The sequence below is a fragment of the Acidaminococcus sp. genome (assembly GCF_057597765.1).
Window position 1 is genome coordinate 1 of record NZ_DBMBXK010000008.1, and the last position, 57,281, is coordinate 57,281.

Below are 57,281 nucleotides of genomic sequence, written 5' to 3' on the forward strand. Positions count from 1 at the left end.
AAAAAGTAACGAAATCGGATAAAGATGCTTTTCAAGGAATATATGGCGTAATGCTTGCTATTCTCAGTTTTCTGGATAATGCTTATTTGCGTTCTCTATTTATTCAAGAATTTCTGGTGATCATTTCATCAGATCGTAATGAAGAAATGTTTAGTGGATATGCGCAAATTACTAAAATGCCGACTGATATAAAATCTCGGTTTTCAAAATATTACCAGCACCTGCAAAAAGGAGCTCCATTATGAATCTTTTTCAACTCAAACATTAAATAAAAATCCCCGCCGGTACTGCGAATACCGACGGGGAAAGAGTAACCACCCTACCAAAGGGGCTTACTGTATCATTTTACCACAGGAGCCCCTACCCTAGCTACATAAGGAGGCATTTTTATGTGGATCGAACAACGAAAAGATGGGAAATACGTCTATCGTGAAAAGTACCTGGCGCCCAGCGGCCGATGGAAGACGGTTTCCGTGACTTACACCAATCGCACCAGGGCCACCGTCAAGCGTGCTTCTGACCACCTGGAAGAAGTGATCCGGCAGAAGTCTGCTCCCCCGGCTCAGACGGTCACCATCCAGCAGATGGTAGATGACTATATCAAGGCCCGGAAGCCGGAAGTGAAGCCCATCACCTTCACCGTCTACGAACGGGCCAGGAAACGGCTGTTGGGTTATTTTGAGCCGGAGCGATTGGTGGCCACCATCATCGCCAGGGAATGGCAGACCTATTTCGACGGCATAGGCCGGGATCATACGCCGGGCGTGGCCAAAACCTTATATCAGTTCGTGAAGGCTGCCATGGAGCAGGCTGAGCGGCTGGACGGTCTCAGTGCCGTACCCATCCACCGGGTCCGGGTGCAGATGCCTTACAAGACCGTGGCCACAGTAAAGGCTGCGGCTGAGAAATTTTTGACCAGGGACGAGCTCCAGGAAGTCCTGGGACTGATCCGGGACCAGTACCCCTACATTGCAGAAATCTGTGAATTCCAGGCTCTGACAGGACTCCGCTATGGGGAACTGGCAGCCCTGCGGGACGTAGACTATGATCCGGTGAATCACATCATCGATGTGAACGCCACCCTGAATTTTAATCTCAAGGGGAACCGGACATTCCGGGGATCTCCGAAGAACATTTACTCCATCCGGAAGGTGGCCCTCAGTGACCGGGCGGTGGAGATCATTGAACAGTTCATCCGGGCCAATGATGCCGCCAGACCCCTTTCCCCCTTCCCAGGTTACAAGCTGCCGGACCACTTTATCTTCGTTTCCCGCCGGGACGGGTATCCCCTGGACATTTCCTATGTGAACCACATCCTGCGCCGGATCCAGTACAAGAAGAAGCTGACCACCCACATCTTCCGACACACCCACATATCTATCCTGGCCGAACAGGGCGTGCCTCTGAAGGCCATCATGCAGCGTGTGGGCCACAATGAACCCAGGACCACTATGGCTGTATATACCCACGTGACGGACCAGATGGAAAAAGAGACCGTAGACAAGCTCAATGCCCTGGATATCTAAGGAAAAAGCTATGCCCACTTTCTGCCCACTTTTCTGTCATCGAAAGGCAACTATGCTGTATTTATGCAATATCCAACGATTTTTCCCCTCATCTCCACCAATGCTTATTACGGGAACGGGTTAGCGTCACATACTGTTAAAAACCTTGTAAACATGCGGGTTTTGGGGTTTTTAAACCAGTTTGGACGTTTCACACCGTTCCTTTTTTCATGCCTGTTTTGCCAACTTTTTGCCAACTTTTCAAAAATCAGCAGAGCAAAATTTGCGCACTTTTTCAAAGTCTGGAAAGCCGCGTTCCACACCGGCTGCCAGAGCCAGGGCCATAGTTTTCACATTCTTCATCTTGCATCTCTCCTTTTTGTGCATAAAAATAGGGCAGCCGGTTTCCCGGTGCCCTTGTATAACACTATGAAATTCAGGCAGAAGAAAAGCCCGCTGCCGGAGCAGGGGGATTTTCTTCGATAAAAATCAGTTTGGATTTGCCCATTTTTTTGCTTCGTCAAAAGCTTTTTTTAACGTACCATTTTCATCATCTTCAACAATTTCAAACTTACCAGATACCTCACTATCCAGCAAACGAGGTTCGTTAATCAAATAAACATAGTCTTCTCCCGAATCATCTATGATTTTTATCCAAGGAACCTTGACCCCAACAACTGCATAAATTTTATTACTTGTAAACGCATCTACCCCTTGATTGGGGCCAATATACCTAACTTTCATCTTATTTTCTCCTCTCAACAGGCCATCCTTTTACTTTAAAGTCAATACTTTTTATCGTTTTTACATTAGCCAGGCATTGCCGTTTTTCTCAACCTGGCATGATGCGTTTGGCCACATACCGGCTTTTCTCCTGTATGGCGTTCTGGAGGGCTCTCTGGGCGGTTTTTTCTCTGCCGCCGCTCCATCATTCGTCCGTGCATACGGGATGACCGGGCGGGATTGCTTCGCAGCCCTTGGTCATCCCCCTACGGATTTCTACCGGCCAATCGGTTAGGCTCCGCAGGGCCGGTCGCAGCGGTTCGGTCTCGAGTCTCGAGACAAAAAAGGGATGTTGCCCGTGCAACATCCCTTTTTCTTTTACATCCCCTGCTTCTTGATGAAGGCCCGGATGGGTCCGAACCCTTCGATTTTGTTCAGGGTGTCTCCCTGGGTTACCAGCAGGGTGGGTGCGCTCTGCACCTGGTATTTTTCCGCCAGTTCCGGATGTTCTTCGGCGAAGATCTCTGTAAAGGCGGCTCCGTGTTTTTCCAGTTCTTTCACAGCCATTTTGCAGTTGGGGCAGGTGTGGGTCCCGAACAGGATCCAGCCTTTGTCCCTGCCGGCGCTGACCACCTGTTTGGCTTCAGTGGGAGCCGGTTTCACCGCCGGTTTGCGGAACTGGGGCCGCTGGCCTTTGGCTTCTTCTTTGTTCAGATGGGATTGGCCCAGGTCATAGACTTTCCGGTCCTTGAATTCCTGGATCTTCCCGTCGTTCCAGTTCTGCACCGGCCGGTAGTACCCGGTGATCCGGCTGTAGACTTCAGTCTTCTTGCCGCAGTAGGGGCAGGTGTACTGTTCCCCATTCAGGTACCCGTGTTCCCGGCAGATGCTGTAGGTGGGAGACAAGGTAAAATAGGGCAGCTTGTAGTTGTTGGCAATCTTCCGCACCAGACCGGCAGCAGAGTTCCAATCCGGCAGTTTTTCGCCCAGGAAGGCATGGAACACGGTGCCGGAGGTGTACAGGGTCTGGAGGTCATCTTCCATATCCAAAGCCGTGAACAGATCTTCCGTATACCCCACCGGCAGATGGGAGGAGTTGGTGTAATACGGAGTGCCGTGTTCGTTGGCGGTGATGATGTCCGGATACTGTTCCTTGTCGTGTTTGGCCAGCCGGTAGGTGGTGGATTCCGCCGGAGTGGCTTCCAGGTTGTACAGGTCTCCGTACTGTTCCTGGTAGTCCTTCAACCGTTCCCGCATATGGGTCAGCACTTCCTTGGTGAATTCCAGGGTTTCCGGATGGGTCAGGTCCTTCCGGAGCCAGTTGGCGTTGAGCCCCACTTCGTTCATGCCGATGAGCCCGATGGTACTGAAGTGGTTCTTGAAGGTGCCCAGGTACCGTTTGGTGTAGGGATAGAGCCCGGCATCCAGCAGCTTGGTGATTACGGTCCGTTTGGTCTTCAGGCTCCGGGCGGCAATGTCCATCATATGGTCCAGCCGGTCATAGAAGTCCTGTTTGTCTTTGGCCAGGTAAGCAATCCGGGGCATGTTGATGGTGACCACCCCTACGGACCCGGTGGATTCCCCGGACCCGAAGAAGCCCCCGGATTTCTTCCGCAGCTCCCGGAGATCCAGCCGCAGCCGGCAGCACATGCTCCGGACATCGCTGGGTTTCATGTCGGAATTGATGTAGTTGGAGAAGTAGGGAGTGCCATATTTGGCGGTCATTTCAAAGAGCAGCCGGTTGTTTTCCGTATCGCTCCAGTCGAAATCCTTGGTAATGGAATAGGTGGGAATGGGATACTGGAAGCCTCTCCCGTTGGCGTCCCCTTCGATCATGTTTTCGATGAAGGCCTTGTTCACCATATCCATTTCCTTCTTGCAGTCCCCATAGGTGAAGTCCTGTTCCTTACCCCCCACAATGGCAGGCACGTCTTTCAGGTCGTCGGGGACGGTCCAGTCCAGGGTGATGTTGGAAAACGGTGCCTGGGTACCCCACCGGCTGGGAGTGTTCACCCCGTAGATGAAGGACTGGACGCACTGCTTCACTTCCTTGTAGCTCAGGTTGTCCTTTTTCACAAAAGGCGCCAGATAGGTATCAAAAGAAGAGAAAGCCTGGGCTCCGGCCCATTCGTTCTGCATGATGCCCAGGAAGTTCACCATCTGGTTGCACAAGGTGGACAGGTGGCTGGCGGGAGAAGAGGTGATCTTCCCGGAAATGCCCCCCAGTCCTTCCTGGATCAGCTGTTTCAGGCTCCAGCCGGCGCAGTAGCCGGTGAGCATGCTCAGATCGTGGATATGCATGGCGGCGCTTTTGTGGGCGTCGGCCACTTCCTTGTCATAAATTTCATTCAGCCAGTAGTTGGCGGTAATGGCTCCGCTGTTGGACAGGATCAGGCCCCCTACGGAATAGGTGACCGTGGAATTTTCCTTTACCCGCCAGTCATTCACATGGAGGTAGTTGTCCACCAGATCCTTGTAGTTCAGCAGGGAGGAATTCACGTTCCGGATCTGCTCCCGCTGTTTCCGGTACAGGATATAGGCCTTTGCCACATCGGCATAGCCGGAATCGGACAGTACCTTTTCCACACTGTCCTGGATGCTTTCCACGCTGATCAGATTGTCTTTGATCTTGGGATCGAAGTCGGCAGTGACCTGCAGAGCCAGCATATTGATGATGCTGGGATGGTAGTTTTTATGAAGTGCTTCGAATGCTTTGGTAATGGCGCTGCTGATCTTGGTCACGTCAAAATCAACGATCTGGCCATCGCGTTTTACCACTGAATACATGGCTCCATTCCCTCTTTCTCTTGATTGCTCTTCCAAAATGCTCTTTCATTGTAGCCCGTATTGGAACGCTTGTCAATATATGGTAGTGAGATACAACGTTGTATACTAGATGTTGTGTTAAATACCCCTCAGGCCTACTTTGTCCGCCAGAGGCTCCAACAAGGCTGCATACCGTTCCAGGGATTTTTTATCCGGAGCAGTGAAGCCGGCAAAGGGGACGGTGTCCCGGTCCTTGAAAGCCTGGAGATAAAAAGCCGGGATCTTTTTCCCTTTTTTGGCAAGGAGCGGCTCCAGGTAATCCCGGATTTTTTCAAACGAACGTTCGGTGTGGAGTTGTTCCACAACGGTTGTACGAAGCTCGAAGGGGACGGATCCGGAAAGGAGCTTATCCAGGCTCCCGGTTACCTGTTCCAGAGGGGATGCCTCCCGGCCCACAGTAAGGGCGTAGTCTTCCGGGGCGTTTTTCCAGTCCATGGCCACGTAATCCACCAGGTGCCGGTTCAGGATCTCTCCCAGAAGGTCCGGATAACACCCGTTGGTATCCAGCTTCACCAAAAGATCTTTTTCCTTCAGCCGTGCCAGGAAGGCTGCCAGATCAGGCTGGAGACAGGGCTCTCCTCCGCTGACCACCACACCGTCCAGGATGCCTTTCCGGGCGTCCAGATAAGCCAGGACTTCCTGGATATCCTGGGCAGGCAGCGGGCCTTCCAGAAGCTCGCTGTTGTGGCAGTAGGGGCACCGGAGATTGCATCCCCCGGTAAACAACGTGCAGGCCACTTTCCCCGGATAATCCACCAGAGAAACTTTCTGCCAGCCGGCAATGTGCATGGTTCTCCCTCCCCTCTTTGGCAAATCGGTATCATTATATCACGGAAGAAAAAATAATAAAGACTTGACAAAAACGTGTGTTCATGGGAAGCAAGGCAGGATGCGGCTGGGGAAATTTTCTCAAATACGGGAAAAGAGGACCCCTGGAGCAGGATCCTCTTTTGGATGGAATGGATATTCTGTTGCCAATCTTTTGCTTACAGCCCCATGGCCATCTGCATGGTATGTGCAATGTCCAGGAACTTACTGATGATAATGGCGTTGGTGATGTTGCTCAGGAACCCGCCGATCACCGGTACCACGAAGAAGGCCAGTTTGGAGTACCGATACTTCTTGCAGACGGCGGTCATGGTCACCATGGAAACGGGCACAGCCCCCAGGCCGAACCCGGTGTGGCCAACGGCAATCACTGCGGCGTCGTAGTTCTTGCCCATTCCAAAGAAGTCCACGAAGTAAGCATAGAAGATGATGAACACAGCCTGTACCATGCACAGGATGAACAGCTGGAGCCCCATGCCGGCCAGGGTCCACAGTTTCATGGAAATGATGGACATAGATACGAACAGCCCCAGGGAGAAATCCCCAACAGTGTCGATGCCTTCATACAGGGCGGTATGATCTTCCCCTTTCTTGGCGTCAAAGAACAGACGGATCAGGATGCCGGCAAACATGCAGCATACGTGGATGGGGACAGGGCGGTATGATCTTCCCCTTTCTTGGCGTCAAAGAACAGACGGATCAGGATGCCGGCAAACATGCAGCATACGTGGATGGGGAAGGAAATGTGCAGGGCTTTCAGTACGGTGAAGAACGCACCGCCGACCCCCAGCGCGAAGCACATCAGGTACATGGCCTGGACAATATCCCCTTTGTGCATCAGATTGCCCATGGTGGATTTTCCGGATTCTTCTTCCATTTCACCTTTTCCATCCAGGGCAGGATCTTCCAGGTGATGTCTCCGGACAATGAACCGGCCAAAAGGCCCGCCGATGATGGCCCCGGAAATCAGACCAAAGGTAGCAGCTGCAATGGCCGCTTCCAGAGCATTGCTCTGACCGAACTGTACGGCAATGGGTGCAAAGGCGGCAGCGTTGCCGTGGCCCCCGGTCATGGGAATGGAACCGGTCATCATGGACAGCAGAGGCGGAACCTTCAGCACCGTGCCCAGGCCCAGAGCGATGGCATTCTGGATGGCTGCCAGGACGGCAGCGGAAATGCAGAACAGCACCACATATTTGCCCCCGGTCTTCAGCAGGCTCAGGCTGGCGGCAGCACCGCTGGCAGCAAAGAAGATGCAGTAGAACAGGCTGTTGGCCACTTTGTAATCAAACTGCAGCTCGCAGATCCCGGCGTTGTAAAGGCACAAACTGATAATGGCAAAAATCGTACCGCCGACAACTGCACCAGGCAGACAGTACTTTTTCAGGAACGGGAATTTGGCTCTCAGCCAGTCGCCGAACCAGATAGAAAGTACTCCCAATGCCAGTGTGTGGAACATGGATAATTTGATAATCATCCTCTCCATAATGAACCCCCCTTAAAGATATAAAGTATGATTCCAGATTGGCTGTCCCGCTCCAGAAGGGACAGCCGGTTTACATGTTCAATTTTAGCAAAGAAACTGTGAAATCTCAAGGATATTTTCCGAATATTGTTAACTGTAACTGTATTTTTATTATTTCCAATAGTCGTTTGTGTGTATTCTGTATACATATAAAAAAGGGGTGTTGCACCTTCCGTGCAGCATCCCCTTTTCTGTCAGCGGTCTTTTCATATACAAAAAAGCGGTCCCCTGGAGTGGGACCACTTTTTGTTTCGCTGGATTTCCTGCTTCGATCAGAGAACGAAGTTGGAGAAAATGGACAGGAAAATCGGGTTGTAGATATCGTCGCAGATAACGGACCAGGACGGATACAGAACCCAGGCAACGGTGTGCCAGCCGTATTCTTCCATAACGGCTTTTTCGTTGGCCACAGCGTTGGGGCCGGAGCCGCAGCCCCAGCCGCAGTTCCCTGCGGTCATAACAGCAGCACCGTAATCCCGGCCGAACACGTTGTAGGAAACCAGGATGCCGAACAGAGCCATAAAGATGGCCTGTGCCAGGAGAACCACACCCATCTGGCCGGCTACAGGAGCCAGGGCGGTGATGTCGATGGTCATCAGCACCAGAGCCAGGTACAGTTCCAGAAACATATCCTGGATGGCGTTGAATTCAGGCACATAGGTGTCTTTGCCCATGGATTCCAGCAGGTTCCGGCAGATGGCGCCGGCGAACAGGCACCCAATGAATTTCGGCATGGAAATCATGGGGATGTTGTCCAGCAGGCAGTAGATGGGCATACCGATGGCAGCGAACAGCAGGGAGTAAGCAAAAGCAACTACCATTCTCTGGTTGTCCAGTTTGTTGATGGTTTCCTTGGTTTCCTTCTGAGGCTGATCGTTGGGGTCAGCTTTCAGGTGATGCCGGTGGATCAGGAAGGCAGCTACAGGGCCGCCGATCAGGGAGCCCATGATGTTGCCCATGGTGCCGGCTGCCACCCCTACGGTCGTGGCATCTGCCGCGCCTCTGGCTTCAAAGATCGGCCCGAAAGCGGAAGCGGTACCAACACCGCCGGACATGGAAGCGGAAGAGCACTGGAGAGCCAGCAGCGGATGCAGGCCAACCAGATTGCCCACCACAACCCCAAGGATATCCTGGAGCGTGATCAGCAGGCAGGCAGCCACAGCAATGGCGACCACCAGCTTGCCGCCGGCTTTCTTGATCAGCTGAGTGCTGAACCCGTAGCCCACGCACAGGAAGAACAGGTTCTGGCACAGGTCTTTCATGATTTTGGTATCAAATTTAAAAGCAATGATACCGGATCCTTTGATGATGGCAATAATAATGGAAATGATAATACCGGAAACAACAGGTGCCGGGATGGCATATTTTCTCAGTACCTTGCTGTGGGCCACCAGGAACCGGCCCAGGAAAATCACGATGGCCGCAATGCCCAAGGTAGTCAGATACTCGAACTTGAACGTTGCGACGCTCCCTGCTTTGGCTGTCAAAGTACCGAAGTACTTCATAATTGCAGGCGACATACAAAAGACCCCCTCTGAAATAATAAAAGATTATGAAACCTTGCGCAACAGCACTGTCCCCTCCAGAAGGACAGTCCCTCGTTACGGCTATCATTGTAGCATACTTCCGATTAAATAACAAGAGAATAATCAGAATATTACCAACTATAATTTTGACCTTATTCGTCTTTTAACGAAATCGTGTGTACACTGAATATACAGTATACAGTATTTTCCTATAAATAAAAGTGATTGGCCTGCAAGTATGATGACAAAAAAATTGGGGCTGCTGCCGAAGCAGCAACCCCAATTTTAGACTACCGGATCGATCAATCCCCGGTTCCTCATTTCATTGGCTTCTTCCCGCAGCCGCTCAATCCGCTTTTCCGTAGGCGGATGGGTGCTGAAAATGGCCTGGGCATCTTTGGCGGAAAACGGGGAAATGATGAACATGTGGGCAGTGGCTTCGGTGGCCCTGGGCATGGTCCGGGTACGGGCGTACCCTTCGATCTTTTCCAGAGCGTCCGCCAGGGCATCCGGGTCCCCGCTGAGCTGTCCCCCGGTAAAGTCAGCCATGTATTCCCGGGTACGGGAAATGGCCAGCTGTATAATGGCCGCCGCCAGAGGGGTCAGCACCAGCATCAGCACCCCGGCCATGGGGTTGTTCCGCCGGTCATCCCGGTCTCCCCCGAACCAGAAGGCAAACCGGGCCATGACGGAAATGATCCCGGCCATGCCGGCGGCAATGGTGCTGATCAAAATATCATTGTGCTTCACATGGCTCATTTCGTGTCCCAGGACCCCGGCCACTTCCCGGGGGGTAAGCATTTCCATGAGCCCTGTAGTAACGCACACCGCCGCATGTTCCGGATTCCGTCCGGTAGCAAAGGCATTGGGCAGCATGGTATCCACCACATACACCCGGGGCATGGGCAGCTGGGCCCGGCGGGCCAGGCTTTCCACAATGCCGTACAGCTGGGGAGCGCTCTGAGCGTCCACCGGCTGGGCCCCGTACTGGGCAATGACCAGTTTGTCACTGTACCAGTACAGCAGCACATTGGAAATCAAAGAAAAGGCCAGCATCACGGTCATGCCGCTGCTGCCGCCGATATAGTCGCCGATCAGCAGCAGGAGACCGGTCATCAGGCCCATTAAGAGTGTGGTTTTCATCATGTTTTTTCACCTCGTTACGCTCTGGGATGGGTTTTGTCGAAGACTTTTTTCAGCCGGTTGTTGGTAAGATGGGTATAGATCTGGGTGGTGGAAATGTCCGCATGGCCCAGAAGCTCCTGGACCGTCCGGAGGTCCGCCCCGTTGTCCAGCATGTGGGTGGCGAAAGAATGCCGGAGGATGTGGGGTGTAAGAGGCTTCTGGATCCCCGCCTTCACTCCGTAGGCCCGGATGATCTGCCAGAACCGCTGACGGGTAATGCCGGTGCCCCGGATGGTCAGGAACAGGCTGTCATCGTCCTTCCCGTTCTTCACAAAAAGAGGCCGCACTTCCGCCAGGTACTTTTTCAGGAACTGGATGGCGTACTGTCCCAGAGGGATCAGCCGCTCCTTGGATCCTTTCCCGTAGGCGATCACATACCGGGTCTCCAGGTTCACACTGGCCCGTTTCAGGTTCAGCAGTTCGGAAACCCGCATGCCCGTAGCGTACATCACTTCCAGCATGGTCCGGTCCCGGAAACCTTCCGGCTGGGTCAGGTCGGGAGCGGAAAACAGCTGCTTCACTTCCTCCAGGCTCATGACCTTGGGAAGCACCACTCCCCGGCTCCCTGCTTCCACCACTTCCGAAGGATCCTCTTCCAGGAACCCTTCGGCGGTCATAAAGCGGAAAAAGGCCTTGAGGGCCGCCAGTTTCCGGGAAGCAGAGGTGGGGGCGTACTGGTGCTGCTTCAGCATCCGCATGTACCCCAGGATATCTTCCCGCTGGACTTCTTCCAGGGGCTTTTTGATCCAGCCTGCAAACAGACGGAGATCCCGGCCATAGGATTCCCGGGTGTTGTAGGCCAGCCCCAGTTCCACTGTCAGATATTCCAAAAACAGATTGATTTCTTTTTCCAGTTTATTCCTTAGTGACACCCTGATCATTCCCTTTTTTCAGCACTAGAATTGCCTCGTTTTCCAAGGGAGCGATGGTGGAGATGGCATGTTTGTAGATCAGCTGCTGCTTCCCTTCACTTTCCATGATGACAGTGAAGTTGTCGAAGCCCCAGACCCGTCCCCGGACCTGGAAGCCGTTGAGGAGATACACCACAATGGTCTTTTTTTCGCTGCGTACTCTGTTCAGGAAACTGTCCTGCAAATTCAGAGGTTTGTTGGTTCCTGTTGTCATCGTATTTCCTTCTCTCTGTTGGGATTTTGGTACGGAGTCTGCCTGGGCAGTATCCGCCTTGAGCTTCAGTGGCCGAAGGGCCGCTTAACGCCTCAGGGTTCCTGTTGCGGAATAAACTTCTGTTCTGCCAGGGCTGCCAGCATGGCTGCGACACATTTCCCGTAATCGGGAGGATCGTCCAGCTGGAACCACTGGATGTAGGGCATTTTCTTGTACCAGGTGATCTGGCGCTTGGCAAAGTTCCGGGTGGCCTGTTTCAGTTTGGCGATGGCTTCTTCTTTTGTCCATTCACCATGGAAATACTGAAGCACCTGCCGGTACCCGATGCTCTTCATGGACTGGGCCGTTTCCGGCACCCCCATGGCCACCAGCTTCCTGGTTTCTTCAAAAAGGCCCTGTTCCACCATAAGATCAACCCGCCGGTTGATCCGCTCATACAAAGAATCGCGAGGCATTGTCAACCCGAATACGACCGCCTGGTAGGGACTTTCAGTGGCCTTGGCCGTGGACACCCGGTCCCCGCCCCGGATCGTTTCGATTGCCCTTATTATACGCCTTCTGTCGTTAATCTTCAATTCATTGGCCTTTACCGGGTCTAATACTTTCAGCTTGTCATGAAGGGCCTCATTCCCTTCCCGGTCGGCGAATTCCTCCAGCTGCCGGCGCAGGGCAGAAGATTCGTCCACCCGGGAAAAATCGTAGGCTTCCAGCAGGGCCTTAATGTACAGGCCGGTGCCTCCCACCAGGATGGGCACTTTCCCTCGGGCATTGCAGTCCCGGATCAGCCGGTCCGCCTGCTGCTGGAAATCCACCACGGAAAATTTGCCGTCCGGCTCCAGGATGTCCACCAGATGATGGGGTACCAGAGCCAGTTCTTCCGCCGTGGGTTTGGCGGTGGCAATGTCCATGTGTTTGAACACCAGCATGGAATCTCCGGAAATGATCTCTCCCCCCAGTTTTTGGGCCAGGGCGATGCCGCAGTGGCTTTTGCCGGTGGCAGTGGGGCCGATGATGGCAATGACTCTGGGTTTATTTTCCATCCTGGTCCCCTTCCTCCCGGAGGATGATCCCGTACCGGAGCTTGCTGTATTTGCCTCCCTGGATTTCCCGGGCTCCCAGGCTCCGGAGCAGGTCTTCATCCCGCTCCTTCACCACCACCCGGGGGGCCAGCCGCAGGGCGTCCCGGATCATCCCGGCATCCAGGGGCTTGTGGTAGGAGGCGGGCCGGAGCGGCTGCATGCTGGCAGAATTCCCCACCGGTTTCCGGAACATGGGGTCGAAATAGACCACATCGAAGGAATCGGCAGGAAAAGCGGGCATAAGGTCCTCCGCCTTCCCCAGCCGGGGTTCAATCCGCCGGAGGCTGGCGGTAATGTCCGGATCGTCGATGGCATACGTTTTGAGCCCCTGGGATACGGCCCAGTACAGCACCGGCGACGCTTCCAGCCCCACCACTTTCCCGGCAGGGCCCACCAGGAAGGAGGCCACCACCGCATCTGCCGCCAGGCCCAGGGTGCAGTCCAGTACCCGCATGCCGGGCCGGAAGCCGCAGGCCTGGGCCAGATGGTCCGACCCGCCCCGCTTCAGGTTCCGGATCCGGGGCACCCCCATGGAGGGATGGTATTTCAGGATCCCTTCTTCCGTATACACCTGGGGTCCCTGATGGGTGGCCACCAGCACCGCCTTCAGCCCCCTGTCCCGAAGCAGCTGGTCCAGGGTACCGTGGATGGGCCGGGGAATATAGGGCAGATCCAGGGTGCGGGCCCAGCTTTGGGCTTCGTTGTACAGTTCGGTGCCGCATTTCCGGATGGCCGTCACCGCATAGATGGACATGAATGGATCGCTCCTTCCTCAGGTTCGTTTGAACATATGGTACAGTTCGTCGCTGGTCAGCTGGATCATGCAGGGCCGGCCATGGGGACAGGTAAAGGGATGCTCCGTGTTGAGAAGCTCCAGGATCAGCTGACGCATCTGCCGGATGTTCAGCACTTCCCCGGCCCGGATGGCGCTGTGGCAGGCGGCGTAATGGAGCACGCTTTCCCGCAGGTCGCTGGCCTTGATTTTTTTGTTTTCCGACAGCAGCTTCAGGATGTCTTCAATGAACCCTTCCGCCTGGCTGCTTTCCACATCCGCCGGCAGGGCGGACACCCGGAGGGAGGTTTCTCCCGCCGGTTCCACATCCACCCCCAGCTTCAAAAATTCATCCCGATATTCCTCGATCAGGTCCACATCGGGCCGGGTCACATTGAGGAAGAGAGGGAGCAGCAGCTGCTGGGAGGGGATTTCCTGCTGCTGGCGGATGAATTTGTCGTACATGATCCGCTCGTGGGCGGCATGCTGGTCGATAAGATACAGGGCAGTTTCCGACTGGGCGATGATGAACACCCGGTCCACCTGGCCCAGAGGCCAGATCAGGTCCACACCGCTGGCCAAAGCGCCGTCCCGGGCTTCTTCCGTAAGGGTCTCATCGCTGAGAGAAGCCTCTTCTCCCGGTCGGGATGCCGGCAGAGCCTCCCCTTCAGGAGCCGGATTCCCGGCACCGGCCGTTTCCCCGGAGGCTCCCAGGTCGTCCCGGCGCTGGGCTGCAAAGAATTTCGCTGTGGTGTCTTCGGAAATGGCATCTGGGACCTTCCACACCGGCTGCCCGTAGCTGCCGGAAGGACTGGAGGCATAGCTCCGTCCGAAGGCGCTGGTCCGGGGCTGGTACCCTTTGTCGCCCCCCTGGAACAGGGGCTTCTGTTCCGGTTCAGGGGCTCTCCCGGCCGGAACTCCCGCCAATGGCGGTTCCATTTTCCGGAATCCGGGCTGGGCCAGGGCCACGGACCCGTCCCCTTCCCTCTTCCCGGCCATGGGCTGGGTAAGAGCCTGACACAGACCATGGTACACCGCCCGGTACACGGCACTTTCATCCCCGAATTTGATCTCGCTTTTCTGGGGATGGACGTTGATGTCGATGAGGTGGGTATCGATGCCGATGTTCAGCACCGCAAAGGGGAACCCGGCCTTGGGGATCTGGGACTGGTAGGCATGGTCGATGGCCTTGCTCACCATACGGTTGTTGATGCACCGGCCGTTCACGAACAGGGTCTGCCACTGGCGGGTGCCCTTCAGCAGAGTGGGACGGCTGATGAACCCTTTCAGGGTGATCCCGTCCTGGGCATAATCCACCGTCAAGAGTTCCTTGGTCACTTCTTTCCCGTACAGGGATTCAATGGTATCCACCAGGTCCCCGCTGCCCGGCGTGTTGATGACTTCCTTGTCGTCCCGGGTAAGGACCAGGTGCACATCGGGCCGGGACAGGGCGATTTTGGAGAGGATGTCGCTGATGTAACGGCCTTCGGTATTCACCGTCCGGAGAAACTTCCGCCGGGCAGGCACATTGTAGAACAGGTCCTTTACCGTAATGGTGGTGCCCACGTCGCCCCCCATGGTTTCCACGTCCAGGTCCTCTCCTCCGTCAAGGGTGATCCGGGTGGCGAATTCCGCCCCGGTCTCCCGGGTGAGCAGGGTGAAGTGGGATACAGAGGCGATGCTGGGCAGGGCCTCTCCCCGGAATCCCAGGGTATGGAGGGTCAGCAGGTCGTCCGCTTTCACGATCTTGCTGGTGGCATGGCGCAGGATGGCCATCCGGGCGTTGGCTTCGTCCATGCCGGACCCGTTGTCCCGGACCCGGATGAATTCCGTCCCCCCGGCGAAAATGCTCACTTCTATGGTATCGGCGCCGGCATCCAGAGAATTCTCCACCAGTTCCTTCACCACGGAAGCGGGTTTTTCCACCACTTCCCCGGCTGCGATCTGGTTGGAGGTGTTCTGGTCCAGCAGCTGCACTTTGACACTCATCAGCTGCGGCCTCCTTCCCGTTTGGCTTCTTCCTGGAGCTTGTACAGGGTGTTCAGGGCTTCCAGGGGCGTCATGGTCATCACATCCAAGTTCCGGAGGGTGTCTCCGATCACGTCTCCGAAGAGACTGGGCTGGAGATTCTCTTCTTTGGGTGCAGGGGTTTTGGCCGGAGCCGGTGCCGCCGGTTTCACGGCCGTTCCCTGGGCGGTGTATTCTTCCAGCAGTTCATCCGCCCGTTTCACCACTTTTTCCGGCAGCCCTGCCAGCCGGGCCACATGGATCCCGTAACTTTTATCGGTGCCCCCGGGGACGATCCGCCGGAGGAACACCACTTCCTTCCCTTTTTCCTTTACGGCCACGGAATAGTTTTTGATCCCCGGATCCAGCTGTTCCAGTTCGATCAGTTCGTGATAATGGGTGGCAAAAAGGGTCTTGGCCTTGATTCTGTCGTTGATGTACTCCACCACCGCCCGGGCAATGCTCATGCCGTCGTAGGTGCTGGTGCCCCGGCCCACTTCATCCAGGATGATCAGGCTGCGGCTGGTGGCGTATTTCAGGATGTTGGCCACTTCGTTCATTTCCACCATGAATGTGCTCTGGCCGGTGGCCAGGTCGTCGCTGGCCCCCACCCGGGTAAAGATCCGGTCCACCGGGCACACGTCCGCTTCCCGGGCCGGGATGAAGCTGCCCATCTGAGTCATGAGGGTCAAAAGGGCCACCTGGCGCATGTAGGTGGATTTCCCGGCCATGTTGGGGCCGGTAAGGATGATCAGCCGTTCATCGGTGTTGTTCAGATGCACATCGTTGGGCACGAACAGTTCCCGTTCCAGGAGCTTTTCCACCACCGGGTGCCGGCCGTCTTTGATGGTGATTTCCTGCCGGTCATTGAGCCGGGGGCACACATAGTTCCCCTTGAAGGCAGCCATGGCAAGGGAATAGAGCACATCCAGCACCCCCAGGGCCCGGGCGGTTTCCTGGACTTCCACCAGATGGCCCCGGATATCCTGGCGGATCTCGTTGAACAGGTAGTATTCCAGCTGCTGGATCTTTTCCTTGGCGCTGAGGATTTTGTTTTCGAATTCCTTCAGTTCCGGCACAATGTACCGTTCCCCGTTCACCAGGGTCTGCTTCCGGATAAAGGTATCCGGCACCTGGGACACCTGGCCTTTGGACACTTCGATGTAGTAGCCGAAGACCTTGTTGTACCCCACCTTCAGATTCTTGATGCCGGTCTGATCCTTGATTTTCTGTTCGAAGTTCAGCATCCACTGGTTGTTGTTTTCCGCAATATCATGGACTTCGTCCAGTTCGGCGTTGAAGCCTTTCCGGATCATGCCCCCTTCCCGGACGGTAAAGGGCGGGTCGTCCACAATGCCCCGTTCCAGTTCATCCAGCAGGTCCTCATGGAGGCTGATCCGGCTGTCCAGGGTATGGAGCAGACCCTGGGGCACCTGGTCCAGCAGATTTTTCACCTGGGGCAGGGCCCGGAGAGCGGTCCGCAGGGAAGCCAGGTCACGGGCGTTGGCGGAACCTACTTCGATCCGGGACAGGATCCGTTCCAGGTCGGTGATTTCCCCCAGGGCATCCCCCAGGTCCGTCCGGAGCCGGGCATTGTCCACCAGGGTACCGATGGCCTGCTGCCGGAGCCGGATCCGGGCGGTGTCCAGAAGGGGTGCTTCCACCCACTGGCGGAGCTGCCGGGCCCCCATGGCGGTGCGGGTGTAGTCCAGTACATCCAGCAGGGTGCCGTGGCGGGTGCCGTCCTTCATGTTCTTCACCAGTTCCAGGTTCCGGATGGCGGTGGCGTCCAGGTTCATCACCGCATCGGTGGTGATTTCCCGGAGCCGGTTGATCTGGGCCAGGTCACTTTTCACATTTTCGTGGATGTACTGGAGCATGTGCTCCACAGTGCCCCGGACCAGAGGGATTTTTGCCCCCGGGCTGTCACTGCCGAAATGGCGGGTGAAGTAATCCAGTTCCGGGATGGGGTCCCAGTGGTTGATCATGCAGTCCGGCAGCTTCTGGACCATTTTGTCCAGGAGGGTACCGAAAGCTTCGTTGGGTTCGGTAAGCACCAGTTCCGCCGGCTGGATCCGGTACAGCTGGTCCAGCACTGCTTCTTCCCGGTCTTTGCCCCGGGCGGTGTACCAGGCACATTCCCCGGTGGATACGTCGGCGTAGGAAAGGCACAGGGTGTCCTGATTCTGTTCCAGGCAGGCCAGGTACTGGTTGTGGTTCTCTTCCAGCACCGCGTCGCTGAGCACCGTGCCCGGGGTCAGGATCTTGGTCACCTGGCGCTTCACGATGCCCACGGCTTTTTTCGGATCTTCCATCTGGTCGCAGATGGCGATTTTGTACCCTTTCCGGATCAGCTTGGCCAGGTACCCGTCCACCGAATGGAAGGGCACCCCGCACATGGGCATGGAACTGGAAGCACCGGCCTTTCCTCCGGCCCGTTTGGTCAGGGTCAGGTTCAGTTCCCGGGAAGCGGTAAGGGCGTCTTCATTGAACAGTTCGTAGAAATCCCCCAGTCGGAAGAACAGCAGCTCGTCCTTGTGCTGTTCCTTGATTTCCAGATACTGCTGGAGCATGGGTGTAAGGGCGGTCATAAGGCAGCACGACCTTTAAGGAGCCAGGTCTGGGCGGTTTCGATGGTCACCGGGACCACATCTCCCGGGTTGAAGAACCGCTCTCCCACCGGCCACAGCACCAGTTTGTTCCCATCGGTGCGGCCGCTCCACATTTTGCTGTTGTTGTGGCTGAGCCCTTCCACCATCACAGGCAGGGTGCGTCCCACCAGTTTCTGATTGTGTTTCAGGCTGTGCCGGTTCTGAAGTTCCATAAGCCGGTTCAGCCGTTCCTTCTTCACCTTGTCCGGCACCTGATCTGCCATGGTGGCAGCCGGGGTCCCGGACCGTCTGGAATAGATGAAGGTATAGGCGGCGTCGTAGCTGACGGTATCGAACAGGCTCAGGGTCTCTGCAAAATCTTCTTCCGTTTCCCCGGGGAAGCCTACGATGATGTCAGTGGTAAGCACTGCCTCCGGCACATATTTCCGGATGGTGTCCACCAGTTGCAGGTAGGATTCCCGGGTGTAGCCCCGGTTCATGGCCTGCATGATCCGGGTGCTGCCGCTTTGGACAGGGATGTGGAAATGCTTGCACACATGTTTGCTTTCCGCCACAGTGCGGATCAGTTCCTCGCTCATGTCACGGGGATGGCTGGTCATGTACCGAACCCGTTCCACCCCGGGGATGGCGTCCACCTGGCGGAGGAGAGCGGCAAAGGCATCCTTTTCTCCCCGGTCCTTGCCGTAGGAGTTCACGTTCTGGCCCAGAAGGGTGAATTCCCGGTAGCCCTGGTCCACGGCATGCTTGATTTCTTCACAGATGGCATCGGCGCTCCGGCTCCGTTCCCGACCCCGGACATAGGGGACGATGCAGTAGGTGCAGAAATTGTTGCAGCCGTACATGATGGGTACCCAGGCGGCATAGCTGCTTTTCCGGACGAAATGCCCCTCGAATTCCCTGGGCATTACCGTCAGATCGTTGTACATCCCCGCCTTCCGGTCGTTCTGCTGGAGATAATCCTGCAAAATGGCGCTGAAGTTGTTTACATGGGCAGTGCCGATAAGCAGGTCCACCTGGGGATACTTTTTCAAAAAGTCCTCCCCGTCTTTTTGGGCCATGCAGCCGGTAACGCACAGGACCTTGGAAGGATCTTCCCGTTTGATCTGCTTCATCTCCCCGATTTTTCCCAGGATCTTCTTTTCCGCGCTTTCCCGGACGCAGCAGGTGTTGATGAGGATCACATCCGCATCGTGATAGTCTTCCGTATAATGGTACCCCAGGTCGGACAGCTGCCCGGCATAATGTTCCGAATCACTCTCGTTCATCTGACAGCCGTAATTCAGAATGGTGTAACTTTTGGTCATTGGTTTTCTGTTTCCCTTCTATATAGAGTAACTAATCGGTAGTAAAAAGTCTCAATAGTTTATTATATGATGAAATGAAAAAAAAAGGAAGGGGTGGTTCCCCTTCCCTCTGCACTCTTCACTCTCCACTCACATCAAGGCATCCCCGGGAAACTGGTCACGTACTTGATCCGGATGTCCGGAAAACTGGTGACGAACTGGATGGTAAAGTCTTCGCCGTATTCCACGAACTGCCATTCCCCGATGGCGGACGGAAAATGATCCACCACTTTCACCTTCAGATCCGGAAAACTGGTGACCACTTGGACTTTGATGTCCGGATTGTATTCCACCACCCGTACTTTGCCGGCCATGCGGATACCGTTAAAGGTTCCGTCAGCACTGATGGGAGAAGAAGCCAGGGCTGCAGAAGCCCACAGCAGGCTCAGGAGCACCGTCAGGAGACCCACCAGGTTCCGTGTCATTTTTTTCATCCCAATCCCTCCTCTGGCTGAATATTCTGTATCCATTATACCATAAGAAGGGGCTGTTGCCCATGCAACAGCCCCTTTGTCAACGGTCAGCTTTGCTGCCCCCTACTTCTCCGGCCCTGCCTCGTGGACATGGGCGATGGGGATCCATTTCTTCTGGGGAAAGAATACGGAGCAGACGGCCACCAGGGACAGGAAAATGCAGAAGAACCCTCCTGTAAGGATCCCGGGAAGCATTTTCTTCACCGGCAGATCTCCGGCTTTGATGGCGCAGGTGCCCATAACAAGGCTCAGCACATAGAGCATGGTCCACCAAAGGATGTCCTTGCCGGCCAGAGGTGGAAGTCCATTCAAGGCCCGGTTTCCCACCCACAGTACATTGGTGAGGAAATAGAACCCGAACACCACGCACATAAGCATGGGGACGAAATTATCGATGAGCCGGGCGTCCGGCCGGGCCCGGAAATGGGCCAGCCATTCCTTCCGGTACAGCCGGGCAATCTGGTAGTTCCCGGTCATCCACCGGCGGAGCTGGCTCACCATGCCCCGGAGGGTCACCGGCTGTTCGTCATAGAACCGGGCTTTGTCCTGGTATTCAGAGAAGACACCCTTAAAATTCTGCTGCATGGAAAATTCCATGTCTTCCACAATAGTCCGGGTATGCCAGCCGTCCGGTTCCAGCAAAGAAGCATCGAACCCGAACCCGGTGCCGGAGATGATCCCGGGCAGATCCACATTGTACCGGGGTTTGCTGAACAGATCCACACTGAGCCAGTACATGCTGTACCACTGGGAGATCAGATTGTCAAAGGGGTTGAGAGGCAGCCGGTTCCCCATCACCAGCCGGGCGCCCCGGCGGAAACTCCAATCCAGGGCGGACAAAAATCCCCGGTCTGCCATATTGTCCGCATCAAAAATCACAATATGGCTGAATTCCCGTCCGTACTGTTTCCGGATCCGGGGGATGCCCCAGCTGAGCACCGCCCCTTTCCCGGTCCGGGGTCCTTCCTGCCTTTCCAGCACGGTTACATGAGGGTACCGGCGTCCTACCTCCGCCGTGGCATCGTCACAGTGATCCGCCAGCAGGAACACCCGGTACAGCTCACCAGGGTAGTCCTGATCTTCCAGGCTCTGGAACAGTTTGCCCACCACATTGGCCTCGTTATGGGCACACACCAGCACGGCGAACCGGCTGGGTCCCGCCACCACCGGCCGTTTTTTCCGCCGGGTCACAAGGCCCAGGAACACGGTGCTGCAGGTCCAGAGAAAGGTCAGCACCAGCAGCAGCTGGACAATGAAGGTCAGTACATACATCATGGAAAGTTCCTCACACAGCCGTCAGGATGAACAGGAGCGCCGCAAAGATCCCCATTACATATTCCACAATGATCAGTTCAAATTCATTGGGGAAGATAAAGGCCAGCCCCAGCCCCAGAAAGCCTCCGGTAAGGGTGATCCGGAGCATGGCCACCGCCATGCTCCGGGTGGTGCCTTTGCTGTCCCGGATCCGGTTCCACAGGGCTTCTCCCGCCCCCCGGAACATCCGGGGTGCCGCCTGGCTGTACACCAGAAAGCCCCCCACCACCGTAAACACCAGGGAAGCCAGGAAGATCCGGGGATAGGATGCCGGGAAGGGCACCACCTGGTACAGGTCCCCGCCCACCGCAGGGAACACTGCCATGGGTACGGCTCCGATCAGGCTCAGGATAAAGAACATGGTAGCCGTCCGCTGGTCTTCCACACACAGGTAGGGTTCCTGGGGAGACCGCATCCCCTGCCACACCCGGAAGGGCAGATAGGCGGACAGCAGGGCCCCCAGGAATTCAATGGGGATGAAATTGGAGTTGCCCCCGGTGAGGGCCATCCCCGCTGCTGCCCCCAGAGCCGCTGCCACCGCCCCGGTCCGGCCGAAGATCAGCCCGTAGGGTACGGACAGCATGGCCTGGATCCGGAGCCCGCTGAGGCCCGGCACCACCTGGTAGAATTGAGAAACCGCAAATAAAACTGCATACAGAAAGAACAGGACCGCACCTGTCTTCACACGTTCACCCATTATGATTCCCTGCTTTCGTCATTTGTTTCGTTGTTTGTCTTCTTTTTGCCGGAGTTCCTCCCACAGTTCCCCGATGGTCCGATGGAGCACCGGGTGGACCACCTGGGCCCCGATGGCTGCCAGAGGCTCCAGCACAAAGCTTCGGTTGGCCATGTCCGGATGGGGCAGCACCAGGTCATGGCTGTGGATCTGCTGATCTCCGAAAAGGAGCAGATCCAGGTCGATGTTTCGTTCTCCCCAATGGCGTTTCCGCTGCCGGCCCATTTCCAGCTCAATGGCCAGAAGGGTATGGAGGAGACTTTCCGCATCCCCCGGCCACTCCACTTCCGCCGCTCCGTTGAGGAATTCCGGCTGGTCCGTCACCCCATAGGGTTCCGTGGTAATAAGGGGAGATACCTGGATCACCTGGATTCCATGGTGCTCCATCAGTTCCAGGGCCCGGCGGATATTCTGTTCTTTGTCCCCCAGGTTGCTGCCCAGGGCCACATAGGCTACTGACATGCCCGGATCGCCTCCAGCATCCGGATCAGCCGGACATTTTCCTTCACATCGTGGACCCGGACCATCTGGGCGCCAGCGTACACGGCGGCAGCCGAAAGGGCCATGGTCCCTTCCAGCCGTTCTTCAGTGGGAAGCCCACCTAGCACCTTGCCGATGAACCCCTTCCGGGAGCCGGCCAGGAGCACCGGGATCCCGTGTCCGGTCATTTCCCCCAGCCCGCTGCACAGTGCCAGGTTCCCTTCCAGGTCCTTGGCAAAGCCCAGGCCCGGATCCAGGATCACCTTGTCCTTCCCCAGTCCCGCTGCCTGGCAGGCTGCCGCCCGCTCCAGCAGATACTGAGACACTTCTCCCGCCACATTGTGGTAGGTCTTCAGTTCGTCCCCCATCATGGTCTTGGGGGTGCCCCGCATGTGCATGAGCACCAGGGGAGCCTTGGCCCGGGCAGCCACATCCAGCATCCGGCCGTCCCCGGTAGCGGCGGTAACGTCGTTGATGATATCCGCCCCGGCTTCCAGAGCCGCTTCCGCCGTCTCTGCATGGTAGGTATCCACACTGAGGATGCTCTCCGGGAAATGCTTCCGCAAAGCAGCCAGAGCCCCGGTTACCCGGCGTTTTTCCTCTTCCGGAGTCACCGGATCCGCTCCCGGCCGGGTGGATTCTCCTCCGATATCCAGCAGGTCCGCCCCGTCCCGGAGCATGGTTTCCGCCTTGGCCAAAAGGGCCTGTTCTCCGCTGATCCGGGAACCGGCATAGAAGGAATCCGGGGTCACGTTCAAAATCCCCATGACCCGCATTTTCTCATAGGTCAGCTTCCGGCCGTCGGCCAGTACCGTCACCAGGGTCCCCGGTTCCAAAAACTCCCACAGATCGTCCATAATGGCCTGGATCCCGAACCAGTTGGCCATGGAGCCCAGCTTCTTCACCAGGTCCCGGTACTGCCGCCGGTTTCCCAGAAGGATCACATCCACCCGGTCCAGGCTGCAGTTGATGGTGCCCTTGGGGTTCACACATTCCCCTCCCAGAGCCAGCATTTCCTGTTTCAGGATGTTGGCGGCGGGAGTGCGGATCTGGAGCAGTTTCAGGGGCAGCACGGAAGCCTTGGGTTCCATAAGCTGGATGCCCATGGGATGGACTTCGATTTTTTCCATTTCATAACGGATCCGTTCAGGAGGAATGGTCAGATACATGTCACACCTCTTTTTCTACTGTAGCAAAGGCATTGTGGTTGTGGATGCTCTCCTCGCTTTCCACCGTGACCGTATACCAGTCGATCCGGGGATCGGCATTGAGCTGCAAAGCGATTTCCCGGACCGCGTCCTCCACGAACCGGGGATTCTCATAAGCCATTTCTGTGACGCATTTTTCATCCGGCCGTTTCAAAAGAGAATACAGAGGAGTGGAAGCGCCTTTTTCCGCCATATCCACCAGTTCTTCGATCCACACCGGCTGGGAAGAACGGATGCGGATCCGGGCCCAGGCCCGCTGGTTGTGGGCCCCGTATTTACTGATTTCCTTGGAACAGGGGCACAGGGTGTGGATGGGTACATCCACGCCCACTTCCAGGGAGAAGGTGTCCCCTTTTTCCGCCTTGAAATGGCAGTCCACGTCCAGATAGCTTTCGATGCCGCTGACAGGAGCCTTTTTGGTGATGAAATAGGGGCAGGAAAATTCCAACAGGGCCTTCCGGGCTTCCAGTTTCTGCCGGAGCCCGTCCAGCACTTCTTCCAGTTCGTGGGGACGGATGGGGCCCACCTGCTTCAGGCATTCCACGAAACGGCTCATGTGGGTGCCCCGCTGTTCCTGGGGCAGATCCACTGCCAGGGCCACTTCCGCCACCGTATGCTGGCTGCCTTTTTCCCGGTCCGCCAGCACAATGGGCCACCGGAGGTTCCGGATGCCCACATGTTTCAGTGCAATGTGACGCAGATCCTGCTGCGCCTGGACATCTTTCAGCATGATTCACCCCGGTACACAATGCCGCTGGTCTTGGTTTCCCAGACCTGGACTTCATAGAGGGCATAGTTGGCCCCGGTGAGCGGTTCCTTCAGTTTGTTCCACACCCAGACAGCAATGTTTTCCGCAGAAGGCTGGGGCAGGATGTCGTTGAGGCAGTGATGGTCCAGCTGGTCCACCACCAGATCCTTCACCGTGTGCTTGAACTGGACAAAATCCAGCACCATGCCTTCCTGGTCCGGATGGCCTTCCACCTTCACCACCAGCTTGTAGGTGTGGCCGTGGAGATGTTCACATTTGCCGTGGTAATTGGGCAGATAATGGGCTGCGTCAAACTCAAATTCCTTGATACAGATCATATGGTTCCCTCCTGAAGATCAAAATCGTTTTGCCGCAAAGCTTCGTAAAGGACAATGGAAACCGAATTGGCCAGGTTCAGGGACCGGGCTTCGGAAACCATGGGGATCCGCACACATTCCTCCCCATGGGCCAGCCGGAAGTCTTCCGGGAGGCCGGCGCTCTCCTTGCCGAAGATCAGCAGGGAATCAGGTCCGTAATGGACCCGGCTGTAGGATTTGTGGGCGTGGGTGGTCAAGAGGAAGCGGGGGCTGTCCGGATAGGCGGCCAGCACTTCTTCCACGGAATCATAATAGTGGATGTCCACCAGGTGCCAATAGTCCAGACCGGCCCGTTTCAGGTATTTGTCATCCACGGAAAAGCCCAGGGGCCGGACCAGATGGAGACTGGCTCCTGTGGCGGCGCAGAGCCGGGCAATGTTCCCGGTATTCCCGGGGATTTCCGGCTCCACCAGTACAATGTGCATCATTTCAATACGCCTCCATCCCAGTCATTGCCGGAAATGGCGATGATTTTTTTCATTTGTTCGTGGAGATTCAGGATCTTCTCCGCATAATAGCTGCCGGTGGCCCATTTGCCGTTGAGCTGGGACCAGCGGGTGTAGAAGCCGTTCTGGACCTTGCCCTTGTACACCAGATAGTACCGGGGGTCGATCACCGGGGTGGCCGGCAGCCGGTCGGTGGTATAGGCCATAAGATGCTGGACATGGGCCCGGACCCCGTCCCTGGGAGTGGGGAACCAGGCGCCCTGGACCGTAGCGCTGGTGGTCCCCAGACCGCAGAAGTTGTTCTGGGCCGGGACCACCGTGCCCCCGAACCGGAAGAATCCGGTTTCCAGCAGGGCCTGGCAGAACACGATGTCCCACCGGAGCCCTTCCCGGCTGGCTTCCTGGTAGTACAGATCCACGATCTGTTCCGGGGTGGCCTTGATGGGCAGTTTGGGATTGTACCGGCGGAGCAGCACCACCGCCTGGTCCCGGGTGGCTTCGCCGGGTCCGGCAATGGTCACTTCCTGGTAGTTGTCCGGCAGTTCCCAGATCTTCGCCCTGGTGGTCAGATGGTTGATGATGATCTGCAGGCTGGGATCCGTGATCACACGGTCCTGGTTTTCCAGCTTCAGCAGTTTGTCCGGGTCCGGCCACCGGGGCAGGGTAAGCTTTTCTCCCACTACAGCGATCATACCCTTCCGGATCACCAGGCTGTCCTGGTCCGCCGGCCCCAGATCCCGGATCACCGGAGTCCTGGGACGTTCATTTTCTCTGTCCCGGCGTTTTTCCTTTTTGGGAGGTTCCGCCGTATGAGTCTTTTCTTCCCGGGCCGGTTTCTTCTCCTGCAGGTCCCGGGCTTTTTTCTGTTTCCGGTCCTTTTTGTCCTCTTCTTTCCGGTGCCGCCGGATCCGTTCCCGGAAGCTCAGGGGCTTTTTCTCCTGCTCCTCATCTGTTTTCCGGACTTCTTCTTTTCTCTGTACTTTTTCTTTCTTGTCCTGTTTCTTTTTCTGGACATGGGACAGCGGTCCGTCAGTTTCGTCCAAAAGAACGGTTTCCGCCGGCTTCACACCCTGTTCCAGGGGAGAGGCCCAGGCGGTGCCGGTCCCCAAAAGGCCGGCCAGTACAAGGCCCAGGGCCAGCCGTTTCTGTTTCTTGTTCAATGGGTCATACCTCGTTACTCAATAGATTTTTGGGAGCCAGGCTCCCCTTCCCCACTGTCTTCCTTATTTTTCCCCAGTTTTTTGCCGGGGGAACACCCACAGGCTCACCAGCATCACCACAGCAGCCACAATGATCCCCAGGCTGGTGGAATTCAGGATGCCGATGCCCTTGCCTCCATTGAAAAACTTCAGCCCCAGCACCACAGCCACCCCCAGCACGGCGGAACAGAAGGCCCCCCGGGTGGAGGCTTTTTCCGTAAACAGGCCGAACAGGAAGGGAGCTGCCAGAGATACGGTCATCAGGGAATAGAAAATGGCCAAAGCGGTAATGATGTTGGCCATGTAGCAGGCAATGAAGATCCCGGCGATGCCGCAGAGCACCGTCAGTTTCCGGCTGACCTTCAGCAGTTCCTCATCGGAAATATCCGGACGGAAGAAGGTTTTGTACAAATCCTTGGATAAAGAAGTGGCCAGCATATACAGCACCGTATCACAGGTGCTCACTTCCGCGGCAAAAATAGCAGAAAGAGCCAGTGCGGATACCCCGAAAGGCATCATTTCCTTCATGGCCTTGGGCAGGGCCAGTTCCTGGTTCCCCAGATCCGGAAAGGCCGCATAGGCGCACATGCCGATAAGCATGGGCAGGAAAGCGAACGCCAGTTGGACGATGCCGTTCCACAGGGTCCCCACCCGGACGGCTTTTTCATCTTTGGCCGCATAGACTTTCCCGATGAGCCCCGGAGAGATGCAGAAAGCCGGGGTCAGCATGAGGAAATACCCCACAATGGCGGTGGTGCCCATGCCATCCCAGGCAAAATACTTCGCCGTCAGGGCCGGATCGGCCATATGGCTGGCCACAGCGGCCTGGAGTCCGCTCCATCCTCCCACATACTGGAGGGCAAAGGGTGTGGCAATGCAGAATCCCATGAGGATCACGATCAGTTCGATGATATTCACAATGGCGGCACTTTTGATGCCCCCGGCGGAAAAGTACAGGGTCACAACCACCGCGGCGATGATGATGCCGTAGAGTTTTTCAATCCCCGCCACCACGTTCAGGATCCAGGCAATGCCCAGCAGCTGGCCGGAAAAAAGAGCCAGGGTGCCGATGGCCATCATGGTGGAGGTGACTCCCCGGAAAGCGTGGGAATAGCGGAAATCCAGATAATCCCCCATGGTATACAGATTGTACTTCCGGGCCACTTTCCACACAGCCGGCCCTACAATATAAGCCAGGATCAGGGACCCCAGGCCGCTGCAGCCGATCCACCACCAGCTGGAAACCCCGAATTTGTACGCCAGTCCCGTTACCCCCACTGTGGAACCTGCTCCGATGTTGGCTGCAATCAGGGTTGTGAACAAAAGCCCCGCATTGAAGGAGCGTCCGCCCACAAAGAAGTCCGCTGCACCTTTCACATGTTTCCCCACCAGATGACCCAGGAGGATCAGCAAAAGCGCATAACCTACAATGACCCCAAGATACAAATTCATGAAAATCACTCCAAGCAGTTTATAGTAAGGTGCGACTGGAACTCAACAATCATCATTGTACTTTACTTGAGGCGTATTGTAAAGGAGGGGGTGACGCAATGCGTCACCCCCTCTGGTTGTCACTGGTCACTGGCCGAGAGACCAGTGACCGAGGGTGTGAACCTTTTCACACCCCCTTTTTTTTACAATTCCACCGTCTTCCCCGGTTCCACCACCAGCACTTTGCTTTGGGTGGTGGTTTCCACTTCCTTCTTAAAAGCTGCAGGATCCTGGGCGATGAGAGGCCAGGTGTTGTAGTGGATGGGGATCACCAGGGGCACATTCAGCAGTTCCGCCGCCAGACGGGCGTCTTTGGGGCCCATGGTGAAGTTGTCCCCGATGGGCAGAAGGGCCACATCGATGGTTTCCAGCCGGGGCAGCAGAGCCATATCCCCGAACACACTGGTGTCCCCGGCAAAATACACGGTCTTTCCCCCGAATTCCACCATGAACCCGCAGGAGTGGCCGCCTGCAATACCGCTGCCGTGGAAGGCGGGGGTCACCCGCACCCGGCCGAAGGGGAACTGATGGGTGCCCCCCAGGTGCATGGCATGGGACCGGAGCCCGTGTTGGGCTGCATCATTGGCGATTTCTGCCGTGGAAATGATCAGGGCATCCTGTTTTTTGGCGATTTCATAGGCAGAACCCAGATGGTCCCCGTGATAATGGGAAATGAAGATCACGTCCGCTGCCACATCCTCCGGCTTCAGGCCTTCCGGATTCCCCTCCAGATAGGGGTCGAACAGCAGGGTGGTCTTCCCGTCAGACAGGGTGAAACAGGCATGATGGATATAATGGAACTGCAGCATGGTGATTCCTCCTTATTGGATATCGATGACTCTGGCTCCCTCCGGATCAATGTCCAGCACATGGAGAGCCGTTTCAATGTTCCGTTTCCGGAAGGGCGCCGCCATGGCTTCTCCCACCTTCCGGGCATCTCCCTCCGCCGGCACATAAGCCAACAGGGTGGAACCGGCGCCGGAAATGATTCCATTGTAGGCTCCCGCCTGCCGGGCCCCTTCCAGGGCTTCTTCCGCTCCCGGGATCAGGGGCAGACGATAGGGCTGGTGGAGCCGGTCTTCCAGGGCCGTCCGCAGGAAGTGATAGTCCCCGGTCAAAAGAGACCCTACCAGGAGAGCCGCCCGGCTTACATTGTACACCGCATCTTTGTGGGACACTTCCTGGGGCAGAGCCGCCCGGGCCTTGGAAGTGGGCAGGGGGATGGAGGGCACCAGCACCACCAGCTGAAGGGGTCTGGCCAGGGCAAGCTTCAGGCTTTCCACCTTCCCCTCTTCCATGACATTCACAGTAATGCCCCCCAGAATGGCCGGAGCCACATTGTCCGGGTGGCCTTCGATCCGGGTGGCTTCCGTCACCAGCTCCTCTTTGGAAAGAGGGCTGCCCGCCAGGGCATTGGCCGCTGTAAGCCCGGCCACAATGGCAGTGGAACTGCTGCCCAGGCCCCGGGATACGGGAACTTCGATCCGGGTGGAGATCCGCAGGCCGGTGGCCGGTTTCCCCAGTTTTTCCCAAAGGATGCAGAAAGCTTCCGCCGCCAGGTTGTTCCGGCCCTGGGGCAGGGATTCCCCTCCCTGGCCCTCCGCTTCCACCTGGATGCCTTCTGCTTCCGGCACCCGTTCATAGGTGAACCGGTTGTACAGGGTACAGGCCAGCCCCAGGCAGTCAAACCCGGGTCCGCAGTTGGCGGAGGTGGCAGGGACCTGTACCGTCACTTTTTTCAACATATCTGCCATGGTCAGCGCCTCTTTCCTCAGTCCAGGGTGCTGTCTTCCACCCGGATGATGTTGCAGATCCGGGCTACCACAGCCAGTTTGGACAGGGCGTCGGCGGCTTTCCGCAGGGCGAACTCAGAGACCCCGTAGGTGATCACCACGATTTCCGCCAAGGTGCCCAGGGACCGTTTCTGGACAACGGTCTTCAGGCTGACCTTGTTTTCCCCGAAGGCGGAGGCAATGGTGGCCCAGACACCGGGCTGGTCTTCCACCAGCATCCGGATGTAGCAGGGAGAGATGATTTCTTCCAGGGGCAGCATGGGTTTGGCTTCGTAGCAGGTGCAGCCCACCCGGCCGGTGCAGCCGGCCAGGATGTTCCGGGTGCTTTCGATGATATCCCCGCATACGGCACTGGCCGTAGGCATCCGTCCGGCGCCCCGGCCGAAGAACATGGCTTCTCCTACAGGCTGGCCTTCCACATACACCGCGTTGAACACATCGTTCACCGTAGCCAGGGGATGGTCCTTCCGGAGCATGGTGGGATGGACCCGGGCGCTGACCCCTTTGCCTTCCTTCTGCTTGGCGATCCCCAGGAGCTTGATTACATAGCCCAGTTCGTCAGCGTATTCAATGTCCCGGGAAGAAATCTTGTCGATGCCTTCCACATACACATCGTCCAGGCTCACCCGGCTGTTGAAGGCAATGGAGGCCAGGATGGCAATCTTCCGGGCCGCGTCGAAGCCCCCCACGTCGGCGGTAGGGTCGCTTTCCGCATAACCCTTGTCCTGGGCTTCCTTCAGCACTTCCGCAAAATCCATATGATCCTGGGTCATTTTGGTAAGCATGAAGTTGGTGGTACCGTTGATAATCCCCATGATCTTGCTGATTTTGTTGGCTGCCAGGCTTTCCTTCAAAGGACGGATAATGGGAATCCCCCCGGCCACCGCCGCTTCGAACAGGAAGTCCACATGGTTGGCCGCCGCCAGTTCGAACAGTTCCTTTCCATGGACGGCCACTACGTCCTTGTTGGCGGTGACCACGTTCTTGCCGGCTTTCAGCGCCGCCTCCATGTATTCCAGGGCCGGGTGTTCCCGTCCCATCAGTTCCACCACAATGTCAATGTCCGGATCGTTGACAATGTCTTCGATTTTGTCTGTGGTGGCCAGGGAGGCATCCAAGGCCCGGACCTTTTCCGGATGACGGGCCAGGACCTTTTTGATGCAGATTTCCGCCCCCACCCGTTCGGTGATCAGCGGCCGATTCTGGTTCAGCACCAGGATCACACCGCCCCCCACGGTGCCGGCTCCCAGCAGTCCGATGTTGATTTTCTTCTGTTCGTTCTTAGCCAATTCCCCTCATCCTCCTGTTGTAAAGGGGCTGCCGAAAACGACAGCCCTCTGAAAATCCTGCAGATATCCTGTTTTACCCCTTCCGGGAAGCCGGTTCCTCTGTTTTTCTTTCCCGGGTCAGTCCACCTGGCCCAACACGTCCAGCCGCTTCACTCCGTCAATGAGCCGGAGTTTGTCCATCAGGGCTTCCATATCGATGTTCAGGTACTTGGTCTCCACCGAAATGGTGGTATTGGCCACACCCTGGAGAGGCACACCCTGGTTGATGGTGATGACGCTCCCCCCATCGGCAGCAATCGTGTTCAGCACACTGGAAAGTACCCCGGGCTTGTGTTCCAGCAGCAGAGAAATGGTAATGACCTTTTCCTTGCTGGCATCGTAAAACGGGAAGACATAATCCTTGTATTTGTAGTAAGCACTGCGGCTGAGCCCCACTTTGCTTACGGCCTCGTTGACATTCTTCATTTTACCCCGCTTCAGGATTTCTTTGACCAGGATGGTCTTTTTGATTGCTTCTGGAAGAATTTCTTCTCTTACCAAATAAAATTCTGATTTCTTCTCGTTGTTCATGTGTTATCTATCCTTTCCATAAGAATGTTAATCCTTCCTAGGAAGACATTATATCATAGTGCGTGGAATAATGCTACTCTTTCTTGGCAGTTCTTTTCATCAAATCCCCGATGGCCTGGCGCACATCCTTTCCCTGGAACAGCACCTGGTACAGCTGTTCGATGATGGGCATTTCCACCTGATGGGCCCGGGCCAGTTCCCGGACCACCGGCGTGGCGTTGATCCCTTCGATGACCATATGGGTGCCGCCGGTGATCTCCTCCAGGGTCTTGCCCTGAGCCAGGGCATAGCCGGCGGACCGGTTCCGGCTGAGAGGGCTGGTGCAGGTGGCAATCAGGTCCCCCACCCCGGCCAGACCAAAGAAAGTGGCCCGCCGGGCTCCCATCTTCACCCCCAGCCGGGTCAGTTCCGCCAGTCCCCGGGTGATCAGCCCCGCCTGGGCATTTTCTCCCAGCCCCAGGCCGGACAGCATCCCTCCCACCAGGGCAATGCAGTTCTTCACACAGCCGCACAGTTCCACCCCCACAAGATCCGTGGAGGTATAGGGACGGAAGTAGGGAGTCAGGAAGCACTGCTGGAGGAACCGGGCCTCTTTCATCTCCCGGCAGGCAATCACCGTGGCAGCCGGCTGCTGCTGGGCGATTTCCCGGGCCAGGTTGGGACCGCTGAGGGCAGCAATGGCCCGGGCCCGGGGGAAAGTTTCCTCCAGGATATCCGTCATCAGTTTATGGGTGGCAAGATCAAATCCCTTGGTGCAGGTAAGGATCACCTGGCTGCGGCAGTCCGTGATGGCCGCCACCTGCCGGGCAATGGACCCCATCCCTTTGGAAGGCACCACGAACACCAGGACTTCCGCTCCCGTGACAGCTTCCTTTAAATCCGCCGTCACCTGGATGGAGGGGGAAAGCCGGAAATCCGGCAGGTAATCCCCGTTGCAGCGGGTTTCCCGGATCTTTGCCGCCTTCTCCGGGTTCCGGGCCCACAGGCACACGTCCCGGCCGTTGTCCGAAAGGATCTGGGCCAGTACCGTTCCCCAGCTCCCGGCCCCAATCACAGCTGCTTTCATGGTTTCAACTCCTTTGCAAATAGAAAGGGCTGTTGCAGGTGCAACAGCCCTTTGGTCGCGGGTCTCGAGTCGCGGGCTTGTTGGTGCAAACCGAAGACCCGTTTTTTGATTCCAACCGATGTTACCTTATCATTCTATAGAAAAAGAACAACCGGATTCAGCGTCCAGGCTCGCGGCCCATGGCCCGCGACCCGTGACCGGGGTGTAAATCCTTTCACACCCCTATCATTTTTTCCAATGTCCCTGCCGGATCTTGCTTTCTGTGCCATTTTTCAGGCGGATCATGTTCTGGTAGTGACGGGCCACCACAACGATGGCACACAGGCCTGCAAAGGCCACCAGTTTCCAGTCATACCCCAGGTACCAGGCGGAAAAAGGAGCCGCCAGAGCCGCCAGGATGGACCCCAGGGACACATAACGGGTAACGAATACCGTTGCCAGCCAGATGGTCAGAGAAAACACCGCCACTTCCGGCATGAAGTACAGCAGGATCCCCAGACCGGTGGCCACCCCTTTGCCTCCCTTGAATCCACACATCCAGGAAAAGCTGTGGCCCAGTATGGCACAGGCGGCGCATACCAGCTGTACCGTCAGATCCGGAGAAACAAACCGGTTCACCAGGTACAGGGCCAGCACCCCTTTCAGCAGATCCCCCAGAAGCACAAAGGATGCCATCCGGGCCCCGACGGTCCGGAACACATTGGTGGCACCGATGTTGTGGCTGCCATAATCCCGGATATCGATGCCGCATACCAGCTTCACCAGCAGCAGCCCGCAGGAAATGGACCCCAGGAGATACCCGATCAGTGCACTGAGAAAGTAATCCATAATCATCAACCGTCCTTATGCCTCGTCCTCGTTCTTGCCCCGGACGATGATGTTGATGGGCGTGCCCTTGAACCCGAAGGCTTCCCGCAGCTGATTTTCCAGATACCGCTGGTAGGAGAAGTGCATGATCTCCGGTTCGTTGCAGAAAATCACGAAAGTGGGCGGTTTTACCTTCACCTGAGTGATGTAGAGGATCTTCAGCCGTTTGCCTTTTTCCATAGGCGGCTGGTTCATGGCCACCGCATCGGTGACCACCTGGTTCAGCACGCTGGTGGAAATCCGCATGGCGTTGGCTTCCGCCGCATCCTTGATCATTTCCGGCAGCCGGCTGATCCGCTGCTGGGTCAGAGCGGATACGTACACCACATTGGCGTAGGGCATGAAGATCAGTTCGTGGCGGATGTTCTTGGTGAATTCTTCCGTGGACATCACCGTCTTGTTGGGATACAGATCCCATTTGTTCACCACGATTACGATGCCCTTCCCTGCCTCATGGGCATAGCCGGCGATTTTCTTGTCCTGTTCCGTAATTCCTTCCTCGGCGTTGAGTACCAGGAGCACCACGTCGCTCCGGTCCACAGCCCGGAGAGTCCGGATGATGCTGTATTTTTCGATGGGTTCGTCGATTTTCCCTTTCCGGCGCATGCCGGCAGTATCGATGAACAGGTAAGTCTGGCCGTCTTTTTCCACCGGCACGTCGATGGCGTCCCGGGTGGTGCCCGCCACGTCGCTGACAATGGAACGGGTCTGGCCGATAATATCGTTGAAGATGGAGGATTTGCCCACATTGGGCCGGCCGATGATGGCCACCTTGATCACGTCTTCATTGTCCTCGTCATCGTCGGATTCCGGAGGGAATTTCTCCACCACGGCATCCAGCAGGTCCCCCAGATTCAGCCGGTTGGAGGCGGAAATCAGGTAGGGTTCCCCGATGCCCAGGTTGTAGAATTCGTAGGCTTCTGCCTCCTGTTTGGGAGTATCTGCCTTATTCACGGCCAGCACCACCGGTTTTTTGGACTGGCGGAGCATTTTGGCCACTTCCATATCGTCGTTGGTAATCCCGGTACGGGCATCACACACAAACAGGATCACATCCGCTTCCCGCACGGCAATTTCCGCCTGCTGGCGGATGGAAACCGCAATGGAATCAGTATTCTGCATTTCAATGCCCCCGGTATCCACCATGGTGAATTTCCGGTCCAGCCATTCCGCGTCAGCATAGAGACGGTCCCGGGTCACACCGGGGGTATCTTCCACAATGGAGATCCGGCTGTCGGCAAATATGTTAAATAGTGTTGATTTGCCGACATTGGGTCTGCCGACAATGGCAACTATGGGTTTGCTCATGGAAAGAACCTCTTTCAGTTAAATTCATTTTTCCCCGTAGGGAAGAGCGCGGACCGCTGCGGCCAGGTCCCCGGTAACATAATACCGCACCTGCCGCAGGTCCTCCACTCTGGTACACCCGGTGAGGGTGTAAAAATCTTTCACAGCTTCCAGCAGCTGCCGGATCCAGTCTATGGCTCTTTGGGGTCCCCCGCCGTTCCGGACAAAACGGAGGATATTTCCAGCCATCCCCACAGCATTGGCTCCCAGCATCTGGGCCTTGAACACGTCCAGGGCCGTCCGGATGCCTCCCGAAGCGATAATGCCCTTTTGCCAGCCTTTGGCTTCCACCACTTCCAGAAGGGACAGGGCCGAAGGAATGCCCCACTCGATCAGTTCTTTGTTCCCTTCCCGGTTGCGGCAGCATTCAATGGCCGGGAAATTGGTGCCGCCGGCCCCGCCGGTATCCAGGATGGATACCCCGCAGTCCAGCAGCCGTCTGGCGTCTTCCCGTTCCATACCGCAGCCTGTTTCCTTCACGATTACAGGGACTTCCGACTGTTCACAGATAGCGGCGATCTGTTCCAGCCAGCGGGAAAAATCCCGGTCCCCTTCTTCCATGGCCAATTCCTGGGCACTGTTGAGATGGATCTCCATGGCCTGGGCTTCCACCATGTCCACAGCCCGGCGGGCTTCCTCCGGAGTGGCCAGTGCACTGACGTTGGCAAAGATCACCCCGTCGGGATTCTCCTCCCGGACCACTTTGTAGGTGTCTGCATACTCTCCGGACCGGACGGCTCCGTACTGAGACCCTACGGCCATGGGACACCCGGTTTCCCGGGCGATCAGGGCCAGTTTCCGGTTCAGATGGGTGACTTTCTCCGCCCCTCCCGTTATGGCGTCGATCACCAGAGGGTGGGGCAGAATGCCCACCCCGGGCAGGCTGGTGGAAAGGTCCACTTTCCTCCGGTCCACCTGGGGCAGGCAGCGATGCATCACCTGCACATCAGAAAAGCCGGTGGCCCTTGGACCATCCTCAAGGTGCACGGCATACTTGATGTGATCGATTTTACGGCTCTCCCGGCTTTTCATCTGTATAAACCCCGCTTATTCCGACAGCTTATTTGTGAGCTTCTGCTTCGGCTTCCGCTTCAGCCAGTTTTTCACCCAGGCCCTGGGACAGAGTGCTCTTCTTGCCCAGATACTGACGCATTTCAGCCTTTTCGGCATCTTCCTTGGCTTTGGTGATGCTCAGGGCAATCTTCTTGTGTTCGGTATCCACACGCAGGACTTTCACTTTCACTTCCTGGCCGATTTCCAGAACATCTTCCGGTTTTTCAATCCGCTGTTCAGCGATTTCGGAAATGTGGATCATGCCTTCGTTCTTGTCGTTCAGTTTCACAATGGCACCGAAGGGCAGGAACCGTACCACAGTACCGGTCACTACATCGCCCACATGGAATTCCTTGGCAGCAGCCACCCAGGGATCTTCCTGGAGAGCTTTGATGGACAGGCTGATACGGCCTTTTTCTTCATCCAGGCCTTTGATGTACACATTGATCTTTTCGCCCACTTTGTACAGGTCAGCCGGTTTCACGCTGCGGTCCCAGGACACTTCAGAGATGTGCACCAGGCCCTGGACCATGGGAGCGATTTCCACGAACATACCGAAATCAACGATGCTCTTGATGGTCCCTTCCACAGTTTCGCCTTCATGGAAGGTCTGGAAAGCCTTTTCCAGGGCTTCTTTCCGTTCTTCTTCCCGTTTGGCTCTTTCTTCTTTATAGGCAGCGTTCTTGGCAGCCCGTTCTTCACGCAGGACGTTTCTCCGGGAGAATACCAGACGTTTCTTTTCCGGGTTGATTTCCAGCAGGGAAACTTCCAGGTCTTTGCCTTCATATTCCTTCACATCATCCACATGCTTCAGATCCAGATGAGAAGCAGGGATGAAGCCAGTCAGTCCATCATAGGAAACAGTCAGGCCGCCTTTTACAGCCCGCAGGCCTTTTACCTGAACAGTCTTCTTGTCAGCCAGTTCTTCCGGCAGTTTCAGCCAAGCCTGGACAGCTTCAGCCTTGATTTTGCTCAGAACAACCAGACCATCCTGGTTTTCGCTGGCAATAACCTTCAGGGTCACTTTGTCGCCCGGTTTCACAGTGGGGGCTACGGTGTCCTTGGTCCCACCCAAAGTCCATTGGTCGAAGGCCACAGAACCTTCACTCTGATACCCGAAGTCTACCACGACCTCATCATCGGTCACCTCTACCACGGTAGCCTCCACAATCATGCCAATGTGCAATTTCATGCATTCCTGTTCGCCCAACAAACTTTCCATCGTTTCCATAGTTCCAATAGCCTCCTCAATAATTTCCTGCGGCGTCGATGCGCCAGCAGTGATGCCAATTTTTTGTGCTCCGGCCAGCATCGGTCCAGTGATCTCGCTGGCGTCCTGCAAAAGATAGGAACGGGGGTTGATTTCCCTGGCCAGTTCCCACAGGTGTCTCGTGTTGGCACTGTTCTTGCCGCCAAACACGAAGAAAGCATCTGTTTTCCCTGCCAGCTGCCGTGCGGCAGCCTGTCGTTCTGCGGTGGCAGTGCAAATGGTTCGCACGACTTTATAGTCGCCCGGACGTTTCTCCTGAGCCATTCGAAGCAGAAGGTTAAACTTCTCAGCTTCAAAAGTCGTCTGACTGACTACCCCAAACTTATCTTTTTCAGGAAGAGATCCAAGATCATCGGGTGTTTCGATGATCACAGAATCGCTGCCTGCCCAAGCCTTGATACTTTGCACCTCAGGATGACGCTTCTCCCCAATAATGATGACAAAACGGCCTTCGTCCGCCAGTTCGGCAGCCGTTTTCTGTGCTTTCCGCACATGAGGACAAGTGGCATCGATGACTTTCAGTTCCCGCTGGCGGGCCTCCTCATAAAGAGCAGGGCCCACACCGTGGGATCGGAATATGACTGTATCGCCAGCCGCGAATTGCGCCAGCTTCTCCTTGCATTCTACACCTTGCTGTTTCAGTTTTTCGACAACACGGGGATTATGAACCAATTCACCCAGAGTGGCAATACTATCATTATACCCTTTTGCTTGCAGTTCTGCAACGTGTATTGCTCTTTTTACTCCATAACAGAATCCGCAGGGGTCTGCAACATAGATTTTCATCCGTCAATTATCGCTGTGCGCGTCCATAAGAGCCTGGATTTCCTTCATCAGCTCTTCGCTCAGCTCCTCCACTTTCAGTTTGTTTCCCTGTTCGTTTTCCAGCTTCATGGGCTTGCCGAACACCACGGTGATCCTGGGCCAGAAGCTTTTCCGGCGTTTCAGGTCGCTGCCCAGGATGCAGGTGGGCACCACTTCCGCCTTCCCCTTCAGGGCAATGGCCAGAGCCCCGGGCTGGGCTTTGCCCAGTTTCCCGTCCCGGCTCCGGTGGCCTTCCGGGAAGATCCCCAGCACCTCTTTGTGCTTCAGGATGGTAAGAGCTGTCCGGATGGCATGGGCATCCCCTGCTCCCCGGTGGACCGGAAAGGCTCCCAGGCTTTTGTACAGGGTTCCCAGCACCGGTACGAACAGCTCACTTTTGGCCATGAAATGGACCGGCCGGGAAGAGGCCGTGCCCACCATGGGCGGGTCCAGCAGGCTTACGTGGTTGCAGGCGATCACTACCGGTCCCTCTTTGGGGATGTTGTCCCGGCCAATGACCCGGAGCCGGTAAATGATCCGGAACAGGATGGAAAAAATCAGCTGGACAAAGCGGTACCACATGTTACAGCACCTCTCTGGCCATGGCGGCAATCTGTTCCGTCACCTGATCGATGGAAAGATGGGTGGAATCCAGATACCGGGCGTCTTCCGCACACCGGAGGGGAGAAATCTCCCGGTTTTCATCCAGGGCATCCCGCTGGGCGATCCGTTTTTCCAGGTCTTCCAGGGATACCTCCGTACCCTTTTCCTTCAGTTCCAGATACCGGCGCCGGGCCCGTTCCTCCACGGAAGCGGTCAGGAACACCTTCAGCTGGGCCTGAGGGAATACCACGGTGCCGATGTCCCGGCCGTCCATGACCACGCCGCCCTCACAGCCGATCTTCCGCTGGGCCGCCACCATGGCTGTGCGCACCCCGCCTACAGCTGCCACTTTGGACACGTTCCGGGACACTTCCAGGCTGCGGATGGCATCGGTGACTTCCTCCCCGTCCGCAAAGACCCGGTTCACTCCATCAGCGTACCGGAAGGTAATGGCAATCTGGTCCGCAATGGAAGTGACCGTCTCGTCGCTGAAAGGCTTCCCGCTTTCCAAAAACCGCAGGGTCACCGTCCGGTACATGGCTCCCGTATCGATGTAGGCATAGCCCAGAAGGGCCGCCACCTTTTTGGCGATGGTGCTTTTGCCGGCTCCCGCCGGGCCATCAATGGCAATGATGATTTTTTTCACACAGATTCCTCTTTTCCATCCAAAGCGGCGTGAGTCCCTGCCACACAGCCTGACGAAAAGGCTGCCTGGAGGTTGTAGCCGCCGGTATATCCATCCACATCCATCAGTTCTCCGGCAAAGTATAGGTTGGGCACTTTTTTGGAGGCAAAGGTGGAGGGATTGATTTCTTTGGTGCTTACGCCCCCGGCGGTGACAATGGCTTCCGCCAGGGGACGGGTGCCGGTCAGGGGCACCATGAAGTTTTTCAGGGTCTCCACCAGACGCTGCCGCTCCTTCCGGGTGATCTGGTTCACTTCCTGCTCCGGTTTCAGGCAGGCGGCGTCGATGATCACCGGGATCAGGCTCTGGGGCAGCAGATCATGGAGTCCGCTTTTCAGCTGCTTCCGGCTGTATTTGGCAAAATCCCGCTGGACCCGGGCGTCCAGCTGTTCCGGAGCAAGGGCCGGCTTCAGGTCGATGGACAGGTCCAGGAGAGCCTGGGGATCCTTCTTCCAGGCGGTGGAAGCCGCCCGGGACAGGGTCAGCACAATGGGCCCGCTGACCCCGAAATGGGTGAAGAGCATTTCCCCGAATTCCTGGCCCAGCACCTTGTTTCCCTTCAGCAGGGTGGCCCGCACGTTCCGCAGGCTCAGGCCCTGGAGGGACCGGATCTCCGGGTCGTCGCTTTCCAGGGGCACCAGGGCCGGCCGGGGAGGCACAATGGTGTGCCCGGCTTCCCGGGCCAGGGCATACCCGTCCCCGGTGGAACCGGTCCGGGGATAGGAAGCCCCGCCGGTGGTCAGGACCACCGCATCCGCAGGGATCATCTTGCCGTCCCCGCAGACCACCCCTGTGACCCGTCCCTGTTCCAGTACCAGTTCCCGGACCCGGGTGTTGGTCCGCAGTTCCACCTTCTTTTTCCGGAGGATCTTCTCCAGGGTTTCCACCACATCCAGGGCCCGGTCGCTCTGGGGAAACACCCGGCCTCCCCGTTCCACCTTCACCGGCAGTCCGTTTTCTTCCAACAGCTCCATTATATCCCGATTGGTGAAGGTATGAAAAGCCCCAAATAAAAATTTTCCGTTTCCCGGCAGCATGGGGATCATGTCCCTCATGTCACAGGCGTTGGTGATGTTGCACCGTCCCTTGCCCGTGATCATCAGTTTCCGGCCGGGCATGGCCATTTTTTCCAGGAGCAGCACCCGGGCTCCGTTTTCCGCCGCCTTGATGGCCGCCAGGATCCCGGCTGCTCCGGCTCCCACAATCACAACCCGCTTCATTTGTTATCCTGTCCTTCCAGGGAGGCTACTTCTTCGGGAGTCAGTTCCCGGAACTCTCCTTTTTTCATCCCCTCCAGGGTCAGGTCTCCCACCTGGATCCGTTTCAGGGATTTCACCGGGAATCCAATGAAGTCGCACATCCGCCGGACCTGCCGGTTCCGTCCCTCATGGATGGTCACTGTGAACCGGGTCAGGTTTTTGTCCGGATTCCATTCCTTCACATATACCACCGCAGGAGAAGTGAGCCCGTCTTCCAGGGGCACCCCCAGCCGGAGCACGTCCAGTTTTTCTTCCGGCACCCGGCCGTGGACTTCCACTTCGTAGGTCTTGTCCACATGGTGGCTGGGATGGGTAAGATGCTGGGCCAGCTCCCCGTCGTTGGTCATGAGCAGCAGCCCTTCTGTGAGATAATCCAGCCGTCCCACCGGGTACAGCCGCTGGTGGAGCCCCGCCATCAGATCCGCCACCGTCCGCCGGCCCTGGGGATCCTTCATGGTGGTCACCACCCCTTTGGGTTTGTACAGCAGGTAGGTGTGCCGGGCGCTTTTCCGGTGGATGGCCTTCCCGTCCAGGGTGATTCGGTCCGCCTTCCCCACCCGGGTGCCCAGTTCCGTCACCGTTTTTCCGTTCACCTGCACCCGTCCGGCCAGGATGATCTTTTCACATTCCCGGCGTGAAGCCACACCGGCGGCTGCCATGACTTTCTGGAGCCGTTCTTTGGTTTGTTCCATATGGTTGTCTAATCCTTTCACTCAGTCAAATAAAGGTTCCGGTTCTTCCAGCCGGCCTTCCAGCACTTCTTCCGGCAGTTGGGGCAGATCCTCCAGGGAATTGAGGCCGAAGGCCTTGAGGAATTCCTCCGTAGTGCCGTAAAGGATGGGCCGGCCGATTACTTCCTTCCGGCCCACTTCCCCCACCAGGTCCAGTTCCACCAGGGTGCTCAGCACCCCGTCCACCTTCACCCCCCGGATGGCTTCCATTTCGCTTTTGGTCACCGGCTGCTTGAAGGCCACAATGGCCAGGGTCTCCATGGCTGCATTGGACAGCTTCACTTCCTGTTTTTCCTGGAGCCGGCGCACCAGGCCCGCCGCTTCCTTCTTGGTTACCAGCTGCCAGCCTCCCGCCGCCTGGCGCAGTTCGATGCCCCGGCCGGCCTGCTGGTATTCCTGCTGGAGGGTTTCCAGCAGCTGGGCCACTTCTTCGGTGGAACAGAACAGGGCCCCTGCCGCCCGCTCCAGGGTCAGGGGATCCCCGCTGGCAAAGAGCAGGGCTTCCAGCTCAGCGGTTTTCTTCAGTTTCATGGGCCTCCTCCTTCCGGGGTTCCAGGACCATGGGCCCGAAAGGCTCTTCCTGGATCAGATCGATTTCCTTCAGCCGCAGCAGTTCCAGCACGGCCAGGAAGGTGGCGATCACCTCGCTGTGGTTTTTCCGGTCCTGGAGCAGCTGGCGGAAATCCATTTTTTCCTTTCTTTTGCCCAGCGTCTCCCGGATGGCCTCCATCCGTTCCTGGACGGGGAATTCCTGCCGGGGAATCACCGTTTCCTCGTCCTCCTGCCGGGGCATGAGCCCGGCCAGGGCCCGGAGCAGGTCCGCCAGGCCGTACCGCTTCACCTTCTGGAGCACCTTTCCCTGGGGTTCCGGAGACCGGGCGGTCTGGAGGCTGGCCCGCTGGAGACATTCCCGGAGAGCCTGGGCCAGCTTTTTGGTTTTCCGGTATTCCACCAGCATGTCCACCAGCATCTGCCGGGGATCCGGTTCTTCCTCCCCCTCTTCCTCCGGGTCCCGGGGCAGCAGCATCCGGGATTTGATCTGGAGCAGGATGGCCGCCATCAGCAAAAATTCGCTGGCCACGTCCAGGTTGTATTCCTGCATGGCATTGATGTAGGCAATGTACTGCTCCGTAACGGAAACAATGGGAATATCATAAATATCGATTTTGTCTTTTTCAATCAGGTGGATCAGCAGGTCCAACGGGCCCTGGAAATCCGCCAGTTTCACTTGGTACACAGGCCGCCTTCTTCCCGGTCAGAACAGAAACAGGGCCAGGATTCCCCGGCACAGCTGGAGATACAGAGTGGACAGCGGATTGATCACCAGGCCCACGATTCCGGTAAAGCACAGGATGATCAGGATCAGGTTGGTATAGGGCCCCACCATCCGCTCATAGGCCAGGGCCTTGTCCAGAGGCAGCGCCGTCTGGAGCACCTTGTATCCGTCCATGGGGGGAATGGGGATCAGGTTGAAGAAGGCAAACCATACATTGTACAGCATGAGCCAGTTCAAAAACAGCAGCACGCCCCGGCCGGCGTTGAAGTACCGGGCCAGGAACAGCTGGAGGAACATGGCCAGAAAGGTGACGAACAGATTGCTGGCCGGGCCTGCAAAAGCCACTTTCAGCATCCCTTCCCGGGGGTTGGGATAATACCGGGGGTCCACCCGCACCGGTTTGGCCCAGCCAAACCCCACCAGTACCAGCATCAGGGACCCGATCAGGTCCAGATGGGCCAGGGGATTCATGGTAAGCCGTCCGTCCGATTCGGGAGTAGGGTCCCCCAGGCTGGCGGACATGGCCCCGTGGGCATATTCATGGACCGTAATGGTAAACAGCAGCGCCGGGATCCGGTAGATCAGAGACGCATCCAGATTGAGCATAGGGAAAATTTCCTTTCCATTAGGTAGAATTCAAATCAGAGCCGGCGCAGCCGGCCTCCTGCGGCCGCTGACCGTTGACAGCTGACGGGGCAGCAGCCCCATATCCCTATCATACTACCATAAAGCCGAAAAAGGGTCAAACTGCATCCTGCAGCCTGACCCTTTTCCCCATTTCCTTATTTTTTGTGTTCTTTCAGCCCATCCCGCAGGTATTCGTTGAGAATCCGTACATAGGTCCCTTTCATTCCCAGGGATTCGGTTTCCAGCACCCCGGCGCTTTCGAATTTCCGCAGGGCGTTGACGATCACGCTCCGGGTGATCCCGGCCTGGTCGGCGATCTTGCTGGCCACCAGCAGTCCTTCGTCCCCGGGCAGTGCCTTGAGGATTTCAGAAATGGCTTCCAGTTCGCTGTAGCTCAGGTTGGAGAAGGCGATCTGGACCATGGCCTTCTTCCGGCTGGCTTCTTCAATATGCATGGCTTTGTCGTGGAGCAGCTGCATGCCGATGACCGTAGCGGCATATTCGCTGAGCAGCAGGTCGCTGTCCACGAATTCTTTCTTGAATTTCCCCAGGATCAGGGTCCCCAGACGGACACCGTTCCCGAAAATGGGCACCACCGTGGTGTATTTGCTTTCAAACAGGCATTTGGTCCCTTCGCTGAAAGCGCACATGTTCTTCACCAGACGGTAGTTGGAAGACGTTTCCCGGATTCCTTCCAGCCATTTCACATAGTCGGCAGGGAAACGGCCCACATCCAGCACTTTTTTGATCATCAGCTCGCATTCAAAGCCGTCCAGGATGGAGTAGCCCAGCAGCTCTCCGTCGCTGGAGACGATGTAGATGTTCGCCTTGATGACGTCCTTCAGCACTTCCGCCATCTTTTTGTAGCTGACGGTTTCCGTGTTCTGAAGCAGTTTGTTGATCATACGCGTTTTTTCCAGTAAAGCTAACATAGTAAGTCCCTCCTAGGCCCTTGGATGATGTTTCTCATAGACTGCGGTGAGACGTTCCGCCGTCACATGAGTATAAATTTGTGTTGTGGATAAGCTCACATGTCCCAGTAATTCCTGTACAGCCCGCAGATCCGCCCCGTGATCCAGCAGATGGGTGGCAAAGGTGTGCCGTATGGTGTGGGGGCTCACATGTTTCTGCAGGGCACACATGTCCACGTATTTGTCCAGGATCCTCCGTACGCTCCGGCTGCTGAGAGGTGTCCCCCGGCTGTTCACGAACACAGCCTGATGAGGAGCTGCCTGGTACCGGACCATCAGCTGCCTTCGGCTGCGGCGGAGATAGTCTTCCATGGCCGCCACACAGGGATGCCCCAAAGGCACCAGCCGTTCCTTCCGGCCCTTCCCCATCAGGATGGCATACCGGTTGCCCAGATCCACCCGGGTCAGCGTAAGTCCCACCAATTCGGAAACCCGGCAGCCTGTAGAATAGAGGAATTCCAGGATGGCCCTGTCCCGGCGGCCCAGGACAGTGGTACAGTCCGGCATCCGCAGCAGGAGATTAATTTCAAATTCTTCCAAAAATACAGGCAGCTTCTTTTCCAGTTTGGGAGTCCGCACCTGGGTAAAGGGATTGGTCTTCACCCGGTCTTCCCGCCGGAGATACCGGTAGAAAGAACGAAGAGAAGAAATCCTTCGGGCGATGGTCCGCCGGGCCAGTTTATCATCGTGCATCAGCGCCAGATAGGAACGGATGTCCAGGACAGTGACCTGGGGCCAGCTAAAAGATTCCTTCCGCCGGACCATAAAGTCTCTGAAATGCCGGATATCCGCCAGATAATTCTCAATGGTCAGGGGGGAGGCGTCCTTTTCCACCTCCAGATAGGTGGCAAAGTCCTCCGCCCATTTCCCAAGTTTTTCTGAGGAACCCGGAGTATGTGTCAGTTCCATGGCAAGCCTCAAATTGTACGAATTTTATTGAATTCCCGACAATTCATACTACCATATTCAGACTAATCATGCAAGTTATTTTTTACATTTTCGAGAAAGTTTAGACTTCTGGCAGCTATAGCCGCATTTTTCTCTTTTTTCCCCCGGATCCTGGGGCCATCCCAGGGGGCGATCAGCCCGAAATTAATGTTCATAGGCTGGAAATGCTTTACCTCCGGGTTGCTGATGTAGTGGCTCAGGGCTCCCATGGCAGTCTCTTTGGGGAACAGCACCTGTTTTTTCCCGGCTATGGCCCGGGCAGCATAGATTCCCACCGCCAGACCGGAGGCGGCGCTTTCCACATACCCTTCCACCCCGGTCATCTGACCGGCAAAATAGAAATGAGGCCGGTTCCGGAGGGAATAATCCGGGTTCAGCAGCAGTGGACTGTTCAGGTAGGAGTTTTTGTGCATCACCCCGTACCGGACGAATTCCGCATTTTCCAGTCCCGGGATCATCCGGAACACCCGTTTCTGTTCCGGCCATTTCAGATGGGTCTGGAACCCTACGATGTTGTACAGGGTCCCGGCCCCATTGTCCTGGCGGAGCTGGACCACTGCATAGGGGTCCTCCCCGGTCCTGGGATCCGGAAGTCCCACCGGCTTCAGAGGTCCGAACCGCATGGTGTCTTCTCCCCGGAGGGCCATTTCTTCAATGGGCATGCAGGCTTCGAACACATTGTGCTCGAAATCCTTCACCGGAGCCGTTTCTGCATGGCACAGTTCCTGCCAGAACCGGAGGTATTCCTCTTTGGTGAAAGGGCAGTTGTAATAAGCCGCTTCCCCTTTGTCGTACCGGGAAGCCTTGTACACCTTGTCCTGATCCAGGGAATCCACGGTGACAATGGGGGCCGCCGCATCGAAGAAATGGAAGTAATCCTTTTCCACCAGCTGCTGGATGGCTTCGGAAAGGGCCCCGCTGGTGAGAGGTCCGGAGGCGGTGATTACATAGTCCTCCGGAGCGAACCGGCTGTAATCAGTGACCTCTTCTTCCACCAGGGTCACCAGGGGATTTTCCCGGATGGCGTCAGTGACGGCCTGGGCAAACCCTTCCCGGTCCACTGCCAGGGCTCCCCCGGCAGGCACCTGGTGGGCATCGGCGCAGGCGATGATCAGGGAATCCAGCCGGCGCATTTCCTCCTTCAGCAGGCCCACGGCGTTTTCAATGTTGTTGGCCCGAAGGGAATTGCTGCATACCAGCTCACTGAACAGGGCCGTATGGTGGGCCGGGTCGCTTTTTTTCGGGCGCATTTCGTGGAGCATCACCGGGATCCCCCGGCGGGTCAGCTGCCAGGCCGCTTCACAGCCTGCCAGCCCGGCTCCGATAATATGGACGGTCATGGAAATTTTCCTTTCATTTCTTCTTCAGGGAAGCGTTGGGGCACTTCTCTTTGCTGCAGTGGAGCACGGTCTTTCCGCTGCGCTCCTTGTGTTCCACCATCATGCTGCCGCACTGGGGGCATTTTTCGTTGGTGGGTTTGTCCCAGGAGGTGAACCGGCAGGTGGGATAGTTGGCGCAGCCATAGAACAGCCGTCCCGTCTTGCTGTGCCGTTCGATCAGATCCCCGCCGCACTGGGGGCACTTCACCCCCACTTTCACCAGGATGGGCTTGGTGTTCCGGCATTCCGGGAATCCGGGGCAGGCCAGGAACTTGCCGTGGCGGCCTTCCTTCACCACCATGAACCGGCCGCATTTCTCACATTTCACATCGCTGACGATCACGGGCTTTTCCACCACCGGGATGTTTTCATCCGCCACCTTCAGAGCCTTTTCAAAAGGACCGTAGAATTCCTGGAGCACCGTTTCCTTATCGGTCTTGTGCTCGCTGATGGCATCCAGTTCGCTTTCCATATGGGCGCTGAAGGGCACGTCGATGAAGGGGGAGAAATACTGGGTCAGCATGTCGATGGTGAGTTTCCCCAGTTCCGTAGGCAGCAGCTTCTTCCCTTCCTTGGCCACATAGCCCCGGGCCAGGATGGTCTGGATAATGGGCGAATAGGTGCTGGGCCGGCCGATGCCCTTTTCTTCCAGTTCCTTGACCAGGGTGGCTTCGGTGAAGTTGGCAGGGGGTTCCGTAAAGTGCTGGACCGCCTCGTTCACCCGGATCAGGTTCATGGCCGTGCCTTTTTCCAGAGCCGGAACCTTCTTGTCCTTTTCCTCGTCCTTCCGGTCCGCCAGCTTCAGGAACCCGTCGAACTTTACCACGGAACCGGTGGCCCGGAGTTCGTAATTGTCCCCGGCAATGGTCAGGGTGGTGAGGGTGCTGACGCTGCTGGCCATCTGGCTGGCCACCGTCCGCTTCCAGATCAGGGTGTAGAGCCGCAGCTGATCCCGGTCCAGATAGGGCGCCACATCTTCCGGAGTCCGGCTCACACTGGTGGGACGGATGGCTTCATGGGCTTCCTGGGCATTCTTCCGGCTGCTGTACACATTGGGTTTCTTGGGCAGGTAACTGGGACCGTAATTGGCATCCACATAGCCCCGGATCTCGCTGACCGCCGCATCCGCCAGGTGCACCGAGTCGGTACGCATATAGGTAATGAGCCCTACAGAGCCTTTCCGGCCCAGGGTGACCCCTTCGTACAGCTGCTGGGCCAGCATCATGACCTTTTTGGTGGAAAAGTTCATCTTTTTGTTGGCTTCCTGCTGGAGACTGCTGGTGGTGAAGGGAGGCGCCGGTTTCCGCAGCCGGTCCCGGACAGAGCAGTCCGTCACCTGGTAGCTGGCCTTCTTCAGGTCTTCCGTCACCTGGTCCGCTTCTTCCCGGTTGTGGATTTCCAGTTTCTTCCCATCCCGTTTCACCACATCCGCCGTGATCTTGGGAGTCTTGCCGGGAGCCAGCACCACGGAAGAAGTCCAGTATTCCTCCGGTTCGAAGTCGTCGATGAGCTTCTGCCGGTCGCAGATGATCTTCACCGCCACGCTCTGGACACGGCCGGCGCTGAGGCCCTTCCGGATCTTCCGCCACAGGAGAGGGCTCAATTGGTACCCTACGATCCGGTCCAGGATCCGCCGGGTCTGCTGGGCGTCCACTTTGTCCATGTCGATGGACTGGGGATCCTTCAGAGCCCCTTTGATGGCGGTCTGGGTGATTTCATGGAAGGAAATCCGGCAGGGAGCCGCCGGATCCACCCCCAGGATGTAGCTCAGGTGCCAGGCAATGGCTTCCCCTTCCCGGTCCGGGTCCGTTGCCAGATAGATTTTGTCGGCTTTTTTGGCCAGGGTCTTCAGTTCCTTGATTAAAGGTCCTTTCCCCCGGATATTGATGTATTTGGGAGTGAAATGATGCTCTACGTCAACACCGAACTGACTTTTGGGCAGATCCCGGAGATGGCCCATGGAGGCCCGTACCGTAAAGGTCTTGCCCAGAAATTTTTCGATGGTCTTGGCTTTCGTAGGGGATTCCACAATGACCAGTTTATTCGTCACGATTTTCTCCTCCTAAACTGCATGATAGCGATTGCGGCTGTTCCGCTGGACCCGGCCGGACAGTTCCAGCTCCAGGAGCAGGGTACTGAGCACGGCCAGGGGCCAGGGGAATGCATCGGCCAGTTGTTCCAGGGAACTGCCCTGGTGTTTCTGGAGCCAGCGGCACAGGGCCCCGGCTTTTTCTTTTTCATCGGGAGCGAAATCCCGGAACAGGTCCGGTTCTTCTCCGGCCTGGGGCAGAGTTCCCTCTTCCGGCCCCAGCAGGCTGGTGAGTACTTCCTGGGGATCATCCCCCACCCGGGCTCCCTGCTTCAGGAGATGGTGGGTGCCCTGGCTGGTTTCGGAAAAGATGGGCCCGGGGACGGCGAACAGTTCCCGGTTTTCGTCCAGAGCGGCATGGGCGGTGCTCATGGCCCCGCTGCGGATGGCAGCTTCCACCACCACCACTGCCCGGCAAAAGCCCACGATGATCCGGTTCCGCAGAGGGAAGTTCTGGGGCAGGGGCGGAGTCCAGGGGGCATATTCCGTCACCAGGGCTCCCTGCTGGGCGATCCGGTCAAAAAGCCGGAGATGGCGCCGGGGATACAATTCCCCCAGTCCGCCGCCCAGTACGGCCACTGTGGGGCCGCCTGCATCCAGGGCCGCCTTGTGGGCCGCCGCATCGATGCCGTAGGCGCCCCCGCTGATCACCGGCACCTGCCGGAGGGCCGCCGCCCGGGCAAACCGGGCGGCCACGGCCAGACCGTAATCCGTGGCCTTCCGGGACCCTACCACCGCCACACAGGCCGGCTGGTCCGGCAGGGTGCCCTTTACATAGAGCACTGGTGGAGGAGCGGCCAGCTGGTCCACCAAAACCGGGTAGTCCGGATTCCACCGGCTGATCACCCGGGCCTGGTGATGCTCACACCAGTCCCAGATCCTTTCCGGCAGATTTCTCCGGTGGGGCGACTGCCAGACCTTGTCCAGAGCCGGGCTCCAAAGCCCCGCCTCCTTCAGTTCCCCTGTCCCCGCCTTCCAGGCTTTTTCCAGAGACCCGAAGGCCTCCCGGAGCAAAGGTACCCCCTGAGGGGCCTCGTAGCTCAGCAGATCTGCCAAGGCTGCACAATACACATCTTCCATAGGCTCACATCCCTTGCTGCATATAATAGAAGTTTTCTACGCCTGCAAACGAGTATTAGTATACATGGAAACTGTCTGAAAAATCAAGAGGGGGTTGTTGCACGTTGTATGAACAACCCCTGTCACCGGTCTCCTGTTACCGGCCGCTGGCCGCTGGAAAGGACCCGTAACTGACGGGTCCTTTTGAAGAGAAACGCAGCCCTTGCACCTTCCCCCCTTTTATTGTATGATATTCACAAACAATTTATGTTTTCTGTTTGCCCAATGTTCGGCAAATTTCAATTCCTGAAGGAGGAACTTTCCATGCCCGCATCTCTTAACGCCACCCCGTCCGGGGAACGTGTCCATATTGGTCTGTTCGGCTGCCGGAACGCCGGCAAATCTTCTCTGATCAACGCCATTACCGGCCAGGACCTGGCCATTGTGTCCGACTACAAGGGCACCACCACCGACCCGGTTTCCAAAGCCATGGAAATCCTGCCTCTGGGGCCGGTACTCCTCACCGACACCCCGGGGATGGACGACGACACGGACCTGGGCCAGTCCCGGATCGAAAAGGCCCGGCTGGTACTCCGGAGCACGGACATCGCCCTGTTGGTGGTGGATGCGTCCACAGGCATGAATACTTTCGACCGGAAACTGCTCCAGGAAATCCGTGACCGGAAGATCCCCTACCTGGTAGTGTTCAACAAATGCGACCTGGTGCCCAGCTTCACCCTGCCGGAAGACCTGAAGGATCACAGCATGCTGGTCAGTGCCCAGGCGGGTACCCAGATCTGGGAACTGAAGGAACGGATCTCCCAGGCCCTGGGAAAAGATGGGGTGAAAAAGCCCCTGCTCCTGGACCTGCTGGAACCCAATGCCCTGGTGGTGCTGGTAGTGCCCTGCGATGAAAGCGCTCCCAAGGGACGGCTGATCCTGCCCCAGCAGCAGACCATCCGGGAACTCTTGGACGGCCACTGCAGTGCCGTTGTGGTCCAGCCCCAGGAACTTCCGGGAATCATCAGCCTGTTGGGCAAAAAGATCAGCCTGGTAGTTACCGACAGCCAGGCCTTCCATACTGTGAACCAGATGGTGCCTCCGAAGATCCGGCTCACCAGCTTCTCCATTCTGTTTGCCCGGTACAAAGGCCAGCTGGCCGCCTTCCTGGATGGAGCCCTGAAGCTGAAAGACCTGAAGGACGGGGATCCGGTGCTGATTTCCGAAGGGTGCACCCATCACCGGCAGTGCAACGACATCGGTACCGTAAAGCTGCCCAACTGGATCCGGAAGTATTCCGGGGCACAGCCTGACTTCCATTACAGCAGCGGCAAGGGATTCCCTGACGACCTGAGCCCCTTCAAGCTCATCGTCCACTGCGGGGCCTGTATGCTGAATCCCCAGGAAGTGGCCTACCGGCAAAGTGCCGCCCATAAACAAAACATCCCCATGACCAACTACGGCATAGCCATAGCCTGTATGAACGGGATCCTGCCCAGAGTCCTGGCCCCGTTTCCGGAATTGGCGGAGAAAGTGAAATAACGGGGGTGTGAAAATCCACACCCCCGACTAAAAGGGCTGTGAAAAAATGATTCCTCATTTTTTCACAGCCCTTTTTCACCCCTGCAGCGCCGATATATCCCTGTCCACGTCCACCGATACTGTGTAGCCTGGATACAGCTTCCCCACTTCTTCTTTCAGTTCCTGGACGATGGGTCCCCGGTCCCGGCCGAAGGTAACCACCACGTCGAACCGCATGGTCTTTGCTTTCCGGTCCACATAGAACCCGTGGACCTGGAGGGCCCAGGGGTGCCGCATCACCATCTGGCTCACTTTTTCCCGGATGGCTGCCGCCTCCGGATCCCGGGTATTGTAGGAATACACTGTTACCCCGGACAGATGGACCCCGGTTGCCTTGAAGATTTTTTCATGGATCCGGTGGGTCAAAAGGTCCACCTGTTCCACGGTCATCACATCCGGCAGTTCGATGTGCACAGAGGCATAGTTCCGGCCCGGTCCGTAGTTGTTGATCATCAGATCATAGGCCCCCTGGATTTCCGGTTCCGCCACCAGGAGATTCTTGATTTCCCGGACCAGCTGGGGATCCGGCCTCTCTCCCAGGATTTCATTCAGGGTATCCCGGAGCATCCCATAGCCACTTTTCAGGATGAAACAGGCAATCAGGGCCCCTACATAGGATTCCAGAGGGAGCCCCCATTCCAGATACACCAGAGCCGCCACCAGTACGGAAAAAGACAGTACCGCGTCAAACAGGGCATCGGACCCGGACCCGATGAGAGCTCCGGAATCCGCCTCCTGGCCTTTGGCCTTTACATACCGGCCCAGAATGATCTTGGCAATGACCGCCACCACCAAAAGGATCAGAGAGGCGGTGGTGTATTCCGGCACCTCCGGTTCGATGATTTTTTTCACACTTTCCACCATGGCCGTGACCCCGGCATAGAAAATGATGATGGAAATCACCAGGGCACTCAGGTATTCATACCGGCCATGGCCAAAGGGATGTTCAAAATCCGGGTTCCGGTCCGCCAGTTTGGCCCCGGCCACGGTGATCACCGAAGACAGCACGTCCGACAGGTTGTTCACCGCATCCATCAGGATGGCAATGGAGTTGGTGGAAAACCCCACCACCGCCTTGAACCCGGCCAGGAGCACGTTCACTCCGATACCGATGAAACTGGTCCGCAGGATGATGGATTCCCTGCGGCCCTTTGCCAATGAAATACCCATAAGAACCAGCCAGCCTCTCTCGTACAGAATTGCTCCCATTATAGCACAAATGGAAGGGTTGGAAAACGCCCCTGGCGTTTTCCTTCCCAATAGAAAGGCCGCCGGAACCTCCGGCGGCCTTTGTCAATGGTCAGCTGTCAATGGTCAGCGGCCCTCCCCTTCTCCCGTTTCAGGATCGTGGCCAGTTCCGGGTCTTCTCCCAGGTCCACCGGGCCGAAATTGGTGTGGTTCCCTTCTCCGTCCCAGCTGCACAGCATATACCCCATGGTATTGGCGTCATATTCCACCGTATAATACCGGGGATTTTCTCCCTGGAGCCCGTGGACCAGGTAGGCCCGGGGGCACAGAGTGTTGAAGTTCCAACCCGCTTCAAAGGGAAAATGCATCCGCAGCACATAGAACTGGGGGTGCCCCGTATGTTCATTGCGGATCTCCAGTCCTTCCGCGGTGAAGTCCTCTTCCTGATAGAACCTTTCGTTCTCGTCTCCGGTTTCCGGCAGATCCGCCAGAACACTGGCACACAGGGTTCCAAAAGCATTCCCCAAAAGGAAAGGACTGATCTGCTTCCCTTCCGGATCCGGATAAACCACAGCCGGGAAGAACTGGTGTTCCAGGAAATACAAAGGGTTCATGAGAATCCTCCTTTTACCCTTCCACCTCGACCAGTTCGATCTTGAAATTCAGTTCCTTGCCGGCCATTTCGTGGTTGGCATCGAAGGTAATGGTGGATTCGGTCTTTTCCGTAACCCGTACCGGGATCTGCTGGCCGTTGGGGGTGCCCAGGGCCACCCGCTGGCCCACTTCCAGGTTTTCCGAACCGGGCATCTTGGCAATTTCCACGGTGAGGATGTTCTGGGGATTGGGCTGGCCATAGGCCTCTTCCGGCATCAGGTGGATGTTCTTCACTTCCCCTACAGCCATATCCCGGACCGCATCATCGAACCCCTTGATCATCATGCCGGCCCCGACCACGAATTCCAAAGGCTCGCCCCGGTCATAGGAAGAATCGAATTTGGTCCCGTCGTTCAGGGTGCCTTCGTAATGGACTTTGACTTTTTTGTTTTCGTTGCTCATGGTTTTCTCCATTCTGTCAGTTTTTATAGTCAATCGTGTTAATTGTACCGTACTGGACGGGGAAAGTAAATGGCAAGAAAGGCCGCCGGTAAGTCCGGCGGCTTTTGTCAACTTCCGGCGGCCGATGGAGCTGCGTTTCCATGTAAAGCCATCTGCCACCGGCAGATGTTCTCCATACAAAAAAACACCCGTCAGGGATCATCCCTGACGGGTAAGCGGCTGTTAGAGGACTCTTGCCGCTCCGATATATCTTGCGCCCCAATATCCGCTGAATACGTTGGATACGGTGACACCGGTGCTGCTCCCTGCCTGGAGCATCTGACCGTTGCCGATGTAGATGCCGCAGTGGGAAGGGCCCGGTTCATAAGTTTCAAAGAACACCAGGTCTCCCGGTTCCAGCTCGCTGGAAGAAACTTTCGGGAAAGCATAGTACTGGGCATCCGCTGTCCGGGGGATTTCGATCCCCATCTGCCGGAACACGTACTGGGTGTAACCGGAACAGTCAAAGCCCCAGGGAGTGGTCCCCCCGAATACATAAGGCACGCCCACATAGTCGTAAGCGGTGCTGATCAGCTCTCTGGCCGTGCTGCTGCCGTAACCATAGCTGCTGCCATAGCCCCGGTTGGTGTTCAGCGTACGGTGGGTGGGCATTTCTCTGCCCATGAGCTTTTTGTAGGTGAAGTTCCCGATGACCCCGTCTGCTGCCAGACCCATGCTGGCCTGATATTTCTTTACTGCAGCCACGGTACGGGCTCCATAGACCCCGTCAGGGATCCCGATATCGTAGCCTTCCATCAGGAGCTGTTCCTGGATGGCTGCCACTTCCGGTCCTGACTGACCCTGTTTGAAACTGGCAAAAACGTTCTGCGCAGGCAGTGCCACTGCTGCGGTGGTTGCCGCTGCCAGCACTACGCCAAGCATCATCCTCCTAAATATAATAAACACATCCTCTCGATTACGCCTACGAAGTTAGCTGCCGGGTGCGGGTCGAGATGCCCTATTCCGAAGAAATTAACCCCACTTTGGTTCCCCCGTTCACATTGCTGTGATTCGGCTTTTTTATTTAGTTTTGCCGGTTCTAATTATAACAATTCTCTTATTCGCTGTCTATTGGCTGTTACCACTTTTCACGATATGTTCACGAATAATATACAAAGGTCTTTGCTTCACTTCATCGAAGATCCGGCCCACATATTCTCCCACGATCCCTATGCCGATCAGCTCCACACCTCCCAGGAAGAACTCTGCCGCTGCCAGGGTGGTCCACCCGGGAACCGCATCCTGGATAATATATTTCACATAAATGACATGACCGATGAGCAGGATGCTCCCCAGCCCTGCAATGCACCCTACATACAGGGCCAGCCGCAGGGGCACCCGGGAAAAGGCCGTGATCCCGTCCAGGGCGAACCGGAGCATTTTCCGCAGATTGAACTTGGAATGGCCGGCGAACCGGGGCGGTGCCACAAATTCCAGGGTGGTGTACCGGAACCCCAGATTGTTCACCATCCCCCGGATGAACCGGGCCCGTTCCCGGAACCGGTTCAGGGCATCCACCGCCTTCCGGTCCATTAGCCGGAAATCGCTGCCCCCAGGGGTGATCCGCACTTCGCTCATGGAATTGATCAGCTTGTAGTATAAGCGGGAGGTTATATTTTTGAACCAGGTGGCGTCTTCCGTGGCTTTCCGCACGGTCTGGACGATTTCGAAGCCCTCTTCCCATTTTTTCAGCAGTTCCGGTACCATTTCCGGCGGGTGCTGGAGATCCCCGTCCATGGAGATCACCGCGTCCCCGGTGGACTGGTCCAGACCGCAGGTCAGAGCCAGCTGGTGGCCGAAATTCCGGGCAAACACATACCCCTGGACATTGGGATCCTTCTCTGCCAGTTCCCGGATCAGCTGGCTGGTCCGGTCTTTGGAACCATCGTCAATGAACAGGATTTCGTAATCATACGGCAAAGGCGCCATTACTTGCGTAAGGCGCCTGTAAAACTCGTGGATATTCTCCTCTTCATTGAAGACAGGCACGACAAAAGAGATCTTTTTCATGCATTGTCTTCCTTTCCGTTATAAAACGGCCAAAGCCTGTTCGTAGGCACTTTTGGGTTCAACCCCTACAAAGCGCTGGACTTCCTTGCCGGCCTTGAACAGCACCACCGTAGGGATGGCGGATACGTTGAACCGCATGGCCACGTCTGGCACCTGGTCCACATCCAGTTTGGCGAACTGGACTTCCGGATGTTCCGCTGCCAGGTCTTCGATAACGGGAGCCAGCATCCGGCAGGGACCGCACCAGGTGGCCCAGAAGTCCACCAGTACCGGTTTGCCTGCATCCTGGATCAGTTTGTCAAAAGCGGCTGCGCTGCCAATATGCATCATTTCCATGGTATTTCCTCCTTCGTGCTTCCGCACAAGGTATTTTTCAAAAAGGTGAGTGCTCAGTAAGCCGAGTTCTGTCAACGATAATCATTTATCTAGCCCTGCAGTTGCCTGCAGGTTCAAGCGACACTACCCGGAAGGATCAGCGGGCCGCTTCATCCCTTCCCTATTTGGTCTTGCTCCGGATGGGGTTTACCAAGCCGGCCAATCACTTGACCGCTGGTGCGCTCTTACCGCACCGTTTCATCCTTACCGGCAAAGCCGGCGGTTTGTTTTCTGTGGCACTTTCCTTAGGGTCGCCCCCACTGGACGTTATCCAGCATCCTGCCCTGCGGAGCTCGGACTTTCCTCATCAGCACAAAGGCTGCCGCGATTATCTTTCCGCACTCACTGGATGAAATGATACCATAGGTTGGTCAATCCGTCAAACCTTCCACAGGTACCGCTGTAACATTTTGTCGTATTCCCAGGATTCGCTCCGTTCTTTTTCGTGGAACTGATTCATGATGGAATCCACTTCGTCCGCATAATGGACGATGAAGGCCTCCTTGGTGACGCACACCACCGGGGATCCTTTGTCCTGGTCCCCGTGATGGCTGAGGATGATGTGGAGGAGCCGTTCCCGCCGGTCTGCCGACAGGTCGGGGATCTTCCGGGCAGCCCGGTCCACGGCCATGGCTCCAATGGAAATATGGCCCATGAGCCGGCCTTCGGTGGTATAGGGGAATCCCAGATCCGAAGAGATTTCCCGGATCTTTCCCAGGTCGTGGAGCAGGGCCCCGGCAATCACCAGGTCCAGATCCACGTTCCCGATGGCCCCGGCCATGGCCACGGCCAGCCGGGTGACGCACACGGTGTGGTGGAGCAGCCCGCCCACATAGGCATGGTGGAGCCGCATTCCCGCCGGATTCTTCAAGAACTGCCGGAGGGTATTCCCGGAAAACAGGGTTTCCACCAGTTCCCGGAGGCTGTCATCCTGGATCCGGCCCATAAAGGCCTGGAATTCTGTCTTGTATTTTTCCAGATCGATGTGGCCGCTGGGCAGCAGATTGGACAGATCGTCCTCTTCCGTCACCGCCTGGACTTTCTGGACAATCACCTGGTAGGCCATAGTGGTGGAATATTTGTTCACATCCACCTTTCCCCCGATGATATAGGGAGAAGGGGCCTCCATGGTCCGGAGCCGGCCAATGGGACCGGCTTCGAAACAGATAAAGGGAATGCAGCCGCTGTTGTCTTCCAGCAGCCCCTTGGCATAAGGCTTGCCGTTGGAGGAGGTGCCCACCTTCTGGAGGCGGACCAGGCAGGGTTGTTCCATGGCATTCCCCAACTGCAGATCTCGGATCATGACAGCCGCCCCTTACACCGTCTGGAGGATCCGTTCTTCTTCGGCACGGATCACTTCAAAATGACGGCCGGATTCATCCCGCCAGGTGTTGAGCACCTGTTCCAGCTTGTCGATCACCGGGCTCTCGGTAAGCTGATGGGTGCCGTCCACTACATTCAGCCCCAGGTTCAGGGCCTTCTGGGCCACATGGTACTTCAGATCTCCGGTAACCAGGGTATCGGCACCGGCCGCCAGGGCATCCTCCATAAAGTCGGCTCCGCTGCCGCCTACTACGGCCACTTTGTACACCGGTTCTTCCCCGCCGGCAAAGGTCAGGTGTTCCGCACCCAGGTCATCCCGGACCTTGGCAGCGAAAGCCTTCAGTTCCATAGGTTCGGCCAGCACACCGATCCGGGCCAGTCCCTGTTCCGGGCAGTCCTTCCGGGGGATTTCCGTTACATCTTCCAGACCCAGCCGGGCGGCCAGTACATCATTGACCCCGCCTTTGGCCGCATCCAGGTTGGTATGGGCCGCAT

53 protein-coding genes, 1 other RNA gene, 2 pseudogenes and 1 riboswitch (1 of these 57 running past the window's edge) are annotated in these 57,281 nt (G+C 56.8%); of the genes and pseudogenes, 3 read left to right on the plus strand and 53 right to left on the minus strand.

Annotated features, from left to right (window positions below):
• Positions 1-245, plus strand: a pseudogene (locus tag ACZOF8_RS06570) (Abi family protein); the annotation flags it as partial.
• A 144-nt stretch (positions 246-389) separates the two neighbouring features.
• Complete coding sequence (locus tag ACZOF8_RS06575) at positions 390-1,526, plus strand: tyrosine-type recombinase/integrase (protein WP_487426697.1); 1,137 nt, start codon at positions 390-392, stop codon at positions 1,524-1,526.
• A gap of 468 nt (positions 1,527-1,994) precedes the next feature.
• On the opposite strand, the gene ACZOF8_RS06580 is transcribed toward ACZOF8_RS06575, so the two are convergent.
• The 44 genes and pseudogenes from ACZOF8_RS06580 to dprA form a co-directional block, all read right to left on the minus strand.
• Positions 1,995-2,249, minus strand: coding sequence for a hypothetical protein (locus tag ACZOF8_RS06580; protein ID WP_022488312.1), 255 nt, complete (start codon positions 2,247-2,249; stop codon positions 1,995-1,997).
• 357 nt (positions 2,250-2,606) lie between these two features.
• Positions 2,607-5,015, minus strand: a complete 2,409-nt coding sequence (locus ACZOF8_RS06585) for a ribonucleoside triphosphate reductase (RefSeq protein ID WP_487426698.1) — start codon at positions 5,013-5,015, stop codon at positions 2,607-2,609.
• A 117-nt stretch (positions 5,016-5,132) separates the two neighbouring features.
• Positions 5,133-5,843: an anaerobic ribonucleoside-triphosphate reductase activating protein gene (locus tag ACZOF8_RS06590; RefSeq protein WP_487426699.1), complete on the minus strand. Its 711-nt coding sequence runs from the start codon at positions 5,841-5,843 to the stop codon at positions 5,133-5,135.
• A gap of 197 nt (positions 5,844-6,040) precedes the next feature.
• Positions 6,041-7,368: pseudogene (locus ACZOF8_RS06595) on the minus strand (sodium/glutamate symporter).
• Positions 7,369-7,679: 311 nt separating this feature from the next.
• Complete coding sequence (locus ACZOF8_RS06600) at positions 7,680-8,927, minus strand: sodium/glutamate symporter (RefSeq protein WP_441368699.1); 1,248 nt, start codon at positions 8,925-8,927, stop codon at positions 7,680-7,682.
• Positions 8,928-9,218: 291 nt separating this feature from the next.
• A complete protein-coding gene (gene htpX / locus ACZOF8_RS06605; RefSeq protein ID WP_288310158.1) occupies positions 9,219-10,079 on the minus strand; it encodes a zinc metalloprotease HtpX in 861 nt (286 codons plus the stop codon).
• Positions 10,080-10,093: 14 nt separating this feature from the next.
• Positions 10,094-10,999: a site-specific tyrosine recombinase XerD gene (gene xerD / locus ACZOF8_RS06610; RefSeq protein WP_487426700.1), complete on the minus strand. Its 906-nt coding sequence runs from the start codon at positions 10,997-10,999 to the stop codon at positions 10,094-10,096.
• Positions 10,974-11,243: an RNA chaperone Hfq gene (hfq, locus tag ACZOF8_RS06615; protein ID WP_487426701.1), complete on the minus strand. Its 270-nt coding sequence runs from the start codon at positions 11,241-11,243 to the stop codon at positions 10,974-10,976. The genes xerD and hfq overlap by 26 nt, the downstream gene beginning before the upstream one ends.
• Before the next feature lie 92 nt (positions 11,244-11,335).
• Positions 11,336-12,283, minus strand: a complete 948-nt coding sequence (gene miaA / locus ACZOF8_RS06620) for a tRNA (adenosine(37)-N6)-dimethylallyltransferase MiaA (protein ID WP_022488318.1) — start codon at positions 12,281-12,283, stop codon at positions 11,336-11,338.
• Positions 12,273-13,076 carry a class I SAM-dependent methyltransferase gene (locus tag ACZOF8_RS06625; RefSeq protein ID WP_487426702.1) on the minus strand — a complete coding sequence of 268 codons (804 nt, stop codon included), beginning with the start codon at positions 13,074-13,076 and terminating at the stop codon, positions 12,273-12,275. The genes miaA and ACZOF8_RS06625 overlap by 11 nt, the downstream gene beginning before the upstream one ends.
• 18 nt (positions 13,077-13,094) lie before the next feature.
• Entirely contained in the window at positions 13,095-15,083 is a 1,989-nt protein-coding gene (mutL, locus tag ACZOF8_RS06630) for a DNA mismatch repair endonuclease MutL (RefSeq protein ID WP_441368700.1), read from the minus strand.
• Entirely contained in the window at positions 15,083-17,692 is a 2,610-nt protein-coding gene (gene mutS / locus ACZOF8_RS06635; RefSeq protein ID WP_022488321.1) for a DNA mismatch repair protein MutS, read from the minus strand. Before mutS ends, mutL begins: the two co-directional genes overlap by 1 nt.
• Positions 17,689-19,017: a tRNA (N6-isopentenyl adenosine(37)-C2)-methylthiotransferase MiaB gene (gene miaB / locus ACZOF8_RS06640; RefSeq protein WP_022488322.1), complete on the minus strand. Its 1,329-nt coding sequence runs from the start codon at positions 19,015-19,017 to the stop codon at positions 17,689-17,691. The genes mutS and miaB overlap by 4 nt, the downstream gene beginning before the upstream one ends.
• Before the next feature lie 134 nt (positions 19,018-19,151).
• On the minus strand, positions 19,152-19,481 hold the full coding sequence (locus ACZOF8_RS06645; protein ID WP_154488537.1) for a 7(1) septoil knot domain-containing protein: 330 nt from the start codon (positions 19,479-19,481) through the stop codon (positions 19,152-19,154).
• A gap of 111 nt (positions 19,482-19,592) precedes the next feature.
• A complete protein-coding gene (locus ACZOF8_RS06650; protein ID WP_288310180.1) occupies positions 19,593-20,804 on the minus strand; it encodes a glycosyltransferase family 2 protein in 1,212 nt (403 codons plus the stop codon).
• Positions 20,805-20,814: 10 nt separating this feature from the next.
• Positions 20,815-21,540: a hypothetical protein gene (locus tag ACZOF8_RS06655; protein WP_303225010.1), complete on the minus strand. Its 726-nt coding sequence runs from the start codon at positions 21,538-21,540 to the stop codon at positions 20,815-20,817.
• Between the two features lie 18 nt (positions 21,541-21,558).
• Entirely contained in the window at positions 21,559-22,041 is a 483-nt protein-coding gene (gene folK / locus ACZOF8_RS06660; RefSeq protein ID WP_022488325.1) for a 2-amino-4-hydroxy-6-hydroxymethyldihydropteridine diphosphokinase, read from the minus strand.
• Positions 22,032-23,228, minus strand: coding sequence for a dihydropteroate synthase (gene folP / locus ACZOF8_RS06665; RefSeq protein ID WP_022488326.1), 1,197 nt, complete (start codon positions 23,226-23,228; stop codon positions 22,032-22,034). The genes folK and folP overlap by 10 nt, the downstream gene beginning before the upstream one ends.
• Before the next feature lies 1 nt (position 23,229).
• Positions 23,230-23,994: a GTP cyclohydrolase FolE2 gene (gene folE2, locus ACZOF8_RS06670; RefSeq protein ID WP_367996908.1), complete on the minus strand. Its 765-nt coding sequence runs from the start codon at positions 23,992-23,994 to the stop codon at positions 23,230-23,232.
• The gene (gene queD / locus ACZOF8_RS06675) at positions 23,991-24,353 is read right to left on the minus strand and encodes a 6-carboxytetrahydropterin synthase QueD (RefSeq protein WP_022488328.1); all 363 of its coding nucleotides are present in this window, start codon (positions 24,351-24,353) and stop codon (positions 23,991-23,993) included. Before queD ends, folE2 begins: the two co-directional genes overlap by 4 nt.
• Entirely contained in the window at positions 24,350-24,817 is a 468-nt protein-coding gene (locus tag ACZOF8_RS06680) for a tRNA (cytidine(34)-2'-O)-methyltransferase (protein WP_288219226.1), read from the minus strand. Before ACZOF8_RS06680 ends, queD begins: the two co-directional genes overlap by 4 nt.
• Positions 24,817-25,998, minus strand: a complete 1,182-nt coding sequence (locus tag ACZOF8_RS06685) for a glucosaminidase domain-containing protein (RefSeq protein ID WP_154488518.1) — start codon at positions 25,996-25,998, stop codon at positions 24,817-24,819. The genes ACZOF8_RS06680 and ACZOF8_RS06685 overlap by 1 nt, the downstream gene beginning before the upstream one ends.
• 63 nt (positions 25,999-26,061) lie before the next feature.
• Positions 26,062-27,489 (minus strand): sodium:solute symporter family protein, encoded by a 1,428-nt coding sequence (locus ACZOF8_RS06690; protein ID WP_022488330.1) that lies wholly within the window; start codon positions 27,487-27,489, stop codon positions 26,062-26,064.
• Positions 27,490-27,671: 182 nt separating this feature from the next.
• Positions 27,672-28,337 carry a metal-dependent hydrolase gene (locus ACZOF8_RS06695; RefSeq protein ID WP_022488331.1) on the minus strand — a complete coding sequence of 222 codons (666 nt, stop codon included), beginning with the start codon at positions 28,335-28,337 and terminating at the stop codon, positions 27,672-27,674.
• Between the two features lie 12 nt (positions 28,338-28,349).
• Complete coding sequence (gene thrB / locus ACZOF8_RS06700; protein WP_022488332.1) at positions 28,350-29,282, minus strand: homoserine kinase; 933 nt, start codon at positions 29,280-29,282, stop codon at positions 28,350-28,352.
• Between the two features lie 17 nt (positions 29,283-29,299).
• Positions 29,300-30,610, minus strand: a complete 1,311-nt coding sequence (locus tag ACZOF8_RS06705) for a homoserine dehydrogenase (RefSeq protein ID WP_022488333.1) — start codon at positions 30,608-30,610, stop codon at positions 29,300-29,302.
• Positions 30,611-30,727: 117 nt separating this feature from the next.
• Positions 30,728-31,180, minus strand: coding sequence for an ACT domain-containing protein (locus ACZOF8_RS06710; RefSeq protein WP_487426703.1), 453 nt, complete (start codon positions 31,178-31,180; stop codon positions 30,728-30,730).
• 73 nt (positions 31,181-31,253) lie between these two features.
• Positions 31,254-32,246, minus strand: coding sequence for an NAD(P)H-dependent glycerol-3-phosphate dehydrogenase (locus tag ACZOF8_RS06715; protein ID WP_022488335.1), 993 nt, complete (start codon positions 32,244-32,246; stop codon positions 31,254-31,256).
• 225 nt (positions 32,247-32,471) lie between these two features.
• On the minus strand, positions 32,472-33,074 hold the full coding sequence (gene plsY / locus ACZOF8_RS06720) for a glycerol-3-phosphate 1-O-acyltransferase PlsY (RefSeq protein ID WP_154488522.1): 603 nt from the start codon (positions 33,072-33,074) through the stop codon (positions 32,472-32,474).
• Positions 33,075-33,089: 15 nt separating this feature from the next.
• Positions 33,090-34,421 (minus strand): ribosome biogenesis GTPase Der, encoded by a 1,332-nt coding sequence (der, locus tag ACZOF8_RS06725; RefSeq protein ID WP_487426704.1) that lies wholly within the window; start codon positions 34,419-34,421, stop codon positions 33,090-33,092.
• A 24-nt stretch (positions 34,422-34,445) separates the two neighbouring features.
• Positions 34,446-35,492, minus strand: a complete 1,047-nt coding sequence (fni, locus tag ACZOF8_RS06730) for a type 2 isopentenyl-diphosphate Delta-isomerase (protein WP_487426705.1) — start codon at positions 35,490-35,492, stop codon at positions 34,446-34,448.
• A gap of 28 nt (positions 35,493-35,520) precedes the next feature.
• Positions 35,521-37,569: a bifunctional 4-hydroxy-3-methylbut-2-enyl diphosphate reductase/30S ribosomal protein S1 gene (locus ACZOF8_RS06735; protein ID WP_487426706.1), complete on the minus strand. Its 2,049-nt coding sequence runs from the start codon at positions 37,567-37,569 to the stop codon at positions 35,521-35,523.
• A gap of 3 nt (positions 37,570-37,572) precedes the next feature.
• Positions 37,573-38,169 carry a lysophospholipid acyltransferase family protein gene (locus ACZOF8_RS06740; protein WP_022488339.1) on the minus strand — a complete coding sequence of 199 codons (597 nt, stop codon included), beginning with the start codon at positions 38,167-38,169 and terminating at the stop codon, positions 37,573-37,575.
• 1 nt (position 38,170) lies between these two features.
• Positions 38,171-38,836, minus strand: a complete 666-nt coding sequence (gene cmk / locus ACZOF8_RS06745) for a (d)CMP kinase (RefSeq protein ID WP_022488340.1) — start codon at positions 38,834-38,836, stop codon at positions 38,171-38,173.
• Positions 38,833-40,095: a BaiN/RdsA family NAD(P)/FAD-dependent oxidoreductase gene (locus ACZOF8_RS06750; protein ID WP_154488525.1), complete on the minus strand. Its 1,263-nt coding sequence runs from the start codon at positions 40,093-40,095 to the stop codon at positions 38,833-38,835. Before ACZOF8_RS06750 ends, cmk begins: the two co-directional genes overlap by 4 nt.
• Positions 40,092-40,826: a pseudouridine synthase gene (locus tag ACZOF8_RS06755; protein ID WP_154488526.1), complete on the minus strand. Its 735-nt coding sequence runs from the start codon at positions 40,824-40,826 to the stop codon at positions 40,092-40,094. Before ACZOF8_RS06755 ends, ACZOF8_RS06750 begins: the two co-directional genes overlap by 4 nt.
• 21 nt (positions 40,827-40,847) lie before the next feature.
• The gene (gene scpB, locus ACZOF8_RS06760; protein WP_022488343.1) at positions 40,848-41,396 is read right to left on the minus strand and encodes an SMC-Scp complex subunit ScpB; all 549 of its coding nucleotides are present in this window, start codon (positions 41,394-41,396) and stop codon (positions 40,848-40,850) included.
• Positions 41,374-42,102 (minus strand): segregation and condensation protein A, encoded by a 729-nt coding sequence (locus tag ACZOF8_RS06765; RefSeq protein WP_022488344.1) that lies wholly within the window; start codon positions 42,100-42,102, stop codon positions 41,374-41,376. The genes scpB and ACZOF8_RS06765 overlap by 23 nt, the downstream gene beginning before the upstream one ends.
• 18 nt (positions 42,103-42,120) lie before the next feature.
• Positions 42,121-42,747, minus strand: coding sequence for a site-2 protease family protein (locus tag ACZOF8_RS06770; RefSeq protein WP_022488345.1), 627 nt, complete (start codon positions 42,745-42,747; stop codon positions 42,121-42,123).
• Positions 42,748-42,923: 176 nt separating this feature from the next.
• Positions 42,924-43,700 carry a GTP-sensing pleiotropic transcriptional regulator CodY gene (gene codY / locus ACZOF8_RS06775; protein ID WP_022488346.1) on the minus strand — a complete coding sequence of 259 codons (777 nt, stop codon included), beginning with the start codon at positions 43,698-43,700 and terminating at the stop codon, positions 42,924-42,926.
• A 12-nt stretch (positions 43,701-43,712) separates the two neighbouring features.
• Complete coding sequence (gene xerC / locus ACZOF8_RS06780) at positions 43,713-44,648, minus strand: tyrosine recombinase XerC (protein ID WP_022488347.1); 936 nt, start codon at positions 44,646-44,648, stop codon at positions 43,713-43,715.
• Positions 44,649-44,710: 62 nt separating this feature from the next.
• Positions 44,711-46,027, minus strand: coding sequence for a methylenetetrahydrofolate--tRNA-(uracil(54)-C(5))-methyltransferase (FADH(2)-oxidizing) TrmFO (gene trmFO / locus ACZOF8_RS06785; RefSeq protein ID WP_022488348.1), 1,317 nt, complete (start codon positions 46,025-46,027; stop codon positions 44,711-44,713).
• A gap of 13 nt (positions 46,028-46,040) precedes the next feature.
• Positions 46,041-48,116: a type I DNA topoisomerase gene (topA, locus tag ACZOF8_RS06790; RefSeq protein WP_308664225.1), complete on the minus strand. Its 2,076-nt coding sequence runs from the start codon at positions 48,114-48,116 to the stop codon at positions 46,041-46,043.
• Between the two features lie 12 nt (positions 48,117-48,128).
• Positions 48,129-49,235, minus strand: coding sequence for a DNA-processing protein DprA (gene dprA, locus ACZOF8_RS06795; RefSeq protein WP_154488527.1), 1,107 nt, complete (start codon positions 49,233-49,235; stop codon positions 48,129-48,131).
• Between the two features lie 303 nt (positions 49,236-49,538).
• Between dprA and hydF the strand changes: the two genes are divergently transcribed.
• On the plus strand, positions 49,539-50,756 hold the full coding sequence (gene hydF, locus ACZOF8_RS06800; RefSeq protein WP_022486703.1) for a [FeFe] hydrogenase H-cluster maturation GTPase HydF: 1,218 nt from the start codon (positions 49,539-49,541) through the stop codon (positions 50,754-50,756).
• A gap of 75 nt (positions 50,757-50,831) precedes the next feature.
• Here hydF and ACZOF8_RS06805 read toward each other — a convergent pair whose 3' ends face one another.
• The 9 genes from ACZOF8_RS06805 to ACZOF8_RS06845 form a co-directional block, all read right to left on the minus strand.
• Positions 50,832-51,965 (minus strand): cation diffusion facilitator family transporter, encoded by a 1,134-nt coding sequence (locus ACZOF8_RS06805; protein ID WP_308664226.1) that lies wholly within the window; start codon positions 51,963-51,965, stop codon positions 50,832-50,834.
• 137 nt (positions 51,966-52,102) lie between these two features.
• Positions 52,103-52,597: a hypothetical protein gene (locus ACZOF8_RS06810; RefSeq protein ID WP_022486705.1), complete on the minus strand. Its 495-nt coding sequence runs from the start codon at positions 52,595-52,597 to the stop codon at positions 52,103-52,105.
• Between the two features lie 13 nt (positions 52,598-52,610).
• Positions 52,611-53,039: an FKBP-type peptidyl-prolyl cis-trans isomerase gene (locus ACZOF8_RS06815; RefSeq protein WP_022486706.1), complete on the minus strand. Its 429-nt coding sequence runs from the start codon at positions 53,037-53,039 to the stop codon at positions 52,611-52,613.
• Positions 53,040-53,261: 222 nt separating this feature from the next.
• Complete coding sequence (locus ACZOF8_RS06820; protein ID WP_022486707.1) at positions 53,262-53,960, minus strand: C40 family peptidase; 699 nt, start codon at positions 53,958-53,960, stop codon at positions 53,262-53,264.
• 22 nt (positions 53,961-53,982) lie between these two features.
• Positions 53,983-54,105, minus strand: a riboswitch (cyclic di-AMP (ydaO/yuaA leader).
• Positions 54,106-54,146: 41 nt separating this feature from the next.
• A complete protein-coding gene (locus tag ACZOF8_RS06825; protein WP_022486708.1) occupies positions 54,147-55,088 on the minus strand; it encodes a glycosyltransferase family 2 protein in 942 nt (313 codons plus the stop codon).
• 18 nt (positions 55,089-55,106) lie between these two features.
• Positions 55,107-55,424, minus strand: coding sequence for a thioredoxin (trxA, locus tag ACZOF8_RS06830; protein WP_022486709.1), 318 nt, complete (start codon positions 55,422-55,424; stop codon positions 55,107-55,109).
• A gap of 42 nt (positions 55,425-55,466) precedes the next feature.
• Positions 55,467-55,808, minus strand: an RNA gene (gene rnpB / locus ACZOF8_RS06835) — RNase P RNA component class A.
• A 34-nt stretch (positions 55,809-55,842) separates the two neighbouring features.
• On the minus strand, positions 55,843-56,766 hold the full coding sequence (locus tag ACZOF8_RS06840) for a 3'-5' exoribonuclease YhaM family protein (RefSeq protein WP_487426707.1): 924 nt from the start codon (positions 56,764-56,766) through the stop codon (positions 55,843-55,845).
• A 12-nt stretch (positions 56,767-56,778) separates the two neighbouring features.
• Positions 56,779-57,281, minus strand: partial view of a Nif3-like dinuclear metal center hexameric protein gene (locus ACZOF8_RS06845; protein ID WP_279127516.1) — the 3' portion only. It continues 316 nt past the right edge of the window; the window shows 503 of its 819 coding nt (coding positions 317-819); its start codon lies beyond the right edge, outside the window — the gene reads right to left on this strand; it ends in the stop codon at positions 56,779-56,781.

Excerpts from the sequence above, each read along its gene's own strand:
- ACZOF8_RS06575 (WP_487426697.1), top strand. The coding sequence starts at position 390 with ATGTGGATCGAACAACGAAAAGATGGGAAATACGTCTATCGTGAAAAG.
- ACZOF8_RS06580 (WP_022488312.1), bottom strand. The coding sequence starts at position 2,249 with ATGAAAGTTAGGTATATTGGCCCCAATCAAGGGGTAGATGCGTTTACA.
- ACZOF8_RS06585 (WP_487426698.1), bottom strand. The coding sequence starts at position 5,015 with ATGTATTCAGTGGTAAAACGCGATGGCCAGATCGTTGATTTTGACGTG.
- ACZOF8_RS06590 (WP_487426699.1), bottom strand. The coding sequence starts at position 5,843 with ATGCACATTGCCGGCTGGCAGAAAGTTTCTCTGGTGGATTATCCGGGG.
- ACZOF8_RS06600 (WP_441368699.1), bottom strand. The coding sequence starts at position 8,927 with ATGTCGCCTGCAATTATGAAGTACTTCGGTACTTTGACAGCCAAAGCA.
- htpX (WP_288310158.1), bottom strand. The coding sequence starts at position 10,079 with ATGATGAAAACCACACTCTTAATGGGCCTGATGACCGGTCTCCTGCTG.
- xerD (WP_487426700.1), bottom strand. The coding sequence starts at position 10,999 with ATGATCAGGGTGTCACTAAGGAATAAACTGGAAAAAGAAATCAATCTG.
- hfq (WP_487426701.1), bottom strand. The coding sequence starts at position 11,243 with ATGACAACAGGAACCAACAAACCTCTGAATTTGCAGGACAGTTTCCTG.
- miaA (WP_022488318.1), bottom strand. The coding sequence starts at position 12,283 with ATGGAAAATAAACCCAGAGTCATTGCCATCATCGGCCCCACTGCCACC.
- ACZOF8_RS06625 (WP_487426702.1), bottom strand. The coding sequence starts at position 13,076 with ATGTCCATCTATGCGGTGACGGCCATCCGGAAATGCGGCACCGAACTG.
- mutL (WP_441368700.1), bottom strand. The coding sequence starts at position 15,083 with ATGAGTGTCAAAGTGCAGCTGCTGGACCAGAACACCTCCAACCAGATC.
- mutS (WP_022488321.1), bottom strand. The coding sequence starts at position 17,692 with ATGACCGCCCTTACACCCATGCTCCAGCAGTATCTGGAAATCAAGGAA.
- miaB (WP_022488322.1), bottom strand. The coding sequence starts at position 19,017 with ATGACCAAAAGTTACACCATTCTGAATTACGGCTGTCAGATGAACGAG.
- ACZOF8_RS06645 (WP_154488537.1), bottom strand. The coding sequence starts at position 19,481 with ATGACACGGAACCTGGTGGGTCTCCTGACGGTGCTCCTGAGCCTGCTG.
- ACZOF8_RS06650 (WP_288310180.1), bottom strand. The coding sequence starts at position 20,804 with ATGATGTATGTACTGACCTTCATTGTCCAGCTGCTGCTGGTGCTGACC.
- ACZOF8_RS06655 (WP_303225010.1), bottom strand. The coding sequence starts at position 21,540 with ATGGGTGAACGTGTGAAGACAGGTGCGGTCCTGTTCTTTCTGTATGCA.
- folK (WP_022488325.1), bottom strand. The coding sequence starts at position 22,041 with ATGTCAGTAGCCTATGTGGCCCTGGGCAGCAACCTGGGGGACAAAGAA.
- folP (WP_022488326.1), bottom strand. The coding sequence starts at position 23,228 with ATGTATCTGACCATTCCTCCTGAACGGATCCGTTATGAAATGGAAAAA.
- queD (WP_022488328.1), bottom strand. The coding sequence starts at position 24,353 with ATGATCTGTATCAAGGAATTTGAGTTTGACGCAGCCCATTATCTGCCC.
- ACZOF8_RS06680 (WP_288219226.1), bottom strand. The coding sequence starts at position 24,817 with ATGCACATTGTACTGGTGGAGCCGGAAATCCCCGGGAATACCGGGAAC.
- ACZOF8_RS06690 (WP_022488330.1), bottom strand. The coding sequence starts at position 27,489 with ATGAATTTGTATCTTGGGGTCATTGTAGGTTATGCGCTTTTGCTGATC.
- ACZOF8_RS06695 (WP_022488331.1), bottom strand. The coding sequence starts at position 28,337 with ATGCTGCAGTTCCATTATATCCATCATGCCTGTTTCACCCTGTCTGAC.
- thrB (WP_022488332.1), bottom strand. The coding sequence starts at position 29,282 with ATGGCAGATATGTTGAAAAAAGTGACGGTACAGGTCCCTGCCACCTCC.
- ACZOF8_RS06710 (WP_487426703.1), bottom strand. The coding sequence starts at position 31,180 with ATGAACAACGAGAAGAAATCAGAATTTTATTTGGTAAGAGAAGAAATT.
- ACZOF8_RS06715 (WP_022488335.1), bottom strand. The coding sequence starts at position 32,246 with ATGAAAGCAGCTGTGATTGGGGCCGGGAGCTGGGGAACGGTACTGGCC.
- plsY (WP_154488522.1), bottom strand. The coding sequence starts at position 33,074 with ATGGATTACTTTCTCAGTGCACTGATCGGGTATCTCCTGGGGTCCATT.
- der (WP_487426704.1), bottom strand. The coding sequence starts at position 34,421 with ATGAGCAAACCCATAGTTGCCATTGTCGGCAGACCCAATGTCGGCAAA.
- fni (WP_487426705.1), bottom strand. The coding sequence starts at position 35,492 with ATGAAAAGCCGGGAGAGCCGTAAAATCGATCACATCAAGTATGCCGTG.
- ACZOF8_RS06735 (WP_487426706.1), bottom strand. The coding sequence starts at position 37,569 with ATGAAAATCTATGTTGCAGACCCCTGCGGATTCTGTTATGGAGTAAAA.
- ACZOF8_RS06740 (WP_022488339.1), bottom strand. The coding sequence starts at position 38,169 with ATGTGGTACCGCTTTGTCCAGCTGATTTTTTCCATCCTGTTCCGGATC.
- ACZOF8_RS06750 (WP_154488525.1), bottom strand. The coding sequence starts at position 40,095 with ATGAAGCGGGTTGTGATTGTGGGAGCCGGAGCAGCCGGGATCCTGGCG.
- ACZOF8_RS06755 (WP_154488526.1), bottom strand. The coding sequence starts at position 40,826 with ATGGAACAAACCAAAGAACGGCTCCAGAAAGTCATGGCAGCCGCCGGT.
- scpB (WP_022488343.1), bottom strand. The coding sequence starts at position 41,396 with ATGAAACTGAAGAAAACCGCTGAGCTGGAAGCCCTGCTCTTTGCCAGC.
- ACZOF8_RS06770 (WP_022488345.1), bottom strand. The coding sequence starts at position 42,747 with ATGCTCAATCTGGATGCGTCTCTGATCTACCGGATCCCGGCGCTGCTG.
- codY (WP_022488346.1), bottom strand. The coding sequence starts at position 43,700 with ATGTTAGCTTTACTGGAAAAAACGCGTATGATCAACAAACTGCTTCAG.
- xerC (WP_022488347.1), bottom strand. The coding sequence starts at position 44,648 with ATGGAACTGACACATACTCCGGGTTCCTCAGAAAAACTTGGGAAATGG.
- trmFO (WP_022488348.1), bottom strand. The coding sequence starts at position 46,027 with ATGACCGTCCATATTATCGGAGCCGGGCTGGCAGGCTGTGAAGCGGCC.
- dprA (WP_154488527.1), bottom strand. The coding sequence starts at position 49,235 with ATGGAAGATGTGTATTGTGCAGCCTTGGCAGATCTGCTGAGCTACGAG.
- hydF (WP_022486703.1), top strand. The coding sequence starts at position 49,539 with ATGCCCGCATCTCTTAACGCCACCCCGTCCGGGGAACGTGTCCATATT.
- ACZOF8_RS06805 (WP_308664226.1), bottom strand. The coding sequence starts at position 51,965 with ATGGGTATTTCATTGGCAAAGGGCCGCAGGGAATCCATCATCCTGCGG.
- ACZOF8_RS06810 (WP_022486705.1), bottom strand. The coding sequence starts at position 52,597 with ATGAACCCTTTGTATTTCCTGGAACACCAGTTCTTCCCGGCTGTGGTT.
- ACZOF8_RS06815 (WP_022486706.1), bottom strand. The coding sequence starts at position 53,039 with ATGAGCAACGAAAACAAAAAAGTCAAAGTCCATTACGAAGGCACCCTG.
- ACZOF8_RS06820 (WP_022486707.1), bottom strand. The coding sequence starts at position 53,960 with ATGCTTGGCGTAGTGCTGGCAGCGGCAACCACCGCAGCAGTGGCACTG.
- ACZOF8_RS06825 (WP_022486708.1), bottom strand. The coding sequence starts at position 55,088 with ATGAAAAAGATCTCTTTTGTCGTGCCTGTCTTCAATGAAGAGGAGAAT.
- trxA (WP_022486709.1), bottom strand. The coding sequence starts at position 55,424 with ATGGAAATGATGCATATTGGCAGCGCAGCCGCTTTTGACAAACTGATC.
- ACZOF8_RS06840 (WP_487426707.1), bottom strand. The coding sequence starts at position 56,766 with ATGATCCGAGATCTGCAGTTGGGGAATGCCATGGAACAACCCTGCCTG.